61 protein-coding genes (2 of these 61 running past the window's edge) are annotated in these 53897 nt (G+C 67.2%); 30 read left to right on the top strand and 31 right to left on the bottom strand.

Annotated elements, in window-relative coordinates; genetic code table 11:
- Nucleotides 1–1683: the 3' portion of a bifunctional 2',3'-cyclic-nucleotide 2'-phosphodiesterase/3'-nucleotidase gene (locus VGV58_RS07955; protein ID WP_326873428.1), read on the top strand. Its footprint begins 273 nt before the window's first position; 1683 of the gene's 1956 nt are visible here — the last part of the coding sequence; its start codon lies beyond the left edge, outside the window; the stop codon is at nt 1681–1683.
- A gap of 12 nt (nt 1684–1695) precedes the next feature.
- Here the strand turns inward: VGV58_RS07955 and VGV58_RS07950 are convergent, their stop codons facing one another.
- The 3 genes from VGV58_RS07950 to VGV58_RS07940 form a co-directional block, all read right to left on the bottom strand.
- Nucleotides 1696–1965: a hypothetical protein gene (locus VGV58_RS07950; RefSeq protein WP_326873427.1), complete on the bottom strand. Its 270-nt coding sequence runs from the start codon at nt 1963–1965 to the stop codon at nt 1696–1698.
- An 87-nt stretch (nt 1966–2052) separates the two neighbouring features.
- Nucleotides 2053–4233, bottom strand: a complete 2181-nt coding sequence (locus VGV58_RS07945; RefSeq protein WP_326873426.1) for an autotransporter family protein — start codon at nt 4231–4233, stop codon at nt 2053–2055.
- 551 nt (nt 4234–4784) lie between these two features.
- Entirely contained in the window at nt 4785–5354 is a 570-nt protein-coding gene (locus VGV58_RS07940) for an SH3 domain-containing protein (RefSeq protein ID WP_414643900.1), read from the bottom strand.
- A gap of 435 nt (nt 5355–5789) precedes the next feature.
- On the opposite strand from VGV58_RS07940, the gene VGV58_RS07935 reads away from it, so the two are divergent.
- Together VGV58_RS07935 and VGV58_RS07930 are read left to right on the top strand one after the other, a co-directional pair.
- A complete protein-coding gene (locus tag VGV58_RS07935; RefSeq protein WP_326873425.1) occupies nt 5790–6710 on the top strand; it encodes a helix-turn-helix domain-containing protein in 921 nt (306 codons plus the stop codon).
- A 102-nt stretch (nt 6711–6812) separates the two neighbouring features.
- Nucleotides 6813–8537, top strand: a complete 1725-nt coding sequence (locus VGV58_RS07930; RefSeq protein WP_326873424.1) for an ABC transporter ATP-binding protein — start codon at nt 6813–6815, stop codon at nt 8535–8537.
- Between the two features lie 17 nt (nt 8538–8554).
- Here the strand turns inward: VGV58_RS07930 and VGV58_RS07925 are convergent, their stop codons facing one another.
- The 9 genes from VGV58_RS07925 to VGV58_RS07885 form a co-directional block, all read right to left on the bottom strand.
- Nucleotides 8555–8950: a nuclear transport factor 2 family protein gene (locus VGV58_RS07925; RefSeq protein WP_326873423.1), complete on the bottom strand. Its 396-nt coding sequence runs from the start codon at nt 8948–8950 to the stop codon at nt 8555–8557.
- Nucleotides 8951–9084: 134 nt separating this feature from the next.
- Entirely contained in the window at nt 9085–10194 is a 1110-nt protein-coding gene (gene leuB, locus VGV58_RS07920; protein ID WP_326873422.1) for a 3-isopropylmalate dehydrogenase, read from the bottom strand.
- 190 nt (nt 10195–10384) lie between these two features.
- Nucleotides 10385–11953, bottom strand: a complete 1569-nt coding sequence (locus tag VGV58_RS07915) for a GMC family oxidoreductase (RefSeq protein ID WP_326873421.1) — start codon at nt 11951–11953, stop codon at nt 10385–10387.
- Nucleotides 11954–11982: 29 nt separating this feature from the next.
- Nucleotides 11983–12525, bottom strand: a complete 543-nt coding sequence (locus VGV58_RS07910; RefSeq protein ID WP_326873420.1) for a Twin-arginine translocation pathway signal — start codon at nt 12523–12525, stop codon at nt 11983–11985.
- Nucleotides 12526–12580: 55 nt separating this feature from the next.
- Nucleotides 12581–12976 carry a VOC family protein gene (locus tag VGV58_RS07905; protein ID WP_326873419.1) on the bottom strand — a complete coding sequence of 132 codons (396 nt, stop codon included), beginning with the start codon at nt 12974–12976 and terminating at the stop codon, nt 12581–12583.
- Between the two features lie 11 nt (nt 12977–12987).
- Nucleotides 12988–13344 (bottom strand): c-type cytochrome, encoded by a 357-nt coding sequence (locus tag VGV58_RS07900; protein WP_326873418.1) that lies wholly within the window; start codon nt 13342–13344, stop codon nt 12988–12990.
- 178 nt (nt 13345–13522) lie between these two features.
- Nucleotides 13523–13852 (bottom strand): ribbon-helix-helix domain-containing protein, encoded by a 330-nt coding sequence (locus tag VGV58_RS07895; protein ID WP_326873417.1) that lies wholly within the window; start codon nt 13850–13852, stop codon nt 13523–13525.
- 89 nt (nt 13853–13941) lie between these two features.
- Nucleotides 13942–14325, bottom strand: a complete 384-nt coding sequence (locus VGV58_RS07890; protein WP_326873416.1) for a RidA family protein — start codon at nt 14323–14325, stop codon at nt 13942–13944.
- Between the two features lie 68 nt (nt 14326–14393).
- On the bottom strand, nt 14394–15575 hold the full coding sequence (locus VGV58_RS07885) for a lytic murein transglycosylase (RefSeq protein ID WP_326873415.1): 1182 nt from the start codon (nt 15573–15575) through the stop codon (nt 14394–14396).
- A gap of 144 nt (nt 15576–15719) precedes the next feature.
- Between VGV58_RS07885 and VGV58_RS07880 the strand changes: the two genes are divergently transcribed.
- The 4 genes from VGV58_RS07880 to VGV58_RS07865 all read left to right on the top strand — a co-directional run bounded on the left by VGV58_RS07880 (nt 15720) and on the right by VGV58_RS07865 (nt 17597).
- On the top strand, nt 15720–15980 hold the full coding sequence (locus VGV58_RS07880; protein ID WP_326873414.1) for a SemiSWEET family sugar transporter: 261 nt from the start codon (nt 15720–15722) through the stop codon (nt 15978–15980).
- Nucleotides 15981–16140: 160 nt separating this feature from the next.
- Nucleotides 16141–16497, top strand: a complete 357-nt coding sequence (locus VGV58_RS07875) for a DMT family protein (RefSeq protein ID WP_326873413.1) — start codon at nt 16141–16143, stop codon at nt 16495–16497.
- 3 nt (nt 16498–16500) lie between these two features.
- Entirely contained in the window at nt 16501–17262 is a 762-nt protein-coding gene (locus VGV58_RS07870; protein WP_326873412.1) for a class I SAM-dependent methyltransferase, read from the top strand.
- Between the two features lie 32 nt (nt 17263–17294).
- Nucleotides 17295–17597 carry a hypothetical protein gene (locus tag VGV58_RS07865; RefSeq protein WP_326873411.1) on the top strand — a complete coding sequence of 101 codons (303 nt, stop codon included), beginning with the start codon at nt 17295–17297 and terminating at the stop codon, nt 17595–17597.
- A 3-nt stretch (nt 17598–17600) separates the two neighbouring features.
- On the opposite strand, the gene VGV58_RS07860 is transcribed toward VGV58_RS07865, so the two are convergent.
- From VGV58_RS07860 to VGV58_RS07850, 3 genes are all read right to left on the bottom strand, one after another.
- The gene (locus VGV58_RS07860) at nt 17601–18719 is read right to left on the bottom strand and encodes a PQQ-dependent sugar dehydrogenase (protein ID WP_326873410.1); all 1119 of its coding nucleotides are present in this window, start codon (nt 18717–18719) and stop codon (nt 17601–17603) included.
- A gap of 103 nt (nt 18720–18822) precedes the next feature.
- Nucleotides 18823–20127, bottom strand: a complete 1305-nt coding sequence (locus VGV58_RS07855) for an NAD(P)H-dependent oxidoreductase (RefSeq protein ID WP_326873409.1) — start codon at nt 20125–20127, stop codon at nt 18823–18825.
- A 166-nt stretch (nt 20128–20293) separates the two neighbouring features.
- Nucleotides 20294–21268: a Bug family tripartite tricarboxylate transporter substrate binding protein gene (locus tag VGV58_RS07850; protein WP_326873408.1), complete on the bottom strand. Its 975-nt coding sequence runs from the start codon at nt 21266–21268 to the stop codon at nt 20294–20296.
- A 200-nt stretch (nt 21269–21468) separates the two neighbouring features.
- Between VGV58_RS07850 and VGV58_RS07845 the strand changes: the two genes are divergently transcribed.
- The gene (locus VGV58_RS07845) at nt 21469–22449 is read left to right on the top strand and encodes a hypothetical protein (protein ID WP_326873407.1); all 981 of its coding nucleotides are present in this window, start codon (nt 21469–21471) and stop codon (nt 22447–22449) included.
- Nucleotides 22450–22454: 5 nt separating this feature from the next.
- Here the strand turns inward: VGV58_RS07845 and VGV58_RS07840 are convergent, their stop codons facing one another.
- Nucleotides 22455–22934, bottom strand: a complete 480-nt coding sequence (locus tag VGV58_RS07840) for a YaiI/YqxD family protein (RefSeq protein ID WP_326873406.1) — start codon at nt 22932–22934, stop codon at nt 22455–22457.
- 126 nt (nt 22935–23060) lie between these two features.
- Here VGV58_RS07840 and VGV58_RS07835 point away from each other — a divergent pair, with 126 nt between their 5' ends.
- From VGV58_RS07835 to VGV58_RS07810, 6 genes are all read left to right on the top strand, one after another.
- Nucleotides 23061–23246, top strand: coding sequence for a hypothetical protein (locus VGV58_RS07835; RefSeq protein ID WP_326873405.1), 186 nt, complete (start codon nt 23061–23063; stop codon nt 23244–23246).
- A 10-nt stretch (nt 23247–23256) separates the two neighbouring features.
- Nucleotides 23257–23487, top strand: a complete 231-nt coding sequence (locus VGV58_RS07830) for a hypothetical protein (protein ID WP_326873404.1) — start codon at nt 23257–23259, stop codon at nt 23485–23487.
- 4 nt (nt 23488–23491) lie between these two features.
- The gene (locus VGV58_RS07825) at nt 23492–23725 is read left to right on the top strand and encodes a hypothetical protein (protein WP_326873403.1); all 234 of its coding nucleotides are present in this window, start codon (nt 23492–23494) and stop codon (nt 23723–23725) included.
- Between the two features lie 134 nt (nt 23726–23859).
- A complete protein-coding gene (locus VGV58_RS07820; protein ID WP_326873402.1) occupies nt 23860–25062 on the top strand; it encodes a pyridoxal phosphate-dependent aminotransferase in 1203 nt (400 codons plus the stop codon).
- Between the two features lie 49 nt (nt 25063–25111).
- Nucleotides 25112–25711: a sugar O-acetyltransferase gene (locus tag VGV58_RS07815; protein WP_326873401.1), complete on the top strand. Its 600-nt coding sequence runs from the start codon at nt 25112–25114 to the stop codon at nt 25709–25711.
- A 65-nt stretch (nt 25712–25776) separates the two neighbouring features.
- The gene (locus VGV58_RS07810) at nt 25777–26196 is read left to right on the top strand and encodes a rhodanese-like domain-containing protein (protein ID WP_326873400.1); all 420 of its coding nucleotides are present in this window, start codon (nt 25777–25779) and stop codon (nt 26194–26196) included.
- A 99-nt stretch (nt 26197–26295) separates the two neighbouring features.
- Here VGV58_RS07810 and trmD read toward each other — a convergent pair whose 3' ends face one another.
- From trmD to VGV58_RS07780, 6 genes are all read right to left on the bottom strand, one after another.
- On the bottom strand, nt 26296–27015 hold the full coding sequence (gene trmD, locus VGV58_RS07805) for a tRNA (guanosine(37)-N1)-methyltransferase TrmD (RefSeq protein WP_326873399.1): 720 nt from the start codon (nt 27013–27015) through the stop codon (nt 26296–26298).
- A 3-nt stretch (nt 27016–27018) separates the two neighbouring features.
- Nucleotides 27019–27696, bottom strand: a complete 678-nt coding sequence (locus tag VGV58_RS07800) for an HAD family hydrolase (protein WP_326873398.1) — start codon at nt 27694–27696, stop codon at nt 27019–27021.
- The gene (gene rimM / locus VGV58_RS07795) at nt 27680–28201 is read right to left on the bottom strand and encodes a ribosome maturation factor RimM (RefSeq protein WP_326873397.1); all 522 of its coding nucleotides are present in this window, start codon (nt 28199–28201) and stop codon (nt 27680–27682) included. The genes VGV58_RS07800 and rimM overlap by 17 nt, the downstream gene beginning before the upstream one ends.
- A 166-nt stretch (nt 28202–28367) precedes the next feature.
- The gene (gene rpsP, locus VGV58_RS07790) at nt 28368–28721 is read right to left on the bottom strand and encodes a 30S ribosomal protein S16 (RefSeq protein WP_326873396.1); all 354 of its coding nucleotides are present in this window, start codon (nt 28719–28721) and stop codon (nt 28368–28370) included.
- Between the two features lie 30 nt (nt 28722–28751).
- Nucleotides 28752–30320, bottom strand: coding sequence for a signal recognition particle protein (gene ffh / locus VGV58_RS07785; RefSeq protein WP_326873395.1), 1569 nt, complete (start codon nt 30318–30320; stop codon nt 28752–28754).
- Nucleotides 30321–30553: 233 nt separating this feature from the next.
- On the bottom strand, nt 30554–30937 hold the full coding sequence (locus VGV58_RS07780) for a YybH family protein (RefSeq protein WP_326873394.1): 384 nt from the start codon (nt 30935–30937) through the stop codon (nt 30554–30556).
- Between the two features lie 90 nt (nt 30938–31027).
- Here VGV58_RS07780 and VGV58_RS07775 point away from each other — a divergent pair, with 90 nt between their 5' ends.
- The 5 genes from VGV58_RS07775 (at nt 31028) to VGV58_RS07755 (ending at nt 34553) form a co-directional block, all read left to right on the top strand.
- Complete coding sequence (locus VGV58_RS07775) at nt 31028–31615, top strand: CAP domain-containing protein (RefSeq protein ID WP_326873393.1); 588 nt, start codon at nt 31028–31030, stop codon at nt 31613–31615.
- A 68-nt stretch (nt 31616–31683) separates the two neighbouring features.
- The gene (locus tag VGV58_RS07770; RefSeq protein ID WP_326873392.1) at nt 31684–32103 is read left to right on the top strand and encodes a hypothetical protein; all 420 of its coding nucleotides are present in this window, start codon (nt 31684–31686) and stop codon (nt 32101–32103) included.
- 101 nt (nt 32104–32204) lie between these two features.
- Complete coding sequence (locus tag VGV58_RS07765) at nt 32205–32831, top strand: LysE family translocator (protein WP_326873391.1); 627 nt, start codon at nt 32205–32207, stop codon at nt 32829–32831.
- A 10-nt stretch (nt 32832–32841) separates the two neighbouring features.
- Nucleotides 32842–33441 carry a class I SAM-dependent methyltransferase gene (locus VGV58_RS07760; protein WP_326873390.1) on the top strand — a complete coding sequence of 200 codons (600 nt, stop codon included), beginning with the start codon at nt 32842–32844 and terminating at the stop codon, nt 33439–33441.
- Between the two features lie 53 nt (nt 33442–33494).
- Complete coding sequence (locus VGV58_RS07755; RefSeq protein WP_326873389.1) at nt 33495–34553, top strand: MBL fold metallo-hydrolase; 1059 nt, start codon at nt 33495–33497, stop codon at nt 34551–34553.
- A 150-nt stretch (nt 34554–34703) separates the two neighbouring features.
- Here the strand turns inward: VGV58_RS07755 and VGV58_RS07750 are convergent, their stop codons facing one another.
- On the bottom strand, nt 34704–35570 hold the full coding sequence (locus tag VGV58_RS07750) for a GyrI-like domain-containing protein (RefSeq protein ID WP_326873388.1): 867 nt from the start codon (nt 35568–35570) through the stop codon (nt 34704–34706).
- Between the two features lie 141 nt (nt 35571–35711).
- On the opposite strand from VGV58_RS07750, the gene dapF reads away from it, so the two are divergent.
- The 3 genes from dapF (at nt 35712) to VGV58_RS07735 (ending at nt 38516) form a co-directional block, all read left to right on the top strand.
- On the top strand, nt 35712–36596 hold the full coding sequence (gene dapF / locus VGV58_RS07745) for a diaminopimelate epimerase (RefSeq protein ID WP_326873387.1): 885 nt from the start codon (nt 35712–35714) through the stop codon (nt 36594–36596).
- Nucleotides 36596–37873 (top strand): tRNA (N(6)-L-threonylcarbamoyladenosine(37)-C(2))-methylthiotransferase MtaB, encoded by a 1278-nt coding sequence (gene mtaB, locus VGV58_RS07740; RefSeq protein ID WP_326873386.1) that lies wholly within the window; start codon nt 36596–36598, stop codon nt 37871–37873. Before dapF ends, mtaB begins: the two co-directional genes overlap by 1 nt.
- Nucleotides 37874–37946: 73 nt before the next feature.
- The gene (locus VGV58_RS07735) at nt 37947–38516 is read left to right on the top strand and encodes a hypothetical protein (protein WP_326873385.1); all 570 of its coding nucleotides are present in this window, start codon (nt 37947–37949) and stop codon (nt 38514–38516) included.
- Nucleotides 38517–38599: 83 nt separating this feature from the next.
- Here VGV58_RS07735 and VGV58_RS07730 read toward each other — a convergent pair whose 3' ends face one another.
- The 3 genes from VGV58_RS07730 to VGV58_RS07720 form a co-directional block, all read right to left on the bottom strand.
- Nucleotides 38600–40318 (bottom strand): AMP-binding protein, encoded by a 1719-nt coding sequence (locus VGV58_RS07730; RefSeq protein WP_326873384.1) that lies wholly within the window; start codon nt 40316–40318, stop codon nt 38600–38602.
- 354 nt (nt 40319–40672) lie between these two features.
- Nucleotides 40673–42751 (bottom strand): elongation factor G, encoded by a 2079-nt coding sequence (locus tag VGV58_RS07725; RefSeq protein WP_326873383.1) that lies wholly within the window; start codon nt 42749–42751, stop codon nt 40673–40675.
- A gap of 214 nt (nt 42752–42965) precedes the next feature.
- Nucleotides 42966–43310: a winged helix-turn-helix transcriptional regulator gene (locus VGV58_RS07720; protein ID WP_137884220.1), complete on the bottom strand. Its 345-nt coding sequence runs from the start codon at nt 43308–43310 to the stop codon at nt 42966–42968.
- A gap of 87 nt (nt 43311–43397) precedes the next feature.
- On the opposite strand from VGV58_RS07720, the gene VGV58_RS07715 reads away from it, so the two are divergent.
- The gene (locus tag VGV58_RS07715) at nt 43398–44264 is read left to right on the top strand and encodes an NmrA family NAD(P)-binding protein (protein ID WP_326873382.1); all 867 of its coding nucleotides are present in this window, start codon (nt 43398–43400) and stop codon (nt 44262–44264) included.
- On the opposite strand, the gene VGV58_RS07710 is transcribed toward VGV58_RS07715, so the two are convergent.
- Both VGV58_RS07710 and VGV58_RS07705 read right to left on the bottom strand, forming a co-directional pair.
- A complete protein-coding gene (locus VGV58_RS07710) occupies nt 44261–45049 on the bottom strand; it encodes an SDR family NAD(P)-dependent oxidoreductase (protein WP_326873381.1) in 789 nt (262 codons plus the stop codon). The genes VGV58_RS07715 and VGV58_RS07710 overlap by 4 nt on opposite strands.
- A gap of 67 nt (nt 45050–45116) precedes the next feature.
- On the bottom strand, nt 45117–45860 hold the full coding sequence (locus tag VGV58_RS07705) for a sulfite exporter TauE/SafE family protein (protein ID WP_326873591.1): 744 nt from the start codon (nt 45858–45860) through the stop codon (nt 45117–45119).
- Nucleotides 45861–46034: 174 nt separating this feature from the next.
- Between VGV58_RS07705 and rplS the strand changes: the two genes are divergently transcribed.
- The 4 genes from rplS to VGV58_RS07685 all read left to right on the top strand — a co-directional run bounded on the left by rplS (nt 46035) and on the right by VGV58_RS07685 (nt 49737).
- Entirely contained in the window at nt 46035–46427 is a 393-nt protein-coding gene (rplS, locus tag VGV58_RS07700; protein WP_092159431.1) for a 50S ribosomal protein L19, read from the top strand.
- A 186-nt stretch (nt 46428–46613) separates the two neighbouring features.
- A complete protein-coding gene (locus VGV58_RS07695; RefSeq protein WP_326873590.1) occupies nt 46614–47063 on the top strand; it encodes a MarR family winged helix-turn-helix transcriptional regulator in 450 nt (149 codons plus the stop codon).
- Between the two features lie 56 nt (nt 47064–47119).
- Nucleotides 47120–48700, top strand: coding sequence for an MFS transporter (locus VGV58_RS07690; protein WP_326873380.1), 1581 nt, complete (start codon nt 47120–47122; stop codon nt 48698–48700).
- Entirely contained in the window at nt 48697–49737 is a 1041-nt protein-coding gene (locus VGV58_RS07685) for an HlyD family secretion protein (RefSeq protein ID WP_326873379.1), read from the top strand. The genes VGV58_RS07690 and VGV58_RS07685 overlap by 4 nt, the downstream gene beginning before the upstream one ends.
- A gap of 17 nt (nt 49738–49754) precedes the next feature.
- Here VGV58_RS07685 and VGV58_RS07680 read toward each other — a convergent pair whose 3' ends face one another.
- Both VGV58_RS07680 and VGV58_RS07675 read right to left on the bottom strand, forming a co-directional pair.
- Complete coding sequence (locus VGV58_RS07680) at nt 49755–50168, bottom strand: hypothetical protein (RefSeq protein WP_326873378.1); 414 nt, start codon at nt 50166–50168, stop codon at nt 49755–49757.
- A 56-nt stretch (nt 50169–50224) separates the two neighbouring features.
- The gene (locus tag VGV58_RS07675; RefSeq protein WP_326873377.1) at nt 50225–51427 is read right to left on the bottom strand and encodes an aminotransferase class V-fold PLP-dependent enzyme; all 1203 of its coding nucleotides are present in this window, start codon (nt 51425–51427) and stop codon (nt 50225–50227) included.
- A gap of 109 nt (nt 51428–51536) precedes the next feature.
- Here VGV58_RS07675 and kynA point away from each other — a divergent pair, with 109 nt between their 5' ends.
- Nucleotides 51537–52385: a tryptophan 2,3-dioxygenase gene (gene kynA, locus VGV58_RS07670; protein ID WP_326873376.1), complete on the top strand. Its 849-nt coding sequence runs from the start codon at nt 51537–51539 to the stop codon at nt 52383–52385.
- 119 nt (nt 52386–52504) lie between these two features.
- Here kynA and VGV58_RS07665 read toward each other — a convergent pair whose 3' ends face one another.
- Entirely contained in the window at nt 52505–52903 is a 399-nt protein-coding gene (locus VGV58_RS07665; protein ID WP_326873375.1) for a hypothetical protein, read from the bottom strand.
- 152 nt (nt 52904–53055) lie between these two features.
- On the opposite strand from VGV58_RS07665, the gene VGV58_RS07660 reads away from it, so the two are divergent.
- Together VGV58_RS07660 and leuC are read left to right on the top strand one after the other, a co-directional pair.
- Nucleotides 53056–53232 (top strand): hypothetical protein, encoded by a 177-nt coding sequence (locus VGV58_RS07660; protein WP_326873374.1) that lies wholly within the window; start codon nt 53056–53058, stop codon nt 53230–53232.
- Between the two features lie 90 nt (nt 53233–53322).
- Nucleotides 53323–53897: the beginning of a 3-isopropylmalate dehydratase large subunit gene (leuC, locus tag VGV58_RS07655; RefSeq protein WP_326873373.1), read on the top strand. It continues 844 nt past the right edge of the window; the window shows 575 of its 1419 coding nt (coding positions 1–575); its start codon is at nt 53323–53325; its stop codon lies off the right edge, out of view.

Raw genomic sequence — 53897 nt, 5'->3', positions numbered from 1 at the left:
TTCCTGCAGGGCTCCTCGCTCGGCGATTTCGTCGCCTACAAGAAGGGGCTGAAAGCCGGCGAAACCCATCCGATGATCGCCGCGATGAATGCCCTGCCTTATCAGTGTGGCACGCTCGGCAATCACGAGTTCAATTACGGGCTGGAGTTCCTCGAGCACGGCCTCGCCCGCGCCGAGTTCCCGATCGTCTGCGCCAATGTCGACCGGGTCGGCGGCGGCACTCTGATCGAGCCCTGGCGCATCTTCGAGCAGAGCTTCGAGGACGAGGCCGGGATGAGGCATGTCCTCAACATTGCGGTGATCGGCTTCGTGCCGCCGCAGATCATGCAATGGGACAAGGGCAATCTCGACCGCAAGGTGACGGCGACCGACATCGTCGAGGCCGCGCAAAAGTACCTGCCGGAGATCGCGCTGGCTCACCCCGACCTCACCATCGCGCTCTGCCATTCCGGCATCGCCGGCGGCGAGCGCAAGGGCGGCGAGGAGAACGCGGCGCTGCACCTCGCCAAGCTCGACGGCATCGACGTCGTACTGACCGGGCACCAGCATCTCGTCTTCCCCGGCGGCAAGGCCTTCGACGGCATTCCCGGCGTCGACAACAAGAAGGGCTCGCTGCACGGCAAGCCGGCTTGCCAGCCCGGCTTCTGGGGTTCGCATGTCGGCATCGTCGACCTCGAGCTGGAGAAGCGCGACGGGCGCTGGCGCATCGCCGACTTCAAGGTCGATCCCAAGCCGATCTATGAGCGCACGCCCGACCGCAAGATCGTGCCGAAGGCGGAGGTCGAAGCGGCCGTGCTCGCCACGGTGAAGGCCGATCACGAGGCAACGCTGAGCTATATGCGCGAGCCGGTCGGCACCACGAGCGCACCGATCAACAGCTACTTTGCCCTCGTCGCCGACGACCCGTCCGTGCAGATCGTGGCCGAGGCGCAGATCGCCTACGCCAAGCCGCTGATGGCGCAGACGCCGCACAAGGATCTGCCGATCCTCTCGGCCGCAGCCCCGTTCAAATCGGGCGGGCGCGCAGGTCCCGCCTTCTTCACCGACATCCCGGCCGGGCCGATCGCGATCAAGAACGTCGCCGACATCTATCTCTACCCGAACACGGTGCAGATCGTGAAAGTCACCGGCGCGCAGCTCCGCGAGTGGCTGGAGCGCTCGGCCGGCATCTTCAACCATATCGACGTGGCCAAGACCGAAGAGCAGCCGCTGATCAATCCCGGCTTCCCGGCCTTCAATTTCGACGTGATCGACGGCGTCACCTACCAGATCGATGTGACGCAAGCCTCGCGCTATGACGGCGACGGCAAGCTGGTCACGCCTGATGCCCATCGCATCGTCGACCTCGCCTATCAGGGCAAGCCGATCGACGAGAAGGCTGAGTTCATCGTCGTCACCAACAATTACCGCGCCTCCGGCGGCGGCAATTTCCCGGGCACCAAGACGACGGTGGTGCTGGAGGCGCCCGACCTCAACCGCGACGTGATCGTGCGCTTCATCATCGAGAAGAAGACGATCAACCCGGCCGCCGACAACAACTGGTCGCTGAAGCCGCTGCCTGCGAACGTCAACGTCACCTTCCCGACCTCGCCCGCCGCCGTGAGCAAGAAGCCGGAGGCGCTGAAGGCGCAGCCGGTCGGCGATGCAGGCGAAGGGTTCGTGAAGTACCGGCTGGGGGGATAGCCTTCCGGCCGCTCAGGACTTGTTCTTGGTAGCCCAGCAGGCTGAGCCGCTCTGGACGCTGCGCCAGACACCGTTCGACTTGCAGCCGGCGAGCGGCGGCGTGCAGACGCGGGCAACGCAAGCGGACGGATTGCTGCCGACCTTGTTGCAGTTCTGCTCGCAGTTCTTGAAGAGTGCCGAGCAGGAGCTGGTGATCTGCTTGCAGCCCTCCTGCGCACGGACGGGCGCGCCACAGACCAAGATGAACGCAGCTGCCGCCCCGGCAATAAGCGCCAATTTCACCACGGCCTGCCCTCCCCAGTGGAGGAGCGATCGTGACGCCAGCCTCAGGCACGTCAACAAGGTAAGATTGGTACCTCCGCTGCGCCTTCAGAACCTCATCTCGACCCTGCCCTTGAGGGCGTGGTCACGCGAGCGCTCGCCGACAGCCGCCGAGTAGGTCAGGCCGAGCGCGGTGGCGGAGGAGATGCGCCAGTCGAGCCCGGCCTCGGCGACGAGGGCCTCGCGGTCGATTTTGGCAGCGAAGACCGTGGCCGGCGTCGTGCCGGTGACGAAGGCGGTGCGGGCCTGCGGCGTGAGCTCGCCGAAGCCATGACGCCAGCCGAGCATGCCCCGCGCGAACAGCGGCATCGCCCCGATCTGCGCCTCGGCGCGCAGGCCGAGCGTGGTGAAGCCGAGCGTCTGGTCGCTGGAGAGCACCCGCAAGGCCGCCGCCCCGCCGCGTTCCGTGCCGGCATCCGTGCTGACGCGGATCAGCGCTAGTTGCGCGAAGGGTTCGAGCGCAAAGCCGCTGAAGGCAAAGCCGTAGCCGAGCTCGGCGAAGCCCTGCATCACCGAGCCCGGCCGTTGCAGCCGCAGCGCATCGCCGAAGCCGCGGACCGCGACCTGGCGGCGGATGTCGCTCTCCGACCATGTGTAGGCGGCGCCGACGTCGAGACGGAGTTGGCCGAAGCGGGCGCCGGCATAGAGTGCGGCATGGCCGCTCTCGAGCCTGGCCGATGACAGGCGGGCGTCGAGATCGAAGCGCGACTGGCTGTAGCCGCCGGCGACGCCGACCTTCAGCGAGGAACCCGGCGCATCGTAGAGCATGAAGTCGGCACCAAGCAGCGCGCCGCCGCTGCGGCGGCTCATGCTCGCGGCATTGCCGTCGGCGTCGGTGTTGCCGGTGCTGCCGAAGGCCGTGCCCCAGAGCGCGTAGCGCGGCTGTGGCACCGGGGCGGGCATCACCACCCCGCCCTTGCGACCGGGCAGGTCAGCGGTGAAGGCGCCTGCGACCTGGCCGGGAGCCTGCGTCAGCAGCGGGCCGCGCAGATGGCCGAGAATGGTGTCGCGCACCAGCCGGCTCTCATCGATCATCACGCTGACCGCCTGCGCATGCGCCTCGCCCGAGAGCAGATCGAAGCCGGCGCGGGCCTGATCGGCGGTGCTCGATAGCAAGGTGCCATAGACCGGGTTGCCAGCGCCGAGCGCCTCGGCTGCCGCCGCGATGAAGCCCTGGTTCCGCGTCACGGCTACATCGATGAAGCCGGTGTCGTTGCGGGTCATGGTCAGGCTGACATTATTGCTGTCATAGCCAAGCGACGGCGTCAGGAAGACGAGGTTCGAGGTCACCGCGCTGAATGCGCCGGCCACCCCACCCGCAGCGGTCAGGATGGTGTAGGTCGTGCCCGCCGCGTAGTTGCCGCTTTCGGCTACGACCCGAATCGTGCCGCCCGAGATCGTCGCCGAGCCCGATGCCACGACCTTGTCGCTCTGCCCGGCGGCATTGATCTCGACCTGATAGGTCGCCCCCTCAGCCACGGTGACGTTGCCGGAAACGGTGAGCGTTCCGATCGAGTTGCCGGGTGCGACCGTCGCAGCGCTGGCAATGTCCAATCCGCCGATCGTGCCCGAGCCGCCGATCGTGCCGCCCGCGAGCGTCACCGTACCTGCGAGCGAGCCGTTGACCACCAGCTTGCCGCCCGAGACCGTCGTCCCGCCGGTGTAGGTGTTGGCCGCGGTGAGGGTGAGCGTGCCAGCTCCCGTCTTGATTACGCTGCCGGCGCCGCTGATCTCGTTGCCGACCGTCACATCCGTCGCCTGGGCGAAGGTCAGCACGCCGGCCTCGATCACGATACCGCCGCTCAGGCCCGAGCTGGCGTTGCCGAAGGTGAGCGTATTCGAGCCCCCGGTGAAACGGATCGCGGCCGCCTGCGTCCGGCCATCGCCGGAGAACCCGCCCGCGATCGTGCCGGTGTTGGTGATCGACAGGTCCGAGCCGACTACCCCGTCACCGCCGTCACCTCGGCCGGACGGTTGGGAAACTGCAGCCCCGCCGCGGCCGCCCGAGATCGTGCCGTGATTGACGATCGACAGGTTCGAGCCGACGATACCGACCCCACCGTTTCCGGCTCTGTTGGGCGGCATCGCGTACATCCCCACCGCTCCACCCGCCCCGCCCTGCACCGTGCTCGTCACGGCCACACTGGCCGGCTCGCTGACATCCGTGAACATCAGCCCGATGCCGCCGGAACCACCGGAACCGCCGGAGCCCCCGGATGCCCCAGCCAAAGAGCCACTCCCACCGTCTCCGCCATTTCCACCTGAGATGTTTCCGGAGATGGTCCCGCTGACTCCCGCGCCGGTGACCACCGCACCAAAACCGCCTCCGCCTCCTCCTCCGCCACCGCCGGTCGACATTCCACGGCCGCCAGCAGTACCGGTGGATAATCCTGACGGCAGATCCGAGCCCACATAGCCGTGGACCCCGCCCGCTCCGCCGGCGCCGGTGCCTCCTTTGCCCACTCCTCCCGCGCCACCGACACCAGCGCCGGCTCCTCCTCCACCGCTGCCTGATACGGTCAACTGCCACGGCACTATACTGACCGAAAGCCCGCTACTGCCCGCGCCACCTGGGCCAGTCGGATTGTCGACACCGCCCGTCCCGCCAGGAACATTCCCGAGGGTGGTCTTGCCGCCCTCCCCCCCATCGGCAAGCGCCGGGGCCGACAGGACAAGCGGGACGAGGACCAGCGCCGCGACCCCGGTCAAAAGAGCGGGGCGGCGGGCCGCGGCGTGGCTGCAGAAGGGCCTCAGCGGCGCATTTTGGATCATCACGACCATCAACCGGGCCCACAGCCGTTCGAGAAGAGAATTTGCCGTCGCCCGTCGCGCTCGAAGGTCTTCACGACGTAGCCGGTGAAGCCGGACCAGTGCATGCGGCACCATTGCGCCCCATCGCCCTGCCGCGCGCAGGAGTCGGCGATGATGCAGGCGTCGACGGGGATGAGGGCGAGGATACGCGCGCCGAGCGAGGGCGACTGGCGCAGATTGGCGGGGTAGACGATCCTGACCGTCGCGGTCTGTCCTGGCGCGAGCCGGGGCGCGGTCATGTCCCAGGTCTCGGCGCAGCGTTCCGACTGCCCGTAATAGACCGAGCATCCCGGCGAAAACGGCGACCAGCCGAATGAGGGCTGGCCAGTCGCGTAGCCGCCCTGCCCCCCGGCAGCACTCAGCCGGATCGGGCGCCCGGCCTCGTCGGTTCCGGACAGCCCGCCACGCCCGGCGCGGAGCACGATGAGCGGCCTATCGGAGATATCGTTCAGCGAAATGCCGCCGCGCCGTTCCTGCCAGCGCGATACATTGGCCAGAGCGGCACCGCAGCCGCGGGGATTGGCGCGATTGCCGCCCATGATGCTGCCCGGCGCCGTCAACTCGATGCTGCAGCTCTGCCGGCTCCCGAAAGAATCGGTGAGCCGTACCGACCAGGTGCCGGCGAAAAAGCCGCCGCGCCCCGATTGAGCCGAAGCGGGGTGAGAAGCGAGAACAAGCGCCAGGCCGACAGCAGCAACAGCAGCATGTCGCGCGAGCCGGGCGAAGCACGTTCCAGACAAGCGACGTAAGCTGGGCACTCGCCCTCCTCCAGCAGAATCCGACACAATTGTGGATTGCCGGCACAAGGAGCTGTTAGGCGTAGCGTCTCCTGGCGACTTGTCCTGCCGTCTCAGGCGAGCCAAGGTCTCGTCATCCAACGCGCCGATTCCTGCCCTGATGCTCGACCGGCGGGCTTGGGCCGGCGCGTCTCACATGGCGGCGGTCATCGATCTCGACGGGGGCGCAGAGCTGGCATGATGGAGATATCCACCAGCGGGCTTGAGCGGGGCGACCCGTTGGACTTCTGGTCCCAGACAGTCCTGAAGCGCATGTCGATCGAGCGGCGTGGCAAGGATGCCGCGCCCTTCCATGCCAGGCTGCGACGCGTGGCCGGCGATGCCGGGGAATTCTGGGACCATTTCTCCACTTCGATCCGGGTCGAGCGCTCGCAGCAGCGCTGCCGGGCCGACAAGGGCGACGAGATCTATGTCGGGCTCGTCCTGGATGGGCGCTCCGAGGTGAGTTTCGACGATAGCCGCCTGCTGCTGCGGGCGGGCGACGTCTATGTCACCGATTTCGCCCGGCCGATCCGGGCGAACTGGCTGGAGCACCGCGAGCTCGGCGTGGTGTTCCAGCGCAGCGCTGGCCGCCAGCGCGTCGGGCGCCTGGCGCAAGGCGGCGCGGTCAAGCTCCTGATCTCCCATCTGCGCGCGCTCGCAACCGAGATGAACACCCTGTCGAGCGACGAGCGGCACATCGCCGTCGATATCGCCGTTCGGTTCGCGCGTCTCGCGCTGGCTGGCGACGCTGCCTATCCGATGGAGCGCGACAAGCCATCGCTCCTGGCCGCGACACGCCAGTTGATCGCGCAGCGCCATGCCGATCCGGAGTTGACCGTCGAAGTGCTGGCGACCGCATTGGGCTGCTCGCGCGCCTCGCTCTATCGTGCCTTCGAGCATGAGCCGACGGGCGTGGCTGCGGCGATCTGGGCCGCACGACTGCAGCATGCCCACGCCCTCCTGCTGGCCGAGCCCGCGGCGGCGATCGGCTCTGTCGCGTTCAGGTCCGGCTTCCTCGATCAGGCCAATTTCAACCGGATGTTCCGGCGCGAGTTCGGCATGGCTCCGGGGGAGTTCCGGGAAGCGGCGGAACAGGGCAAGACGAGCTCACGCTGACACACGGCGAACGCGAACCAATCGGCGCCAGCGCTGCGGCAGCCCCTGCCCCGCCCGCAGCTCATGGCTCGCCGCCGCGCCGCATGCTAAAGCCCGCCCGCCATGCTCGCCCGCTTCTTCGCCTATTACCGCCCCCATCGCGGCCTGTTCCTGCTCGATTTCGGCTGCGCCGTGATCTCAGGGCTGCTCGAACTTGGCTTCCCGATCGCGGTGAAGCTGTTCGTCGACCAGCTCCTGCCGAGCGGAAACTGGAGCCTGATCGTCATCGCCTCGCTCGGCCTGCTGGCGATCTATCTGATCAATGCCGGGCTGATGGTGGTGGTGACCTATTGGGGCCACATGCTCGGCATCAACATCGAGACCGAGATGCGCCGCAAGGCGTTCGACCATCTGCAGAAGCTCTCCTTCGGCTGGTTCGACAACCAGAAGACCGGCCATCTCGTCGGACGCCTGACCAAGGACCTGGAAGAGATCGGCGAGGTCGCCCATCACGGGCCGGAGGACCTGTTCATCGCGGTGATGACCTTCATCGGCGCCTTCGCGCTGATGCTCCTGGTGCATCCGCAGCTGGCGCTGATCACCGCGATGATCGTGCCACTGATCGCCTGGCTGACCAGCCGTTACGGGCGACGAATGACGGCGAACTGGCAAAAACTGTTCGGCAGCGTCGGCTCGTTCAATGCAAGGATCGAGGAGAATGTCGGCGGCATCCGCGTCGTCCAGGCCTTCGCCAACGAGGAGCACGAGCGCAGCCTGTTCGCGGTCGACAACCAGCGCTATCGCCGCACCAAGCTCGACGCCTACCGGCTGATGGCGGCCTCGACCTCGCTCTCCTATTTCGGCATGCGCCTGACCCAGATGGCGGTGATGATCGCCGGCGCCTATTACGTGCTGATCGGCGATCTCAGCGCCGGCGGCTTCGTTGGCTTCCTGCTCTTGGTCACCGTGTTCTTCCGGCCGATCGAGAAGATCAATTCGGTGATCGAGACCTATCCGAAGGGGATTGCGGGCTTCCGGCGCTATACCGAGTTCCTCGATACGCGGCCCGATATCGCCGACCTGCCCGGCGCCATCGCCGTCTCCAGCCTGAAGGGCGACATCGCCTATGACAATGTCAGCTTCGGCTACACGCCGGACCGCAAGATCCTGAAGGGAATCAACCTCTCGATCCGCGCCGGCGAGACCATCGCCTTCGTCGGCCCGTCAGGGGCCGGCAAGACGACGATCTGCTCGCTGCTGCCGCGCTTCTATGACGTAGATGGCGGGCGCATCACGATCGACGGCATCGACATCCGCCAGATGACGCTCGCCTCGCTGCGCGGCCAGATCGGCATCGTCCAGCAGGACGTCTTCCTCTTCGCCGGAACGCTGCGCGAGAACATCGCCTATGGCAAGCTGACGGCGAGCGAGGACGAGATCGTCGAGGCTGCAAGGCGCGCAAGGCTCGACGAGATGATCGCGCGCCTGCCTGACGGGCTCGACACGGTGATCGGCGAGCGCGGCGTCAAGCTCTCGGGCGGTCAGAAGCAGCGCCTCGCGATTGCCCGCATGTTCCTGAAGAACCCGCCGATCCTGATCCTCGACGAGGCGACCTCGGCACTCGACACCGAGACCGAGCGCGCCATCCAGGCCTCGCTCGCCGAGCTGTCGAAGGGCCGGACCACGCTGGTGATCGCGCATCGCCTCGCGACGATCCAGGACGCCGACCGCATCATCGTCATCGACGAGACCGGCGTCGCCGAGCAGGGCCGGCACCAGGAGCTGGTGCAGCGGCCGGGCATCTATCGGCGCCTGCATGAGGCGCAGTATGGCGGGCGGGCAGGCTGAGAAGTTGCCCGACGGGGTCAGGCCAGCGCAGCCCTGATGGCCGCCGTATCGAAGTAGAACGGTGTGCCCTCGATCAGGCGCCCGCCCTCGAAGCGCAGCACTTCCGCGAAAGGCTGCGTGATCGTCCGTCCCGAAGCACGGGCGGAGAGGCGCAAGGTGCAGGACATGAAGACCGTACCGCCGGTCTCGGCCGCCTGAAGGCCATCGACCGACAGGTCGCTCCAGGTCGCACGCATCGTCCTGAACAGGCGCCCGATCCCATCGAGCCCGCGCCAGTCGCCGGCATAAGGCAAGGAAGCCGGCTCGTGCACGACGACATCGGGATGGAAGGCGGTCGCGAGCAGGTCGAGATCGGCCTCGTCCTGCTGCAGGAAACGCATCTCGACCGCAAACATGCGCTCAAGCAACTCCATGGCGGAAAATCCGCCAGCATCGGCATTCATCGGGAACCTCGGAGGCAGCGCGGCCGTAGCGACCGCAATGGCTCCGAGGAAGCCTTCATCACCCGTCAGTCGCCACCCGCTTCCTGTGCCGGTGGCGATCGGGTTCAGCCGCGGGCTTCGAGCGCCTTGACGATGGCGTCGCCCATCTCGGTCGTCGAGACGGCGTTGGCACCGGGCGCGGCGATGTCCTTGGTGCGGGTGCCGGCGCCGAGCACGTCGGCGATCGCGCCTTCGAGCCGGTCGGCCGCCTCGCCAGCGCCGAAGGAGTAGCGCAGCGCCATGGCGAAGGAGCCGATCATCGCGATCGGGTTGGCGAGGCCCTTGCCGGCAATGTCCGGCGCCGAACCGTGCACGGGTTCATAGAGCGCCTTGCGCTTGCCGGTCGCCGGGTCCTCTGCGCCGAGCGAGGCGGAGGGCAGCATGCCGAGCGAGCCGGTCAGCATCGCCGCGACGTCGGAAAGGATGTCGCCGAAGAGGTTGTCGCAGACGATGACGTCGTACTGCTTGGGCCAGCGCACCAGCTGCATGGCGCAGTTGTCGGCCAGCACATGCTCGAGCTCGACGTCCTTGTAATCGCGGGCGTGCTGGGCGGTGACCGTCTGCTTCCAGAGCACGCCGGTCTTCATGACGTTGTGCTTCTCGGCCGAGGAGACCTTGTTGCGGCGGGTGCGCGCCAGCTCGAAGGCGACGGCGCAGATGCGCTCGATCTCGCCGGTGGTGTAGAGCTGGGTGTCGACGCCGCGCTTGGAGCCGTCCTCGAGCGTGACGATCTCCTTCGGCTCGCCGAAATAGACGCCGCCGGTGAGCTCGCGCACGATCAGGATGTCGAGGCCTTCGACGACCTCGGGCTTCAGCGACGAGGCCGAGGCCAGCGCCGGATAGCAGATCGCCGGGCGGAGGTTGGCGAACAGGCCGAGATCCTTGCGCAGACGCAGCAGGCCGGCCTCGGGGCGGTGCTGATAGGGAACATCGGCCCATTTCGGCCCGCCGACCGCGCCGAACAGCACGGCGTCGGCCTCCTGGGCGAGCTTCATGTCGCCTTCCGAGATCGCCTGCTTGTGGGTGTCATAGGCAACGCCGCCGACGAGGCCGCGCTCGAGCGAGAACGAGCCGAGGCCCTGCTTCTCGAACCAGGAGACGATCTTCTCGACCTGGCCCATCACCTCGGGGCCGATGCCGTCGCCGGGGAGCAGCAGGAGCTTGTGGTTCGCCATGGGGTCAGCCTCGCGTCACGGAATGCGTCGCCGGCTGATTAGGGGTGCAAGGCGCGGTGCGCAAGCGTCTGCGAAGCCAGCCGAGCCAACGCTGCAGACATGACGATGCCCGGCCGGGAGGGGAGAGCCGGGCATCGCATCCGGGGATCGCGGCGAACCCGGCCGCGAATCTCCGAATAAGGGCGAGACCTCAGACGGCCTTCTGCGCCATCTGCTTCTCGATGTAGTCGGCCTGGCGCAGCGCCAGCGCGACGATGGTCAGCGTCGGGTTCTCGGCGCCGCCGGTGGTGAACTGGCTGCCGTCCGAGACGAACAGGTTCTTGATGTCGTGGCTCTGGCCAAACTTGTTGACGACGCCGTCCCGCGCCTTCTCGGACATGCGGTTGGTGCCGAGGTTGTGGGTCGAGGGATAGGGCGTGGTCGGGAAGGTCCGCGTCGCCCCGACCGCACCATAGATCGCTGCGCCCTGCTTGTAAGCATGGTTGCGCATGGCGATGTCGTTTGGGTGGTCGTCGAAATGCACGTTGGCGACCGGCATGCCGCCCTTGTCCTTCTTGTCGGACAGGGTGATGCGGTTGCTCTCCTGCGGCATGTCCTCGCCGACGATCCACATGCCCGCCATGTTCTCATAGGAATCGAGCGCGGTGGTGAACTCGCGCCCCCATGAGCCGGGATCGAGGAAGGCGGCCATGAAGGGCAGGCCGATCGAGAGCGTCTCCAGCTCGTAGCCGCCGACGAAGCCGCGCTTGGTGTCGTGATGCGCCTCGTCCTGGACGATCCCCGCCATGGTCGTGCCGCGCCACATCCTGACAGGCTTGTCGAAGACGCCGTAGACCGAGCCGGTCATGTGACGCATGTAGTTGCGGCCGACCTGGCCCGAGGAGTTGGCGAGCCCATCCTTGAACAGGTTCGAGGCCGAGTTCAGCAGCAGGCGCGGGCTCTCGATCGAGTTGCCGGCGACAGCGACGATCCGCGCCTTCTGGCGCTGCTGTACGCCCTTGCCGTCGAGATAGACCACGCCGGTGACCTTGCCCGAGGCATCGTGCTCGATTTTCTGGACGAAGGATTCCGGCCTCACTTCGAGCTTGCCGGTCGCCTCCCCCTTCGGGATCTCGGCATAGAGCGTCGACCATTTCGCGCCGGACTTGCAGCCCTGGAAGCAGAAGCCGATCTGCTGGCAGGCGCCGCGGCCGTCGCGAGGCTCGGAGTTGATCGCCATCCGGCCGGTGTTGACCTCCTTGTAGCCGATGGCGCGGGCGCCCTTCTCCAGCACCTTGAAATTGTTGTTCCCGGGCAAGCCGGGAATGCCGTTGGTACGGGTCACGCCCATCCGGTCCTCGGCCTTGGCATACCAGGGCGCCATCTCGGCGAGGTCGACCGGCCAGTCGAGCAGGTTCGCGCCCTTGAGCGCACCATAGGTGCTGCGCGCCTTGAACTCATGCGGCTGGAAGCGCAGCGAGGCGCCGGCCCAGTGTGTCGTCGAGCCGCCGACAGCCTTGACGATCCAGGCCGGCAAGTTGGCAAAATCGCGCGCCACCCGCCAGGAGCCCGAGGTCGTGCGCATGTCGGTCCAGGCGAGCTGGGTGAAGGAGGCCCATTCGTCGTTGAGAAAGTCCTCGATTTCGTGGCGCTTGCCCGCCTCCAGGCAGACCACCTTGATGCCCTTGAGCGCGAGCTCGGTGGCGAGCGTGCCGCCGCCGGCGCCGGATCCGACGACAACGACGACGGAATCATCATTCAGATCGAATGTCGCAGCCATGGCTGTTTCCTCCGCAGTTCTTCGTTGTCTCAGAGCCAGGTGATGTCGCCGAAGCCGCGGGCGATGTAGCCGCCCTTCGAGGCGCTCTCGCCCTCGTAGCCGAACAGCGGCCAAACCTCGGGCTGGTTGTAGAGCGCGACGACGAGGCTCCCGCGAACGCCCTGGAAGAACTTGCCCTTCTGGATGACGCGCAGCAGGTTCACCCGCTGGCTCTCCCAGCCGACCTGCGCGTAGGGCAGCTTGTGCTGCTTCCGGGCGAGCGCATCGAGCTCGGCAACGGCCCGCTCGGTATCGGCCTTGGCGGCTGCGTCCTTGGCCGCCTTCTCGTCATAAGGCTTCATCGCGACGGCGTAGAAGCGGTCGGCCAGCCGGTCGTGCGGATAGATGTCGCGCGCCAGCTTGATCAGCGTGAGCATCGTCTCAGGCTTAAGCGCCTTGACCTCGAGCCCCCAGGCTTCTCCGGCATGGATCAACGCGCCACCGGAAATCGCGATCGCGGCGGCGCCCGTCCCGGCGATGAAGCGGCGACGGTCCATCGTCACCGCCGGCGCGGCTTCGTTCAGTCTGGCCATGGTGTCCTCCCGTTTGTCCGGCGCGTTTCTCCGCTGCGCCGTTGTTGCGAGTGCGCTAGCGGTAGCGGCCGTGTTTCTGGAGGACCTCGATCTTGTAGCCGTCGGGGTCCTGGATGAAGAAGAAGCGGGCGAGCAGCGCACCCTCGCGATGGAATTCCTTGATCGGATTGGGGACCAGGCCGGCCGCGACGAGGCGGGCATGCTCGGCGTCGAGATCCTCGACCGCGAAGGCGACGTGACCGTAGCCGTCGCCGAGCGCATAGGGCTCCCGACGGTCGTGGTTGATGGTCAGCTCGACTTCGAAATCGGCCTCGGCGTTGCGCAGATAGACCAGCGCAAAGCCGTCGAAGTCGAAGCGGTCAGCCACAGTCAGGCCGAAAGCGGTCTCGTAGAAGGCGCGCGAGCGCTCCTCGTCGAGCACGCGGATCATCATGTGGATGGCTTTGGCCACGAGCGCAGCTCCTATTTCGGCTCTGTCAGGGTCTTGAGATAGGCGATGACGAGCTTGCGTCGCTCGGCGTCGCGCTGGCGGTAGGCCATGGTGGTGCCCGGCCGCATCGCCGCGGCATCCTCGATCCAGCGGTCGAGCGTCGCCTCGTCCCAGGTGAAGCCGGAACTCTTCAGCGGTTCTGAGAACTTGAAGTCGCCGCGAACAGCGGCCGGCTTGCCGACGACGTCATGCAGGTTCGGGCCCTGGCGATTGGACCCGCCCTTCTCGGCGGTGTGGCAGACACCGCAGCTCGACAGGAACTGCGCCTTGGCCTTGGCCAGATCGACCTCTTGCGCGGCAAGGGCGGCAAGGCCGTAAAGTCCCAGCACCGCGATAGCGGTCGGCAGGCAGGCAGGCGCGCGACGCCAAAGCGGGGCGCGGTCGACGGACCCTGAAGGCAATGCTCTCGACCTCTTCGGTTAAGGTCGAGAGAGCTTAGGAGCGCTTCGGAAGGCGCGGGTAGTATAGGACTACTACAATTCGAAAGAGTAAGAGGAAGGTCGCTTCCTACTCGGCCGCGGTGTGGAAAGCCTGCACGGCATCACGTCGCAGCCGCTCGCTATCCTCTTCCTGGCCACGCACGTCGGACAGGTAGGTCAGGCAGGCGCAGCGCAGGAGCGAGGTGAAGTTCATCGTCTCCTCCTGGAACTCCAGCACCTCGTCATGGAGCTTGCTCAGGAACCGCCCGAGGGTGACGCCCTGCATCAACGCTATCTCTTCGAGAATGTCCCAGAAGGCCGCTTCGAGCCGTATCGAGGTCGCATGTCCGCCGAGCCGGATCGAGCGCGTCTGATAGGCATAGCGATCGGCGGTCTGGGCCGAGAAGATCCGGCACATGGTCACCTCCCTGACGGCGTTTGGTCGCCTTGGGGGCAGGATGGCCTCGGTACGGAGCGCTGTAAACCTCTCCGGGCGAACACGCTGTCTCAGGCGAGCCGCGCGGTGACCTCGATCTCGACCTTCATCTCCGGCTTGAGCAGGCCGGCAACGATGTACATGCCTCCCGCCGGCCGAATCTCGCGGAAGACCTCACCGCAAACGGCCAGCACCGGCTCGCAATAGCCGCGATCGGTGACGAAATACTGCGCCCGCACCACCTGCGCGAGGCTGGATCCGGCTTCAACCAGCACCGCCTCGAGCGTGCGGAAGATGTTGCGCGCCTGCTCGGCGGCGTCTTCCGGCAGCGTCATCGTGGCGTAGTCGTAGCCGGTGGTGCCGGAGACGAAGACGAGATCGCCATCGACGACGGCGCGCGAATAGCCGAAGGCGCGCTCGAAGGGCGAGCCGGTGGAGATGAGACGACGGGTCATGGCGGGGCTCCGAGGATGAGCCCTGCCCTCTGCCGAACGGATCGACCGTAGCCCACCCGTTTCCTGCGTCAGACCCGCCCGCCCTTCAGCGCGCGCAGGACCTTCTCGCCGGGGCGGCCGGTCTGCGGCATGCCGATCTTGCCCTCGATCTCCTTGATCGCCGCCCGCGTCAGCGCGCCGACCGCGCCGTCGGGCTCGCCGACATTGTAGCCGCGCTGGATCAGGAGGCGCTGCAATTCGCGGCGCTGCTCGCGCGAGAGCGGCAGGTCGTCGGTCGGCCAGTCGCCCTGCACGCCCGGCCGGCCGCGCAGGCGGTCTGAGAGCAGCGAGATCGCAAGGGCGTAGGAGTCGGCGCCGTTGTAGCTGTAGGCAGCGTCATAGTTCTTGAAGACGAGGAAGGCCGGGCCGTTGCGGCCGGCCGGCATCAGCAGGCCGGCATTGCCGGAGCCGGACAGGGCCGAGCCGTCGAATTTGACGATGCCCTGGCTCGCCCAATGCGACACTGGGCGCTTCGGATTGCGTCCCGTCCCACCGGAATAGCCGCCGGGCACGCGGACCTCGTAGCCCCAGGTCTCGCCGGTGACCCAGCCGGCCTTGGCCATGAAATTGGCGGTCGAGTGCAGCGCATCGGGAATGGAATCGACGAGGTCGCGCCGGCCGTCGCCATCACCGTCGACCGCGAGCCGCATATAGGTCGAGGGGATGAACTGGGTGTGGCCGAAGGCGCCGGCCCAGGAGCCGAACAGCCGCTCGGGGCGGACGTCGCCGCGCTGGATGATCTGCAGGGTGGCGATCAATTCGCCCTTGAAGAAAGCGTTGCGGCGCGGCGCCAGGCAGGCCCCGGTCGAGAGCGCCTGGACCAGCGGCATCTTGCCCCGCGCCTTGCCGAAATCGCTCTCGACGCCCCAGACCGCTGCGATCGTGTGGCGGTCGACGCCGAAGCGCTGTTCGGCGGCGGCCAGCGTCGAGGCGTGCTGGCGCATCATCGAGCGCCCTTCAGCAACCTTCTCGTCATCGACCAGTGTGCCGAGATAGTCCCAGATCGGTGTCTTGAACTCGGGCTGGTTGTTCATCGCCTCGATCACCTTCATGTCGGGCGTGACGCCCGCCATGGCACGGTCGAAGGTGGCGCCGGAGACGCCCTTGGCGGCCGCGGCCGAACGCAGGCCGGCGACGCAGGAATCGAAATCGGCCCGGGCCGCGGTCGCGGCAGCGAGGACGAGAGGCAAGGCCAGGATCAATGTGCGCATAAGTCCACCGAATCGCAGGATTGACGCAAAACTAGGGCGCTGCGGTTAACGGAGGTTAACCATGCGACGCCTGCCGAGCGCAGAACGCCGAAACCGGCTATGTCTTGTGCGCTCTCCTCCCCGCGCGAATCGCCGCAGGCTCGCATGTCCACCGCCGCCATCGAAGCGCTCGGCTTCTGCGCCGCCCTGCTCACCACCTTCTGCTGGCTGCCGCAGGCCTGGCAGACGATCCGCACCCGCGACACCAGCGGCATCTCATTGTGGACGCAGGCGCTGTTCGCCACCGGCATCGTGCTCTGGCTGATCTATGGCGTGCTGATCGCCTCCTGGCCGCTGATCGGCGCCAACACCGTGACACTCGCGCTGGTGCTGATCATCCTGACGATGAAGCTGCGCTACGGCTAACGACAGGCGGTCAGGCAGCCAAAAAAGCTCCGTCATTCCTGCCGCAGCGTAGCGGAGCGTCGGAATCCATCGTAGGGAACGGCGCTCTACGATGGATTCCGGAGCTGCGCGGCTGACGTCGCTTGTCCGGAATGACGGCCCAACTCCACCGGATGTCATCATGCCAGCTCTCAGCGCCGCCCATCTCCTGCCGATCGGCATGCTGATCGGCTCGAACGTGTTCATGACCTTCGCCTGGTACGGCCACCTCTCCTACAAGAGCACGGCGATCTGGCTGGCGATCCTGGCGAGCTGGATGATCGCGCTGCCGGAATACATGCTCGCCGTGCCGGCCAACCGGATCGGCTCCGGCGTCTATTCGGCGGCGGAGCTGAAGACGATGCAGGAGGTGATCACGCTCTGCGTCTTCGCCGGCTTCTCGGTGTTCTGGCTGAAGGAGCAATTGACCTGGAACCATGCGATCGGTTTTGCGCTGATCGCGGCCGGCGCCTTCTTCATCTTCCACGCCAAAGCCTGAGCGATGGCGCCGATCCCGCATTCCGGCCACCCCGCCGTCGAGGCCTATCTCGCCGACGGTTATGAGCGCGTCGTCGGCATGTCCTCCCGCTTTGCGGCTGCGGTCTGCGCGCGGCTGCTGCGATTGCAGACGGAGCAAGGCGTCTCCGGACCGATCGCCGAGATCGGCGCCTTCGAGGGGCGTTTCTTCATCGCGCTGGCGCATGCGCTCGAACCCGGCGAGATCGCTCTCGGCATCGACATCTTCGAATGGCCGAACCCCGAGGTGAAGGATCGCTTCGAGGCGAACTGCCTGAAGCACGGCATCGCGCCCGAGCGCCGCGTCACGATCAAGGCCGATGCCGGGGCGATGTCGCCGGCCGAACTGATCGGCCATGCCGGCGGCGACAAGCTGCGCTTCATCCATATCGATGGCGAGCATTCGCGCGCCGCCCTGAGCAAGGACCTTGCACTCGCCACCGCCTGCCTCGCCGAGGGCGGGCTGATCGTGCTCGACGACATGCTGCATCCGGGCTACCCGACCTTGATGGTCGCGGTGCAGGATTATCTTGCCGCCAACCCCGGCATCGTTCCGCTGTGCATCATCGACCGAGAGACCATTGTCGGCGCGACCAAGTTCGTGCTTTGCCAGCGCGACTGGTTCGAGCGTTATCAGGCGGTCATGCTGTCGGTCTTCAAGGAGCAGATCTGGCCGCTGGGCGCCGACTTCGAGCCACATTGGTGCCTCGTTCTGTCGCTCGATACGCGGCTCGCCGAGATCACCTGATTCTGCTCGGTTTCTCCCGAAGGATGCCTGCCTTGCTCAAGCCGATGACGCTCGCCCTTTGCCTTGCCACCCTGTCCGGCGCAGCCCTCGCCGGACCGACCTGCTCGCCGAGCGACGAGCGCGCCCGCATCCTCGCCTCGGCCTCGACCGGCAATCTGCATCGTGACTGGAAGGGCGGAAACCGGGTCGGCTATGGCTGGTCGCTGCAGGTCGACCGCAGCGTGCGCGACGCCGCCGGCACCGAATACTATGTCGGCGACCTCTACGACACGAACGGGCATCTTGCGACCCGCAAGGTCTTCGTCGTCGAGCGTGAGTGGGATTGCGGGCCGTGAGCCTCAGCGCGCTGCAGGTCTGACCCGCAGGATTTTGCCGTTAGAGTCGTCGCTGAGCAGATAGAGAAAGCCGTCCGGCCCTTGCCGGACGTCGCGGATGCGCTCGCCGAGATTGGTCAGCAGGCGCTCCTCCCCGGTGACCTTTTCGCCATCGGTCGAAAGCCGCGCCAGCAGCTGGCCGGCGAGCGCGCCGACGAAGAGCGAGTTCTTCCAGGCCGGCCACTTGTCGCCGGTATAGAAGGCGGCGCCCGACGGCGCGATCGACGGATCCCAATAGAACAACGGCTGCTCCATGCCGGGTTTCGACGTGCCTTCGCCGATCTTCACCCCGGTATAGTCGATGCCGTAGGTGATGACGGGCCAGCCATAGTTGAGGCCGGCCTTGGGCGTGTTGATCTCGTCGCCGCCGCGCGCGCCGTGCTCGGCCGTCCAGAGCTGGCCGGTCTGCGGGTTGAGAGCGGCGCCTTGCACGTTCCGGTGGCCGATCGACCAGATCTCCGGCTGCCAACCGGGCTTCTTCGGATTGTCGGCAGGGGTGCCACCCTCGGGCTTGATGCGCAGGATTTTGCCGAGATGGTTCTCCGGGTTCTGCGCCTGGTCGCGCTGGCTGTAGCGGTCGCCGACGGTGACGAAGAGCGCGCCGGTCCGGTCGAAGACCAGCCGCGAGCCGAAATGCATGTTGCTGGCGATCGTCGGCATCTGCCGGAAGACCACGCTGAGGCCCTCCAGCGCGTTGCCGTTGGCGCTCAACCTGGCACGGGCGACGCTGGTGCCGTTGCCGTTGGCGCGCGGCTCGGCGAAGGAGAGGTAGAGATAGCGATTCTGGGCGAAGTTCGGGTCGAGCACGACATCGAGCAGGCCGCCCTGCCCGCGCGCCACGACATTGGGAACGCCCGAGATCGGCGCCGAGAGCTTGCCGTCGGCGCCGACCAACCGCAGGCGGCCCGGCCGCTCGGTCACCAGCATGCGCCCATCCGGCAGGAAGGCGAGGCTCCAGGGATTCTCCAACCCGCTCGCCACCGTCTCGACAGCAAGCTCGCCGGCGCTGGACGGGTAGCGCTGCTGGGCCGCGGCCGGTGCTGCCGCGAGGGCCAGAACGAGGGCGATGAAAGCGAACCGCATGCAGAACTCCCAAACCAGTCGCGTAGCCTGCCGCCGCTTCATGACGGCAGCACGGCGCCAGCCCGTGCGAGACGGAGCGAGCGCTTCGGGAAGAATGCACGATTCAGGCGCTGGTTGCTTCGAGCTCACGCCGAAGTGAGACGATCTGCGAGGTTTCATCGAGCGCAACGTCGGCACTGGTGACGACCGAGCCGGCGGCGACGTCGCGCTTCAAAGCCACGCCATGTGCCAGCCCGATCGGCAGCGCCTTCGCCGCGCGGCTGGCGGCGGCCGGCATCAGCTTGCCGTAGACGGTGTAGCCGCCCTCCCCGTCCAGCATCTCACCTGCCTTGAGGTCGCGCTTGGCGGTCGCGACCGCATCGCCGCGCCAGCTTTTGGTCGTGCCGGTCGGCTCGCCGCGCAAGGCCGCGTTCAGCACCGAGAGCGAGAGCTCGAGCCCGATCAGGTGGAAGGGCTTGTACATCGCGGCATAGAGGCCGGTGGAATCGGTCGGCAAACCGTATTGCTTGAAACAGGCGGCGGCATAGGGGTTCGGCGCCTTCAGCACGACATAGACGCCCCAGCGCAGGTCGCGGAAGACCGGCCGCCCATCGCGCTCCAGCGAGGAGACGACTTCGACCATGCCGTCATGGTCGAGCTGGCCACCAACCGCCTTCGGCCGCAGGACATGGGCGAGATCGTCGACGCCACACGGCGGGAAGGCCAGCCCGTCCTCCGGCACGTCGAGCCCGCTGGCATTGGCGATCGCCGCCATCTCGATCGCCGATTTGGTGCCGTCGAGGAAGGAGTTGGACATTTGCGGGTTCATGCCGGCGGCCTTCGCCGCCTCCGGTGTCAGCCCGTAGTGGCCCCAGACCTCGTCCGGCGTGACGCGGTGATAGGCCGGCAGGTACTTGGTGCCCTTGCCGGCGGCCGCGACGGTGAAGCCGGTGGCTCTGGCCCAGTCGACCATCTCGGCGACGAGCGCCGGCTGGTCGCCATAGGCCATGGAATAGACCACGCCCGCCGCCTTCGCCTTGGCCGCCAGCACCGGTCCGACCAGCACATCGGCCTCGACATTGACCATGACGACATGGCGTCCGGCCGCAATCGCGGCGAGTGCATGGCGGGCGCCGGCGGCGGGGTGCCCGGTTGCCTCGATCACCACCTCGACGCCGTCCATCTCCGCCGCCGTGACGCCGCTATCGACGAAACGCGTGGCAGCGATGCGGGCCTCGTCCCAGCCGACGGTGCGGCAGGCATTCTTCGCCCGCTCGGGATCGAGATCGGCGATCGCCGCGACCTCCAGCCCCTCGATATGCGGCACCTGCGCCAGGAACATCGAGCCGAACTTGCCGGCGCCGATCAGGGCGCAGCGGACGGGGCGTCCGGCCTCGGCGCGGGCAGCGAGCTTGGGCATCAGGTTCATGGGCGGTGGTCCTTCAACGTCGATCCCAAGGGCGCGACCTACCCGTCATGCTCGCCCTTGTGGCGAGCATCCACGTCTTGAACGCCGCGCTGCGGAAAGGAAGACGTGGATGGTCGGGACAAGCCCGACCATGACGGAGGAGGTTAGCTCAAGAAGTGCTTCGGGCTCACTCCGGCTTCACGCCGGCGTCCTTGATGATCTTTTCCCAGGTCGCGATTTCCTGCTGGTGATAGGGCCGGAAGGCGGCGGGATCGCGGACCTTGAGGGTAAAGCCGAGCTTGAGGATCTGCTCGGCGATCGCCGGCTTGGCGAGCGAGGCCAGCACGGCCTTGGACAACGTGTCGAGGACCGGCGCCGGCGTCGCGGCGGGAGCGAAGAAGGCGGCCCAGCTATCAGCGTCGGCGTCGGTCACGCCCTGTTCGCGCAGGGTCGGGATATCCTTGGCGCGCGGATTGCGCTCCGGGCTCGCCAGCGCGATCGCCCTGAGCGTGCCGGCATTGATCTGCTCCAGCACGGACGGCAACGTCGAATTGGCAATGTCGATGCGCCCGCCGATGATCTCCTGCACCAGCGGCGCCGCGCCGCGGAACGGCACATGCGTCATCTTGATGCCGGTGCGCTGCATGAACAGCTCCATGGCGAGATGCGAGCCGGAGCCCACCCCGGTCGAGCCGTAGTTGAGCTTCCCCGGATCGGCCTTGGCGAGGGCGATCAGCTCCTTGATGTTTTTGGCCGGCAGGTCGTTGCGCACCACGAAGGCGTGCTCGAAGGCGCCGACGCCGGCGACCGGCGCGAAATCCTTGACCGCGTCATAGCCCGGCTCCTTCAGCAGGAACATGTTGTTCCCGTGCGTCTGGTTGTTGCCGAAGATGAAGGTGTGGCCGTCGGCCGCGCCATGCGCGACGGCGCGAGTGCCGACCGCGCCCGAGGCGCCGGCCCGGTTGTCGACGATGACGTTCTGGCCGATCGAGGTGGAAAGGTCCTGCGCGACGAAGCGCGCGATCGCGTCCGTCGGCCCGCCAGCGGGATAGGGCACGACCAGGGTGATCGGCTTCGACGGATAGCTCTGCGCCCGGACGATGGCCGGAGCGAAGACGGCGCCGGCAACGAGGCCGAGCGTGGAACGGCGGGTCAGCGACATGGATTTCCTCCCGGGAGCCCGCTTGGGAGACGGGCTTTCGCGGCAGGATTAGGGGCAACGTCCCAATTCGTCCAGCCGCCCGCGACTCATCGCACGCACAGCGTGGCGCTGTCGTGCCACTACTGCTAGGCTGGCGCCGATAGCCGTGCCTTGAGCGAGACTTTTCCGCTCCAATCTGCTCGCAACGCGCAGGTGACCCAATGGCGATCCGGCCCTTCATCCTCGAGCCGAACTACGACTCGTTCTTCGACCGCGCGGGAACAGGACAACCCGCGCAGCTTCGCATCAGGTTGAAGGTGACGCTCATTCCCCTCGACCCTTCGACAGCGTGGGCGAGAAGCCGCCATGCCTCCAACCTTCCGGGGGCGCCTGCGGGACCGCTCCCTCCGTCCCATCTGGCCGCGAGCGAGGCCGACTTCAAACGCGGCAGCGTCGTTGACGCCGGCGGCCAACCCGTGCCCTGCCGCAGCTGGCTCACCAGCGAATGGCAGGATTTCACCAAGCGCTTCAAGCAGATCGTCGAGACCGTCTGGAACAACCAGATGGTGTTTCTCCCGACAGAGAATGGAGACAGCCTGAGCGATGCCGACTTCTGGCAATTGATCGGCAATCCCAAGGTGCCGGCGCATGTCGCCGGTGTGCTCGAGATCGATCTGCAGCCGACCGGTGCGGGCAGCCATGCCATCATCGAGGTCGCGCATCTGGCCAATCCGGGCGCGAGTTTCCGGGATCGCATGACCCGCATCACCGACGAAAGCGTCCAGTTCGGGGAGCACAATTTCAGGGCGGGACGGGCACGCGGGATCGGCGGGAAGACCGGGCAGTTCGCGGCCGCGCACGAGGTCGGCCACTGGCTCCGCAACCCCGGATCAACAGTGTTCGACCACATCGATCGGTCCTATGCGCTCACCCTTCCCAGAGCTCAGCAGGACACTGCGCAATACGGCCGGACGCTCGGGCGATATTATTCGATCATGGGCGGCGGGACCGTCGTGACGGATCATGACGCCACGCCGTGGCTTTCGCGCCTGCGCCGGCAGACCCCGATGAAGCTCGGCTGGATGTATGTGCACAGGATCCATTTCCGCCGCAGCATGAACGAAGTGTCCGCGCGTCAGAAGCGGCTGCTGCTGGCTGCGGGCTTCCTGCCCAAGCTTCTGCAGCCGGGACAGGTTCCCTAACTCAGCTAAGCGGAGAACCCCGCCCGCTTCAGGCGCTGCACCGCGACGTCCAGCGCCTGCAGGAAGGCCGAGCGGTCCTTCTGCGAGAACGGCTTCGGGCCGCCGCTGACGCTGCCCATGGCGCGCAGGTCTTCCATCATGTCGCGTGTCGCCAGCGCCATGCCGATCGAAGCTTCGGTGAAGGGCTTGCCGGTCGGGCCGATCACGTCCGCACCAGCCTTGATGCAGCGATCGGCCAGCGGGATGTCAGCGGTGATGACGATCGCGCCACGGCCGGCGCGCTCGGCGATCCAGTCATCGGCCGCATCGAAATTGCCGGGCACGACGACGCGCTCGATCCAGGGCTCGCGCGGCACCTGCATGAAGCTGTTGGCGACGACGAAGACCTTGAGCCTATGCCGCTCGGCGACGCGATAGACCTCCGGCTTCACCGGGCAGGCGTCGGCGTCGATATAGATCGCGATGATGTTGGCGGGAGCGTCCATGGCGCCGGCATCGCAGCCGCGCGGCCCCTGCGCAAGCCTTTATGCCGGCCTTATGCGCCGAAGTGCCTTCCGCATGGCGGCCTTATCGGGGCCGGACCTACATCATCGGCATCGATGGAGGTCGATATGTCGATGAACACTTCCCTGTTCCGCACCAGCCAGCAGCGCCGCGCCCGCGCCGTCTATGACAGCGTCGCCAGCCGCCGCCCGATCGTCGGAATCCTTTGCGCCGAGATGGTTGCGCTCGCCGTGTTCGCACTGGCCGCCGCAGCCTTCATCGGCCTGCGCGCCTGGTTCGCCCTGCCGAACTGAGAGCGCCATCATGGGACAATCCAAGCCGCTGCAGCCGCTCACCGGCGAGAGCCATCTCTTCCTGGTCGGCCAGTCGAGCCACGGCTTCTGGGTCGCGCGCGACCTTGAGGGCCGCAGCGAGGGCATCTTTCGCAACCAGAAGGAGGCGGTGCGCTTCGCCCTCTCCGAGGGCGGCCATCCCAATGCCGTGTTGATCTCCCCGAACGGAGTCGAGCCGAGCTATGGCATGGGCGTCCATTGAGGGCATGCCCACCAGCGACAAGGCGGGCCGCGACCTCGACAGGGCGCTGCTCGCCATTTTCCTGGAGGCTGCCGGCGCGCTGATCGATCAGCTCGTCGAGGTCGGCATCACCGACCCCGCCGACATCGCCCGCCGCCTCAACCGGCGCGGCTTTCCCTGCTTCGGGCGGCCGCGCTGGAATGTCGTCGCAGTGGCGACGGTGCGGCGTCGGCGCGAGCGCCTGCGCGAGGCCGCCTGAGCCGGGGCGGCCTTCTGCCATTCCTGTCGTTTCTGGCCGATATCAAGCACTGTCGCTTGCAGTGCTGGGCCCGGGGGCCTAAACCACGCCCCGCGCCCGCGACGGGCGCCATTGTTCTCCCGGAGATCTGGATCATGGCTTTCCTTGCCGACGCCCTGAAGCGCGTGAAGCCGTCTGCGACCATCACCATCACGCAGAAGGCGCGCGACCTGAAAGCGCAGGGCAAGGACGTGATCTCGCTCTCCGTCGGCGAGCCCGATTTCGACACGCCGGACAATATCAAGGAAGCGGCGATCGCCGCCATCCGCCGCGGCGAGACGAAGTACACGCCGGTCGCCGGCATCCCGCAGCTGCGCGAGGCGATCACCCGCAAGCTGAAGCGCGAGAACGGCCTCGACTACAAGGCCAGCCAGACCATCGTCGGCACCGGCGGCAAGCACGTCATCTACAACGCCCTGCTCGCCACGCTGAACCCCGGCGATGAAGTCATCTGCGTCGCGCCGTACTGGGTCAGCTATCCCGAGATGGTCGCACTCTGCGGGGGCACGCCGACCTTCTGCGAGGCGCGCCTCGAGAACAACTTCAAGCTCCAGCCGGCCGATCTCGAAGCCGCGATCACGCCGAAGACCAAGTGGCTGATCCTGAACTCGCCGTCGAACCCGTCGGGCGCCGCCTACACGCACGCCGAGATGAAGGCGCTGACCGACGTGCTGATGCGCCATCCGCATGTCTGGATCCTCACCGACGACATGTACGAGCACCTGGTCTATGGCGACTTCAAGTTCGTCACCCCGGCGCAGGTCGAGCCCGGCCTGTACGAGCGGACGCTGACCATGAACGGCGTCTCGAAGTCCTATGCCATGACCGGCTGGCGCATCGGCTACGCTGCGGGCCCGCAGCACCTGATCAACGCCATGGACCTCGTCCAGGGCCAGCAGACCTCGGGCACCTCGGCGATCTCGCAATGGGCCGCGGTCGAGGCGCTCGACGGCACGCAGGAGCACATCCCGGTGTTCAAGAAGGCGTTCGAGCGCCGGCGCGACCTCGTCGTCTCCATGCTGAACCAGACCCGCGGCCTGAAGTGCCCGACGCCGGAAGGCGCCTTCTACGTCTATCCGGACTGCTCGGAGCTGATCGGCAAGACGCTGCCGAACGGCAAGAAGATCGAGACCGACGAAGACCTGGTCATGGGCCTCCTGGAGAACGAGGCAGTCGCGGCCGTGCACGGCTCCTCCTTCGGCCTCGGCCCGAACTTCCGCATCTCCTACGCCACCTCGGACGAGAAGCTGGAAGAGGCCTGCCGCCGCATCCAGCGCTTCTGCGCCGAGCTGCGCTGAGATTGGACAGAGGCCGGCGGCTCGTCTGCCGGCCTCGCCCTGATCCGCGATGACACTCGAAGACCAGCGCGCCCTGATGCTGTCGGGGCGCATGTATGACGATCTCACGATCGAGCTGATCGCGGCGCGGGCGCGGGCCGTCACCCTGACCGACGCCTATAATCGCAGCCTCGGCCAGCCGCAGGCCGAGCGCGAGGCGCTGCTGCGCGCCGTCCTGCGCGAGGTCGGCCCCGGCGCCCATTTCGAGCCGAATCTCCGCTGCGAGTTCGGCTTCAACATCTCGATCGGCCGCAGCTTCTACGCCAATTTCGACTGCGTCATGCTCGACGGCGCGCCGATCACCATAGGCGACCACGTCCTGCTCGGCCCTCGCGTCGGCATCTATACCGCCAACCACGCCATCGACCCCGCCGAGCGCGTCGCCGGTGGCTGCTATGCCAGGCCGGTGACGATCGGCAACCGGGTCTGGGTCGGCGGCGGCGTCCAGATCAACCAGGGCGTCACCATCGGCGACGACGCCATCATCGGCGCCGGCAGCGTGGTGACGCGCGATGTTCCGGCCGGGGTGATCGCGGCCGGCGTGCCCTGCAAGGTGCTGCGCGCGATCACAGAGGCGGACAGGACCGGGTTTCGCTCGACGCGTGCCTGAGCATGGCCGGTGTTTCCGGACCTCGTGAATTGCAGCGGCCCATGCCTTGGGAGTATCGCTCAAGCATGAATCGCCGTGCGCTCCTGCTGCTCGCCGCCTTATTCTCGCTATCGGTGCGCGCCGAGGCGCAGACGGCGCTGCCCTCTCTCTCAGTCAGCGAGGCGCATGAGGCGGCAAAGGCCGGCAAGCTCGTCCTCGTCGACATCCGCACGCCCGATGAATGGGCCGATACCGGCGTGCCGGAGGGCGCGATCAAGCTCGACATGACCGGCAGCGCCTTCGAGGTCAGGCTGGCAGCGCTGAAGCTCGACCATCCCGGCAAGCCGATCGCGCTGATCTGCCGGACCGGCAATCGGACCTCTACCTTGCAGAAGACGCTCGCCGGACGCGGCTGGACGAATCTGGTCGACGTCCGCGGCGGCCTGCTTGGCAACCCCAGGGACAAGGGCTGGCTGGCGGAAGGCCTGCCGGTGACGGTGCCGTAGGCTCCTTCTCCCCTCGGGGGAGAAGGTCCGGCAGGGGATGAGGGCCGTGTGACTGGGTGAGACGAAAAAGGGCCGCTGACGCGACCCTTCCCTCATCCGTCAGCGCTTCGCGCTGCCACCTTCTCCCCCGAGGGGAGAAGGATTCAGGAGGTCCGGCCTTCTCTCCCGCGTAATCCGCTCCGCCTGCTCGCGCCGCCACCTCGCGATTCGAGCATGATCACCGGAAAGCAGCGCCTCGGGCAGGCCCCTGCCCTCCCATTCGCGTGGGCGGGTGTAGTGGGGGTATTCGAGCAGGCCGTTCTCGAAGCTCTCCTCGGTGCCGGAGGCTTCCTTGCCCATCACACCGGGAATCAGGCGCACGCAGGCGTCGAGCAGCACCATGGCGGCCATCTCGCCGCCGGAGAGAATGTAGTCGCCGACCGAAACCTCGGTCAGGCCGCGGCCCTCGATCACGCGCTCGTCGACGCCCTCGAAGCGGCCGCAGACGATGACGACGCCCTCGCCGGCGACATAGTCCCGCACCATGCGCTGGCTGAGCGGCCGGCCGCGCGGGGACATCAGCAGGCGCGGGCGGGCATCATCAGCCGGAACCGCGGCATCGATCGCCGCCGCCAGCACGTCGCAACGCAGCACCATGCCGGCGCCGCCGCCGGCCGGCGTGTCGTCGACATTGCGATGACGGCCGATGCCATGCTCGCGGATCTGGTGCGCCTCCAGCGACCAGAGGCCGGTACGCAAGCCCTCGCCGGCCAGCGAGGCGCCGAGCGGGCCGGGGAACATCTCGGGATAGAGGGTCAGGACCGAGGCGCGAAATGCCATCGCTCAAGCAAAGCGCAGCGCCGGATGCCCGTCCAGCCTCGCATAGTCATCGACGCTGGCGATGACGTTGTCGAAAGCGGTGAAGGCCGCGGCCGGCAGCATGGTCAGCACCGCGACAGCGCGCATGCCGGCGCGGCGGGCCGCCTCGACGCCGTTCGGCGCATCCTCGAAGACGATGCAGTCGGCAGGGGCAACGCCCATGCGCTCGGCCGCCGCCAGGAACATGTCGGGATGCGGCTTGCCGGGATAGCCCTGGCTCGGCGAGACGATGGTGGCGAAGCGTTGGCGCAGGGACAGCGTATCGAGGATCAGGGCGATGTTCGGCGGGGCGGCGGCGGTACCGACCGCCATCGGGACCGAATGATCGCGCGCCCGGTCGAGCAGGTCGATCAGTCCGCCGAGCGGCTTGACCAGCGGGCCGTAGACCTCGCGGTAGAGCTCTTCCTTCTCCTCGCCGAGCCGGTCGAGCTCGGCGGCGTCGGCGCCGGGGAAATGCGGGCCGATGATGTCGGAGATCGCCATGCCGGCGGTGCGTGCCGAGAAGGTCGCACGCTCGAAGGGCAGGCCGTATTTGCGGTACCAGACCTCCCAGGCGTCGTCATGGTAGCGCATATTGTCGACGATGGTGCCGTCCATGTCGAAGATCAGGCCCTTGGCCGGCGTCTCAGGCAGCATCGTCATCCTCGAACAGACCGGCGGGAGGCAGGGCCTCGATGCGCTTGGCCGCGATGTCGATGCGCGGCGCGTAGGCCTTGGTAAACGGCATCAGCACCGAGCGGCCATCCGGCGTCTCGATGTCGATGAGGTCGCCGGCGCCGTAGTTGGCGACGGCGGTGACAGTTCCGAGAGTGGCGCCATCCGGCCCGATGACGCTGCAGCCGACGAGGTCGGCTTGCAGGAACTCGTCCTCGTCCTCGGGCGCCGGCAGGCGCGAGCGCTCGATATGGAGCTTCACGCCGTTCAGGAGCTCGGCCGCCTCGCGGCTGGTCACGCCCTTGAGCCGGGCGACGACCACTTCCTTGGCGGGGCGGATGTCGGCGATCTCGAAGCGCCGGCCCTTCTCGTCGACGAGCGGGCCGTATTCGGCGAGCGCCAGCGGATCGGCCGTGAAGGTCTTGATCCGGACCTCGCCGCGCACGCCATGCGGCGCGCCGACGATGCCGAGCAGGACGAGGTCATCGCTCATCGATTGCCCTTCCGGGACAGACCGTCAGACCGCAAGGCTACAACGCCTCTCCAGTTCGTCATGCTCGCCCTTGTGGCGAGCATCCACGTCTCGAACACCGCGTTGCATCGGGAAAGACGTGGATGGTCGGGACAAGCCCGACCATGACGGGAGAGGCTCACGCAGCTCACTCAGCCGCGGGGGCCGCGGCCTTCTCGGCCTTCTTCTCGGCGCGCTCCTTGGCCTTGTCGCCGGGAACAGCCTGGTTCGGGTTGTTGCGGGCCGGGCGCTTGGACACGCCGGCAGCGTCGAGGAAGCGCAGGACGCGGTCGGTCGGCTGGGCGCCCTTGGCGAGCCAGGCCTTGGCCTTCTCGAGGTCGAGCACGACGCGCTCCGGCGAGTCCTTGGCCTTCATCGGATCGTAGGCGCCGATCTTCTCGATGAAGCGGCCATCGCGCGGCGAGCGGGCGTCGGCGACGACGATGCGGTAGTACGGGCGCTTCTTGGCGCCGCCACGGGTCAGGCGGATCTTGAGGGACATGGGTCTTCTTCCTTTGGGTGAGTGGTAAAACTACTTCTTCTTGAACGGGTTGTTGCCGAGGCCGGGCATGCCGCCGAGGCCGGGCAATTTCGGCATCATGCCGGCGGGCGGGGTGACGCCCTTGGGCAGACCGGGGAAGCCGCCCGGAGGCAGCGAAGGCAGGCCGCCGCCGGCGCCGAGCTGCTTCTGCAGTTCAGCGAGCTGGGCCGGATCCATCTTCGAGGGGTCGGGCATGCCGGCCGGCATGCCACCGCCGCCGAGCCCGAACATGCTGCCGAGCTTGCCGAGCATGCCGCCCTTCTGGCGGGCCATCTGCTTCATCATGTCCGCCATCTGGCGGTGCATCTTGAGCAGCTTGTTGATCGCCTCGGGCGAGGTGCCGGAGCCGGCGGCGATGCGCTTCTTGCGGCTGTTCTTGAGCAGGTCGGGGTTCTTGCGCTCGGCCGCCGTCATCGAATTGATGATCGCGATCTGCCGGGCGATGACCTTGTCGTCCATCTTGGCGTTGGCGATCTGGTTCTTCATCTGCGCCATGCCGGGCAGCATGCCCATCAGCCCGCCGAGACCGCCCATCTTCTCCATCTGCTGGAGCTGGGTGCGCAGGTCGCCGAGATCGAAATTGCCTTTGGCGAGACGCTGGGCCAGCGCCTGCGCCTTGTCGGCATCGACGGTGGCCGCCGCCTTCTCGACCAGGCCGACGATATCGCCCATGCCGAGGATGCGGTTGGCGACGCGCGAGGGATGGAAGTCCTCGAGCGCATCGGTCTTCTCGCCGGTGCCGACGAGCTTGATCGGCTTGCCGGTGACGGCGCGCATCGAGAGCGCGGCGCCGCCACGGCCATCGCCGTCCATGCGGGTCAGCACGATGCCGGTCAGGCCGACGCGGCTGTCGAAGGCACGCGCCGTGTTGACCGCGTCCTGGCCGGTCAGCGCGTCGGCGACGAGCAGGACTTCATGGGGATTGGTCGCCGCCTTGACCTCGGCGACCTCGGCCATCAGCGCCTCGTCGAGCGTGACGCGGCCGGCGGTGTCGAGCATGACGACGTCGTAGCCGCCGAGCTTGCCGGCCTCGACGGCGCGCCGCGCGATCTGCACGGCGCTCTGGCCGGCGACGATCGGCAGCGTCTCGACACCGACCTGCTTGCCGAGGATGGCGAGCTGCTCCATCGCGGCCGGGCGGCGCGTATCGAGCGAGGCCATCAGGACCTTCTTCTTGTCCCGGTCGGTCAGGCGTTTGGCGATCTTGGCCGTGGAGGTCGTCTTACCGGAGCCCTGCAGACCGACCATCAGGATCGGCACCGGCGGCACGGCATCGAAGGTGATGCCCTCGCCGTCGCCGCCGAGCGTGTCGATCAGGACGTCGTTGACGATCTTGATGACCTGCTGGCCAGGCGTGACCGACTTCAGCACCTCGGCGCCGACGGCGCGCTCGCGCACCTTGTCGGTGAAAGAGCGGACGACCTCGAGCGCGACGTCGGCTTCGAGCAACGCCCGGCGCACCTCGCGCAGCGCGGCGTTGACGTCGTCCTCGGTCAGCGCGCCCCTGCGGGTCAGGCCCGAGAGGATGCCGGAGAGTTTTTCGCTCAGCGTGCCGAACATGCGGTCCTGCTTTGCCTGGCCTCAAGAAGTCGACACCACCTACGCTATCCGCCAAACGGTTTCGCGCCCGAGGGCGCAGACGCGCTGTCGGGCGTTGACCTCCGGGCTCATGGCAGCTCAGCGAGCGGCCCGGTCGGCGGATGAGGTTTCGGCGATGTCGGCGAAACGAATGCGCGCGTTAAAGCGGACAAATGCGGCGAAAGTCAAGCTCGCGCACGAAACGAGAGCCCGCCTTACGCCTGCGTCGTCAGCAGATTGGCGTCCCGGGAGAGCCGCCAACGCCCGTCCGCTCCCTTGCGCAGGATGGTCAGCGTCCAGCCGGAGCGGCGGGTGGCCTTGCCGTCCGGCGCGGTCGCCGTCATCTCGATCTGGTTGCGCAGATAGGCGATGTCGCCGAGCACTGCGAGCTCATGGATGTCGCTGCGGCCCTCGATCGTCATCATCCCCATACCCTTGAGCGCGGCGGCGAAGGCCTCCTTGCCGAAGGGTTCGGCGCCCAGAACCATGAAGACGACGTCGTCGCTCATCAGGCCAAGTACGGTCTCGGCGTCGCCCGCCTTGGTCGCGCTCATCCAGGTCTCGACGAGCTCACGGATCGCCTGTTCGTCATCGCTCATGGGCTTTTCTCCCGGCGGAGGCTGCGCTAAGCGCGCCCGACTTTCCCAGCCCAGGCTCATCGGGCGACAGCAAACGCCGAGATCGATCGCATGACAAGACATTCGGGTGCAGCCCTCCTGATCGCCCTGCTTCTGGCCGGCTGCGCCGGCGCACAGCGCGAAACCGCGGCGCCGAGCGCGCGCAGGCAGGAGCGCCTCGCCGCGGTGAAAGCCGACCCGGCCGAGGCGCTGCGCATCCTCAACGCCTATCGCGCCGGCAAGGGTCTCGGCCCAGTTCGACTCGATTCGACGCTGACCGCGATGGCTCAGCGTCAGTCCGATGCGATGGCGGCCAGCGACGATCTCTCCCATGGCGCCGCCGGCAGCTTCAATTCCCGGGTCAACGCCGCCGGCCTCGACACGGTGCGCGCCGCCGAAAATCTCGGCGCCGGCTATTACTCGACGCAAGAGGCCTTCGACGGATGGAAGAAGTCGTCCGGCCACGAGGCCAACCTCTCCATGCCGCAGGCGACGCGCATCGGCCTCGCGCTGGCGAAGAACCCGCAGACCCGCTACGGCGCCTGGTGGACCCTGGTGCTCGCCGGCGAGCCGGAGAAGCGGCAGGAGATGTCTGCCGGACCGCTGGTGCCCGTGCGCGGCAGCGGAACGACGACCTTTCGCTGGGGTGCGCCGCTCTAAACCGGCACAAACATCGACAAATGCGCGGCGCCATCGGCGCCGCCGATTTGAGATGGGATTTGAGAACGATGAAGACGAATATTGCCTGTGCCGGGATCGCGCTGTTCCTGCTCTCCGGCGCAACCGGCGCCTTCGCCCAGAGCTGCGAGAAGACCTTCGCGGCGGGCGGCGAGCCCTTCCTGACCGGGATCAATTATCGCGCCTCCGGCATCGTCAAGGCCGCTCCGGCCAAGGCGCTCAACGGGCTGAAGCGCGGCATGGCCGCGGAAGGCTTTTCGAACGTCACGGTCGACCAGGAGGAAGGGACCGTGACGGGCTTCAAGGACGGCGCCGGTTCGGGCCGGCTGCAGCGCCTTCAGGGAACCGCGCGCAAGGCCGGCAACGGGAGCATCGTCGAGATTTTCTACCAACTCCAGAACGGCCAGGTCTCCGACGAAGCCTTCATCCGCACCGCCTTCTGCCGCATCATCAACGGCGCCGGCCGCTGAAGCGGCCCGACATTCGGCGGCGTCCGAGCGCCGCCGAATTTTCCGCTTTACAAGCGCCCTGCTCTGGTGATGGCTCTGGTTTTTAGCGGAGCCTTCACATCATGACCTTCGAAGCCTGGGCTGCCTTCGCCGCGGCCACCGCCGTCCTCCTCGTCATTCCCGGCCCGACCATCCTGCTGGTGATCTCCTATGCCCTAGGCCAGGGCTGGCGCACCGCCTTGCCGATGGCGGTCGGCGTCGCGCTCGGCGACTTCACCGCGATGACCCTGTCCATGCTCGGCGTCGGCGCGTTGCTGGCGACCTCGGCTGCGATCTTCACCGCGCTGAAGTGGGCCGGCGCGGCCTATCTGATCTATCTCGGCGTCAAGCTCTTCCGCGCCGGTGGCAGCCTGAATGCCGAGCCACGCCGGGATGCGAGCTCGGCGCTGAAGATGCTCGGCCACGCCTGGCTGGTGACGGCGCTGAACCCGAAGAGCATCACCTTCTTCGTCGCCTTCCTGCCGCAGTTCCTCGACCCCCGGGCCGACTTCTGGACGCAGATGCTGATCTTCGAGGCGACCTTCATCACCCTCGCCTTCGCCAACGCCTTCGGCTACGCGCTGATCGCCTCGCGCGCCCGCGCCCTCGTCGGCAATCCCCGCGCGATCGGCCTGTTCAACAAGGCCGGCGGCACGCTGCTGATCGGCGCCGGCATCGCCACCGTCGCGGTGCGCTCCGGCAGCAATTGAGGAATCACGCATGAGCGGACGCGACGCGGATACGCTCGGCTTCTACGCGGCCGAGGCTGAAGTCTATGCCGGGCGCGCCCGCGAACTCGGCGAGGCGCGGCTGCGACGCTTCGCCGGGCAACTGCCCGCCAGGGGCAAGGCGCTCGAGCTCGGCTGCGGCGGCGGGCAGGACAGCGAAGCCCTGCTCGCGCTCGGCCTCGACGTCAGCCCGACCGACGGCTCGCCCGAACTCGCCGCTGAGGCGCAAAAGCGGCTCGGCCGGCCGGTCTCGGTGCTGCTGTTCGAGGATCTCGTGGCGGATGCTGCCTTCGATGGCGTCTGGGCCAATGCCTGCCTGCTGCATGTCCCGCGCCCCGCCCTGCCCGGCATCGTCGCGAGGGTGCATCGGGCGTTGCGGCCGGGCGGTGTCTTCTATGCCAGCTACAAGGCCGGCGAAGCGGAAGGCCGCGACCGCTTCGGCCGCTATTACAATTATCCGGACGCCGCGTGGCTGCGTACGGCCTATGGCGAGGGCCGCTGGAGCCGCATCGATATCGAGGAGGATCAGGGCGGCGGTTACGACCAGGAGCCGACACGCTGGCTGCACGCGACGGCGATCAAGTTGTCTTGAAGCGACAGGCGCGGCCTTGACGCCGCGCGGTCCGCGCACAACCTGACTATGCCATGACACGCCGCAAGCTCCTGCGCCTCCTCGGCATCCCCGCCCTTCTCGGCTCCTCCGGCTTCGCCTGGGCCTCCTATGCGCGCTCGCGCAACCCCTATTATCAGGGTCCGGTCAGCGACCATTTCGACGGCCTGATCTTCACGGACGGCCGGCCCGTCACCAAGGGTTTGACCGATGTGCTGCGCTGGCAGTTCTCGAAGCGCGAGCGCGAGGTCTTCCCGGCGCACTACGAAGCGCCCCCGCAGGACAAGCCGCCTGCGCGCGTCGAAGGCTTGCGCGTCGTCCATCTCGGCCACGCCTCCTTCCTCTACCAGGTCGCCGGCCTCAACATCCTGGTCGATCCGGTCTTTTCCGAACGCGCCAGTCCGTTCTCCTTCTTCGGGCCGAAGCGGGTGAACGCGCCGGGCGTCGCCTTCGCCGACCTGCCGAAGATCGATATCGTGCTGGTCACGCACAATCATTACGACCATCTCGACGTCGAAACGCTGGCTCTGGTCCATGCCCGCGACAACCCGCGCATGATCATGCCGCTCGGCAACGACGTGATCGTCAAGGCGCGCGAGGCGAGCATGCAGGCCGAGGCGCATGACTGGGGCACGCGGCTCGAATTATCGGACAAGGTCGCGACCACGCTTGTGCCGAGCTATCACTGGTCGGCGCGTGGCGCCTTCGACCGGCGCATGGCGCTGTGGTGTTCCTTCGTGATCGAGACGCCGGCCGGCAAGCTCTTCCATATCGGCGACACCGGCTATCATGACGGCTCGCTCTACGAACAGCTCGGTCAAGAGCACGGCCCGTTCCGGCTGGCGGCGCTGCCGATCGGCGCCTATGAGCCGCGCTGGTTCATGAGCGACAACCACATGAACCCGGAAGAGGCGGTCAAGGTGATGCGCTCATTGCGGGCCGAGCAGGCGCTCGGCCATCACTGGGGCACCTTCCAGCTTACCGACGAAGGCGTCACCCGCCCGCCCGAGGCGCTCACGATCGCGCTGGAAAAGGCCGGGTTGCCCGAGGAGCGCTTCCGGCCGATGCGGCCTGGGCTGGTGTGGGAGGCGTGAGGAGCGCCTGCTCCCGAAAAAACACTCCGTCATTCCGGCCGCAGCGAAGCGGAGCGCCGGAATCCATCATAGGGAACTGCGCTCTCCGATGGCTTCCGGAACTGTGCGGCTACGCCGCTTGTCCGGAATGACCGCAGCCTTTCCGCTAATCTATTTCGGCTGGACGTAGACGTTGATCTCGAGGTTCGGGTCGCCCGCGTCCTTGAGATCGCTGACATACTCCTCGAGGAAGGCGTCCTTAACGACGATGTTCTTGGCCTCGAGATAGGCCGTGATCGTCTCATAGGTCGAATCGATATCGTCATAGGGCGCGGTGTGGACGAAGCGCAGGGCTCGGCCGACCGGTGACTGCCCATTGCGCACGCCATTCGCCAGCGGCGCGGCCGCCGCCTTGTCGACCGGCAGCATCGCCTCGAATTTGAAGCCGTTGTCATCGGTCTCGACGAAGAGGCTTAAGGGGCGCCCGGCGACCTTGAGCCCGGCCTTGTCGGCCTCCGCCCGCAGGAGAGCGATGGTCTCACCCAGCTTCTGGAAACCCTGGTCCCAGCTCGCCTGCCCAGCGAATAACAATACGGGCTTGGCCGTCAGCTGAATCTCATCGACATCGGAGGGGTCGCCCTTCTTGCCGGCGAGCGTCGCATTCGAGTCGGGCGTGCCGGTCTGCTGTTGCTGCACAGGCGGGGCCGGCTGCGGGCTGGGCAGGGTCGGCGGCGGCTGGACGGGCTGCGGCTCGGCCGGCGCCTGGGGAGCTGGCTGCACCGGCTGCGGCGTCACGGGTGATTGCGGCGCCGGCGCCGGCTGCACCGGCTGCGGCTCGGCCTGGGCCGGCTGGTTGCCCTGGTTCTGGGTCGGCACTTGCTGGGCCGGCTGGGCATTCTGTACCGGCGTCGCCGTTCCCGGCGGAGCCGCGAGCGGCGTGCTCTCCACGGCAGTCGGCGGCGCCACGCGCGTCTGCGCGGCGGCCGGATAGGCAAAGGCGAGCGCAAGTAAGAGCGCGCTGAAACTCGACTGCCGCATACCCGAATATCCCGAGCTGACACGATCGATTCGCGCCGTGCCGCAAGCTACGATGATCCCGTTACGGCAGGAAGATCGCGAAGGGTGGCAATTTTTCGGCATCGCGCTCATATACCGCCAGCATCATGGACTTGTGACGATATGAACGCCCTCGCCAATCGCCGGTTCCTCAAGATGAACGGGCTCGGCAACGAGATCACCGTGCTCGATCTGCGCGGAACGAAGCATATCGTCTCCGAGACCGAGGCGCGTGCGATCGCGAGCCAGGAGCGCACCCGCTTCGACCAGTTGATGGTCCTGCACGACGCCAAGGCGGCTGGCATCGACGCCTATGTCCGCATCTACAACACCGATGGCTCCGAGGCCGGCGCCTGCGGCAACGGCACGCGCTGCGTCGCCTGGGCGATGACCGCCGATCCTGAGATGGGCCAGGCCGGCCGCGACGGGCTCCTGCTGCAGACCAAGGCCGGGCTGCTGCCAGTGGCGCGCCTGTCGGAGGCCGTCTTCACCGTCGACATGGGCGCGCCACGCCTGGCCTGGAACGAGATTCCGCTGGCCGAGCCCTTCGATGACACCAGCCGCTTCGAATTGCAGATCGGGCCGATCGACGATCCGATCCTGCACACACCCTGCGCCGTCAGCATGGGCAACCCGCACGCCGTCTTCTTCGTCGACGATCCCTATCGCTTCAATCTCCAGCAGATCGGCCCGCTGCTGGAGAACCATCCGATCTTCCCGGATCGCGCCAATATCGGCCTTGCCGCCGTCAAGGCGCCGGACCACATCGTCCTGCGGGTCTGGGAGCGCGGCGCCGGCATCACCCGCGCCTGCGGCTCAGGCGCCTGCGCGGCGCTGGTCGCGGCCGTGCGCCGCGAGCTTTCGGAGCGCAAGGCGACCGTCAGCCTGCCCGGTGGCGACCTCGTAATCGAATGGCGCGAGAGCGACGGCCATGTGCTGATGACCGGGCCGGCCGCGCTCGACTGGGACGGCGCGCTGGAGCCCGGGCTCTTCGCCGCCGTCGCCTGATGGGCGTCGAGCTCGTCACCTTCGGCTGCCGACTGAACCTCGTCGAGAGCGAAACGATCGAGCGGCAGGCGCGCGCCGCCGGCCTCTCCGACGTCGTGGTGATCAACAGCTGCGCAGTGACCGCGGAAGCCGTGCGCCAGGCCGGCCAGGCGATCCGCCGGCTGGCCCGTGAGAAGCCGGAGCGACCGATCGTGGTCACCGGCTGTGCCGCGCAGATCGAGCCGGCGCGCTTCGCCGCCATGCCGGAGGTGGCGCGGGTGCTCGGCAATGCCGAAAAGCTCGACGCGGCGAGCTGGCGGACGCTTGCAAGCTCCAACAGCCTGCGGGCCACGGATAGGAACGACGATCCGACCGCCAAGATCGCCGTCGGCGACATCATGCAGGCGCGCGATGCTACCCCTCACCGCACGCAGGCGCTCGGCCTGCACACGCGCGGCTTCCTGCAGGTGCAGAACGGCTGCGACCATCGCTGCACCTTCTGCGTCATCCCGCTCGGGCGCGGCAATGCGCGCTCCTCGCCCGTCGCCGAGGTCGTCACCCAGGCGCGCCGGCTCGTGGCGGATGGCGCCAGCGAGATCGTGCTGACCGGGGTCGACCTGACGAGCTATGGGCGGGAGCGGCCGGGCGGGCCGACGCTCGGCGCGCTCGTCGGCGCTATCCTCGCCGCGCTGCCCGAGCTGAAGCGTTTGCGCCTGTCCTCGCTCGACGCGGTCGAGGTCGACGACGATCTGCGCGACTTGATCGCAGGAGAGCCGCGGCTGATGCCGCATCTGCACCTCTCGCTGCAATCGGGCGACGATCTGGTGCTGAAGCGGATGAAGCGCCGCCATAGCCGCAGCGAGGCCGTGAATTTCTGCGCTCAGATGCGCGCCCTGCGCCCCGACATCGTCTTCGGCGCCGACCTGATCGCGGGCTTCCCGACCGAGGACGAGGCGATGTTCTCGCGCACGCTCGCGCTGATCGAGGAGTGCGGCCTGTCCTATGTCCACGGCTTCCCGTTTTCGCCGCGGCCCGGCACGCCCGCGGCGCGCATGCCGCAGGTCCCCGGCGGCGAGATCAAGGAGCGCGCGGCCCGTTTGCGCGAGGCAGCGGAAGCAGCGCACACCCGGCATCTTTTCGCCCGGATCGGCCGGCCGCTCTCGGTCCTGACCGAGCGCGGCGATACCGGCCGAGCCGAGGACTTCACGCTGGTGCGCTTCGGGCACGGCGTCGCGCCCGGGCAGATCCTGCCGGTGACCGCCCATGCCCAAAGTGGCAAATCGCTGCTGGCGGCTTGACCGGGCTTCCCTCCACGGCCATAGCCGGCTGCGCTTCATCCGTCTCGCTGCCGTCGCAATCGGGAACTAGCCCGTGACCATGATCAGATCGCTTCGCCTGTCGGCCGCCCTCGCCACCCTCCTGTCCGCCGGCGGCGCTGCAGCGCAGTCGTATGGCGATTCCGTCAGCGGCCTCTCGGTTTCGCCACCGGCCGGCTTCAAGGCCGAAGCCGGCCAGCCGCACCCGCTCTTCGATGTGACGATCGATATCAGCTCGAAGACCGGTACGCCGAAGGCGGTGAACAGCAACGGCCAGCTCTGCACACTCGGCTTCAAGCCCGCGGCGCAGAACGCCCAGCTGACTCGCAAGGTCATCAACGCGCAGATGGCCAGGCCGGAGTGGCAGCAGCTCTATCGCACGATGTTCGAAACGATTGGCACCGTGTCCGACCTCAAGCTGTTCGAGCATCAGGGCTTCAACGGCATCGAGCTGATCGTGACGCCCAAGGCCGGACCGAACGCGCAAGGTGTGCGCATGTTCGCCTCGACCCTGGAGACCGCCAAAGGCCGGACGGCGCTGATCTGCGCGACCGACCAGACGGGGCTGGCCACCGCGCTGCCGCTGCTCAAGGCGCTGCGCGCTACGATCCACGCGCCGGAATAAGCGCCTTTCAGCCTCCTGGAACATCCTTCGAGACGGCCGCTTGCGCGGCCTCCTCAGGATGAAAGCTTTGGAACCGAAACCGCTCAACCCTTCTGCGCGGCGATCTCCTCGCGCAGCGCCCGGCGCAGCACCTTGCCGACATTGGTCTTCGGCAAAGCGTCGCGGAAGATGATTTGCCTGGGGACCTTGTAGCCGGTGAGGTTCTCCTTGCAGAAGGCGCGCAGCTCCTCGGCCGTGACGGCCGTGTCCCGTTTCACCACGAAGGCGGTCACAGCCTCGCCGGAATGCTCGTCCGGCAGGCCGATGACGGCCGATTCGAGCACGCCGGGGTGCTTGGCGAGCACGTCCTCGACCTCGTTCGGGTAGACATTGAAGCCGGAGACCAGGACCATGTCCTTCATCCGGTCGACGACCTTGATCTGCCCATCCGGCAGGAAGACGCCGACGTCGCCGGAGCGGAAATAGCCATCCGCCGTCATCACCTTGGCGGTCTCGTCCGGCCGGTTCCAGTAGCCGGCCATCACCTGCGGCCCGTGGATGCAGATCTCGCCGGGCTCGCCGACCGGCACGTCGTTGCCCTCGGCGTCGCGGATGGCGAAGTCGGTCGACGGCAACGGGTAGCCGATCGTGCCGGTGAACTCGGTGATGTCGGTGCGATTGACCGAGGCGACGGGCGAGGTCTCCGACAGACCGTAGCCCTCGATGATCGGCCGGCCCGTGACCTCCTTCCAGCGCTTTGCCACGGCGGCCTGCGTCGCCATGCCACCGGCGATGGCGAAGCTGAGCTCCGAGAAGTTCACGTCCTTGATCTCGGGATGGCTGGCGAGCGCGTTGTAAAGCGTGTTGACGCCGGAGAAGAGCGTGAACCGGCTCGCCTTCAGGGTCTTGATGAAGCCGGCAATGTCGCGCGGATTGGCGATCAGCAGCCCCTTGGCGCCGATGCGCAGCATGAACATGCAGCAGCAGGTCAGGGCGAAGATGTGATAGAGCGGCAGCGCCGTGACCATGACGTGCTGGTAGTCACTGCGGCCATGCGGCGCCTCGAGCTGCCAGCCGAGCCAGAGCGCGCATTGCGCGACATTGGAAGCGACGTTGTGATGCGTCAGCGTCGCGCCCTTGGCGATGCCGGTGGTGCCGCCGGTATATTGCAGGAAGGCTACATCCTCGGGCGCGACCGTGACCGGGCTCATCGTCCCCGGATGGGCGAAGATGGTCTTGAGCGGCACCGCACCCGGCAGGTCGTAGGGCTTGACCACCTTCTTGATCTTGCGGGCGACGAAATTGACGATCGTCCCCTTGAAGCCCATCAGGTCGCCGGCAGTGGCGATCAGGATGGCGTCGAGCTTGAGATTGGGCCGCGCCTCCTCGACGACATGGGCGAAGTTCTCGATCACCACCAACGCCCGCGCGCCGGCGTCGTTGATCTGATGCGTCAGCTCGCGGGCGGTATAGAGCGGGTTGACGTTGACGACGGTGAAACCGCCGATCAGCGCGCCGAAGATCGTCGCGGGATAGGCGAGGATGTTCGGCATCATTAGCGCGATGCGGTCGCCCTTCTTGAACCCCTGCGCCTGCAGCCAGCCGGCGAAGGCGCGCGCCGCGCGCCCGACCTCGGCGAAGGTGATCGACTTGCCGAAGCTCTCGAAGGCCTGGCGATCGGCATAGGTCTCGCAGGCATTGCGGATCAGGTCGGCAAGCGTGCCGACCCCGGCTTCATCGATCACCGGCGGCACGGCCGGCGGATAATGCGCCAGCCAGGGGCGCGCATCCGATGTCGCCTGAGCCACGGAAAGAGCCGTCATCCCCATCCTCCCTCTGCGGTCCGCCCTGTTGCCGGGCCTGGATGCCGCGTGGCGGACGCCCGGCTGCCAGCCGGCCACGATCCGCACCTTCTGATTGTCCAACGCTACACTGCGCAAGCCTAGCGGCGGGCGCAAGCACCCGCCGCTAGAAAGTTTACATATAAACCGTCTTGCTGCAACTCGGTAAAGGCGGCGCTCGACGAGCCTGCAAGCCAGGCACCACCGCGAGCCGGGGCGGAACCCGGCCAGGCTGGAATGGCCTGGCCGAGGGAACCGTCATCATCTTTTAGTTCATAGACTTTAGTCTAAATTCCTTCGTTCCAGCCAATTTGCCGCGCCGGCTGGAACGGGACTCTAGCGCGCCAGTGCCATCGCCTGCGCCGCGACCACCGCGTCGGCCGGCTTGCCGGCGAGTTCGGCGAGATGATCGAAGCGGGCGCTGAACGAGCCGACGCCCGCCGTCGCCGAGCGCAACTCGACGATCAGCCCTGCCATCTCCGCCTCCGGCATCAGCGCGTTGATCTGGTCCCAGCCGCGCCAGCCCGGCCGCGCATCGTAGCCGAGGATCTGGCCGCGCCTGGCCGAGACGATCGCCGAAGCCCGCGACATCGCATCCGAGGGGATCACGATCTCGACCGCCAGGATCGGCTCCAGCAGCACGGGCCTGGCCTGCGGGCAGGCCTCGCCCATGGCGATCCGCGCCGCCTGGCGGAAGGCCATGTCGGAGGAATCGACCGTGTGGTAGGAGCCGTCGGTCAGCGTCACCTCGATGTCGACGAGCGGAAAGCCGAGCGGGCCGCGCTGGCAGTAGTCGCGCACCCCGGCCTCGACCGAAGAGATGTACTGTCTCGGCACGACGCCGCCGGTGATGCGATCGACGAAGCGGATGCCCTCGCCACGCGGCAGCGGCGCGATCTCCAGCACGACATCGCCGAACTGGCCGTGCCCGCCGCTCTGCTTGCGGTGCCGGCCGCGGGCGCTGGCCTTGCCGCGCAAGGTCTCGCGATAGCCGATCTGCGTTGCGCCGCTGTCGACATTCACGCCGTAGCGCCCGGCGAGCCGTTCGAGCGCGACGCGCAGGTGCATCTCGCCCTGGCCGGACAGGCGCATCTCGCCGAATTCCGCACGATGCTCGAGAGCGAGCGCCGGATCCTCATCGATCAGCTTGGCGAGGCCGGTGGTGAGCCTGACATCGTCCTTGCGATCCTTGACGCCGACCGAGAGCGCATGGACCGGCTCGGGCGGCGCCAGAGCGCTGACGACATCGGGCCGGACCTTGCCGACCGCGACCGCGTCGCCTGTGCGTACGCCTTCCAGCCGCGCGAAGGCGACGGTCTCGCCTTCCTCCGCCGCCGGGCGGCGCTGCTGCTCGGCGCCCTTGAGTTCGAGCACGCCGGCAATGCGCGCTTCGACGCCGCCGGACGAGGTGATCACGTCGCCTTCCGCCATCCGGCCGCGCAGCACACGCGCCAGCGAGACCTTGCCGCCCTGGCCGGACTGCCAAGTCTTCATGATGAGCGCCAGCGGCACGCCACTGTCGACCACGCCGATGCGGCCGCGTGTCACCTCGAGGGACGGCGCCTCGTGCCTCAGCGCCTTGAGCAGGCGGGTGACACCGTTTCCGCGCTCGGCCGCGCCGATCAGCACCGGCACGACATGGCGCTGCTTGAGCTCGCGGGCGAGGTCATCGAAGACGAGATCGCGCGGCGGCTCGATGTCGCCGAGCAGGCCTTCCATCAGCTCGTCATCATAGTCGGCGAGCTTCTCCAGCATCGAGAAGCGGGCGTCGCGCTCGCGCTCGACCTCCTCGGGCGCCAGCGGCACGACCTCGCTCGGCGCGTGCTCGCGATAGATGAAGGCGCGCTCGAGCGCGAGATCGATGAAACCGACGGCGATGCCACCCTGCCAGATCGGGATCTGCCGGAGCAGCAGCGGGGTGCGCGAGGCGCGCTGCAGCAATCCGAGCGTCTCACGCACGCGCCGGGACGCGGAATCGATCTTGTTGAGGAAGAGGAAGCGCGGGATGTCGGCTTCCTCGAGCTCGCGCAGCACGAGCTCCAGCGCCGGCGCCTTGCGGTCATCGGCCTCGCAGACCACGACCGCGGCGTCGACAGCCGGCAGGACATGGCGCATCTCCTGAAGGAATTCGACGGAGCCGGGGCAATCGATGAAGGTGTAGCGCTCGCCCATGAAGTCGACTGTCGCGACATTGGGCTCGGTGCTCATCTGATGGGAGCGCGCTTCCGGCGAGGCGTCGCCGACGCTGTTCTTCGTCTTGACGGAGCCGGCGCGCGAAACAGCGCCGCAACGCTCCAGAATGCTCTCGAACAGGCTGGTCTTGCCGCTCTGGAAGGGACCGACGATCGCGATGCATCGCGGCCCCCTTGCTCTGACGCCGGACGGGTTTCCTCCAGTGCTGGAAGTCGCAGCCATGTCGTCCTCCTTCGGTTCTGGCCGCGCGGACAAGGCTTCAAAAGCCTTCTGTCCGAAGCGGCGGTTGACCGGCGGGAACGGAAAGTGAAGCGCCCACGCCGGAGAGGCGGCGGTCGCTCGGGCCCGACTGGGTCGGGCGGCCGTCGAAGAGGGATGTCGAAGGGCAGGTTCGCGCCGTTCAGGAGCCGGCGCAAGCGGAATATTAACCGCAGTCTCAGGCCGGCTCGGACCGGCGCGCGCCATGCGCCTGTCCCCATAGCGTCATCGCCTCGAAGATCGGCGCCAGCGCCCAACCGCGCTCGGTCAGCGCATATTCGACCTTGGGCGGCACCGTCTCCTGCACGCTGCGCGAGATGATGCCGTCCTCCTCCAGCGCCCGCAACTGCAGGGTCATCATGCGCTGGGTCACATGCGGCAGCAGCCGGCGCAGCGCGTTGAAACGGCGTGGCCCCTGCGTCAGCTGGAACAGGATCAGCGCCTTCCACTTGCCGCCGATCACGTCGATCGTCGCCTCCACCGGGCACCAGACATAGGGGATGTCCTTGAGCGAGGGGCGCATCGGCTACTCCAATCAAGTATAAAAATTGTGCGTACTTATGCTTTGGATACTGCCCTGTTATGCCTCCGCCATCAACCGATGGAGGACATGATGCTCGCGATCATGGGAGCGACGGGACAGACGGGCGGCGCGGCGTTGACGGCCGCTCTCGCAGCCGGTCATGCGGTCAAGGCGATCGTCCGGGAACCGAACCGAGCCGGAGCGCTTGCCGACAAGGGCGCCGCCCTGGCCAAGGCCGACCTCGACGATGTCGGAACACTGACGGCAGCCTTTGCCGGCACGGACGCTGTCTACGTCCTGAACCCGGTGCCGCACGCCGCCGGGGATGTCTTCGCCGCTGCGGCAAAGAACGGGGCAATGATCGCGGAAGCGATCCGCCGCGCCGGCGTGCCGCATGTGGTGGCGCTGTCGTCGAGCGGTGCGCATCGCGCTGAAGGGACCGGCATCGTCAGGGCTCTGCACGATTTCGAGCAGGCGCTGCGCGGTGCGGCACCCTCGCTGACTTTCATCCGCGCCACCGAGTTCATGGAGAACTGGGGCAGCGTCCTTGGTGTCGCGGCCGAGCACGGCATCCTGCCGAGCATGCGCCAGCCGCTCGACACCGCCGGCGAGACCGTCTCCGCGATCGATGTCGGCCGGCAGGCGGCTGTCGAGCTCGCTCGCCCGCATGCCGGTGAGCGCATCGTCAACCTGAAGGGGCCGGCCGAGTATTCGCCCGAGGACGCAGCGCAGGCGCTGACCGAACTGCTCGGCAAGCCGGTCCTGGCCGTAGCGACGCCGCGTCAGGAGTGGGAGCCGGGGCTCATCGCTGCGGGCTTGAGCGCGAGTCATGCCCGCGAACTCGCCGGGCTCTACGATGCCATGAACGCCGGCCGCGCCAGCTTCGAGGAGATCGGCGAGACGCGCCGCGGCAGCGTCTCGCTGAAACAGGCGCTGGCCGGTCTGCTGGCCTAGCGATTGCGCCTTTGACCACGCAGCGTCGGCAGGCCGATGCCGACCGCGTCGAAGCCGCCATCGACGGCCAGCACCTGGCCGGTGATGTAGCTCGCCTTATCGCTGCACAGGAAGAAGATCGCCTCGGCGAGTTCTTCTTCCGCGCCATAGCGGGCAAGCGGGATGGCGTCGTGATAGTCGGCGCGGATCTCCGGCGAATGCACGGCCTTGGCCATCGCGGTCTCGACCGGGCCGGGTGCGACGGCGTTGACGCGAATGCCGAGGCCGGCGAGCTCGGCCGCCTGCTGCTTGGTGAGATGGGCGAGCGCCGCCTTGCTGGTGCCGTAGGCGACGCGCAGCGTCGAGGCGCGCAGGCCCGAGATCGAGGTGATGTTGACGATGGCGCCGCCGCCATTGTCGGCCATCACCGGCGCGGCCGCCTGCGTCGTCAGGAACGGCCCGTCGAGGTTGACCGCGAGGACGCGCTGCCATTCGGCATAGCTCGTCTCGAGCAGCGGCTTGAACACGGCGGTGCCGGCATTGTTGACGAGAGCATCGAGCCGTCCGAAGCGCTCGACCACCGCATCGACCGCCTCGGCGACCTGCTCGGGAATCGCGACGTCGCAGCCGATCGACATCGTCGCGGTGGGCGCGTCGAGATCGGCCATCGCCCTGGCGAGTTCCGGCTCGTCGATGTCGAGCAAGGCGACGCGCCAGTTGTCGGCGAGGAAGCGCTTGGCCGTCGCCAGCCCGATCCCGCGCGCGGCCCCGGTGACGAGGGCGGTCTTGATCGAACTCTCGGACATGATGCTGCTCCGCTATCCATAACCCTGCGGCTTGCATACAGCCCGGCGCGGCCAGCCGGAAGCGCGCCTAGCGAAACGCCGCCAGCAGCAGGAACAGGCCGGAGAGCAGCATCATCCCGTCGAGCAGGCGCTGGAAGGTACGCTCATCCATGCGCCGCACCAACGCCTTGCCGATGAAGGCGCCGAGCATCAGCGAGGAGCCGACGATGACTCCCTTGGCGAAGATCGCCAGCGGCATCGCGCCGAAGCTACGGAAAGTCCCGACCTTGGTCAGATAGATGAACAGCGAGGTCGCGGCCTCCGTCGAGAGCAGCGCGCCCTTGCTCAGGCCGTAGGCGGCGAAGGCGGGAACGCTGAGCGGCCCCGTCGAGAGCACGAGGCCGGTCAGGAAGCCGATCGCCGCCCCGGCCAGAGCCAACTGCCAGAGGCCGAGCCTGATCTGCCGCGCCGCGAGCCAGTGCCGCCCGGGAATCATCAGCAGGAAGAACAGGCCGAGGCCGATATCGATCGCCGCCGCCGGCAATTGCAGCAGTGTGCGCGCACCGAGCATCGCCGCCGGGATGCCGGGCAGCGCATAGGCGAGGAAGGCGCGCCAATCGACCTCGCGCCACCAGGCCGCGAGCCGCGCCAGATTCGCCATCACCGCGGCGACGGCCATGATCGGCACCGCTTGCTTCGGCCCGAACGACCAGACCAGCACCGGCAGGAGCATGATCGAGGAGCCGGTCCCGACCACGCCGCCGACGGTGCCAGCGATCAGCCCGACCGCCAGGGTGAACAGCGAGGCATAGGACAGGATCTCGGCCGGCATGCTGAATTTCGTGGCCCTGCCGGCGACATTGCGCAAGATGGGCGGGAACTGGTCCGGCTCGACCATCGCAGCGTCTCGACAAAGCCGCCGCCCTGCTGTATGGCCACGCCCTCAACTGAAAACAGCGAGCCGAAAGCCCGCGCTACCCGCGCGAACACGGCCATGGAGATAGCCATGAACATCATCGAGCAGCTCGACAAAGAGCAGATCGCCAAGCTCGCCGAGAGCAAGGAAATCCCGCATTTCCAGCCCGGCGACACCGTGCAGGTCAACGTCAAGGTCAAGGAAGGCGAGCGCAGCCGCGTCCAGGCCTATGAAGGCGTCGTGATCGCCCGCAATGGCGGCGGCCTCAACGAGAGCTTCACCGTCCGCAAGATTTCCTATGGCGAGGGCGTCGAGCGCGTCTTCCCGCTGTATTCGCCGAACCTCGACTCGATCAAGGTCGTCCGCAAGGGCAAGGTTCGCCGCGCCAAGCTGTATTACCTGCGCGATCGCCGCGGCAAGTCGGCCCGTATCGCCGAGCGCGTCGACGCCAAGCCGGCCAAGGGCGAGAGCAAGGGCAAGTAAGCCGCTCTTCCTTTTCCACGATTTCAGGAACGCGGCCTTCGGGCCGCGTTTTTTGTTGCCTGCGCCGTGGAAGGAGCATAGCCAGGCATTCCTGATACGCATATCGATATCATGATATGGCAATTGCAATGCGTTTCAGTCATTGCTATGTAAGCACATCATTAGCAAGCTATTTATGTGAACGCTATGGACTCCCCGGAGCTTCAGGCCACCTTCACCGCCGAGCTGGCGTCAGCCAACCGCAAGCTCAGGGCACTGGTCGACGAGCGCGCTCGCGACATGGGCCTGACGCTGTCGCGGGCTCGCCTCCTGATGCAGCTCGCCAAGGCCGACGGGCCGATCCAGTCCGACCTCGCCGGGCTACTCGAGATCGAACAGCCGACATTGGTGCGCCTGCTCGACGGCCTCGAACGCGCCGGCATGATCGAGCGCCGTGCCGCCCCCGGCGACCGGCGGGCCCGGCGGGTGTTCCTGACACCGGTGGCGCGCGCCCAGGCCGAGGACATCCTTGCCTTCCTGACCGAATTGCGCGCCGATGTGCTCGACGGGATCGACAGGGAGGAGTTGGAAATCGCGCTGCGCGTGCTCTCCCGGATGTCACGGAACATCGCCGCCACGCGCGGGGCGGCTGGATGAACACGCCCTCCCCCGCTCCGCAAGCTGCACCGCCACCGTCTCCTGCGCCTGGGGGCATGAGCCGCGCCCGGGCCTTCGCCTACATGCTGGCCGCGACGATGCTGGCGATGACGCAGCAGGTCGGCGCTAATCTCATCACGACCAATGTCTACCAGATCCAGGGCGATCTCGGCGCCACCGTCGCCGAGACCAACTGGCTGATCGCCGCCTATCTGGCGCCGAACGTTTCGCTCTCGATCGCCCTGATCAAGATCAGGATGCAGTACGGCCTGCGCAACTTCGCCGAGATCAGCATCGTCGGCTTCGTGATCGCCGCCCTGCTGAATTTCTTCGTGCACGACCTGCAATCGGCGCTGGTCGTGCGCTTCATGAGCGGCATCGCCGCCGCGCCGCTGTCCTCGCTCGCCTTCCTCTACATGATCGAGCCGCTGCAGCCACGCCAGAAGCTGACGGTCGGCCTGTCGCTTGCGCTGACCAACACCACGCTCGGCATCCCCGTCACCCGGCTGCTCTCGCCGAGCCTGCTCGAGATCGGCGGCTTCCATGGCCTGACCCTGTTCGAGATGGGGCTGGCGCTGGTCGCATTCGGCCTGGTCTACGCCCTGCCTCTGACGACGCCGCCGCGGGTCAAGGTGATCGGGCCGCTCGACGGCGTCAGCTATCTCCTGATCGCGCTCGGCTTCGGTGCCATCGCCGTCGCGCTCTCGCTCGGGCGGATCTACTGGTGGCTGGAAGCGCCCTGGCTCGGCTGGCTTTTTGCCGGCGCGGTCGCCTGCCTGATGCTGGCTGCGATCATCGAACTGCGCCGCCAGAGCCCGCTCATCGACATACGCTGGCTGACCAGCCCGGCGACGCTGCATTACGCCACCGTGCTGCTGCTCTTCCGCGTCGTGCTGGCCGAGCAGACGGTCGGCGCGTCGAATTTCTTCCAGGCGCTCGGGTTCCAGAACGAGCAGACCCTGCCGCTCTATGGCGTGATCCTGGCGGCGATCCTGGCCGGCGGCTTCACCTGCGCGGCACTGCTGCGGCCCGGGCGGGAGAATGCCTTCTACGCGGCGTCGCTAATCTGCATCATGACCGGCGCGCTCCTCGACAGCAACGCCACCAGCCTGACCCGGCCGGACGACATCCATCTCAGCCAGGCGCTGGTGGCCTATGGCTCGGCCCTGTTCCTGCCGGCGGCAATGGGACAGGGTCTCGCCCCGGCGCTGGCGCGCGGACCGGTCTATATCCTCAGCTTCTTCGTGATCTTCCTGTTCACCCAGAGCATTGGCGGCCTGCTCGGCTCGGCGCTGTTCGGCAGCTTCATCACCCTGAGGACCAGCTTCCACTACAGCCAGCTCGCCGAGCATTTCTCGCTGGCCAATCCGCTCGTCGCCGAGCGCATCCAGCAGCTCGGCGGCGCCTATGGCCATATCCTGACCGATCTCGGGCTGACACGGGCCGAAGGCATCACCCTGCTCGCCCAGCAGGCAGTCCGGGAGGCGACCGTGCTCGCCTATAACGACGCCTTCCTGCTGATCGCCCTGATCGCCGGCAGCGCGCTGATCGGACTCCTCACCCACCTTGTCGTCCTGCGCTTGCGGGAACGCCTCGCTGCTCCCGCCGTCCCCCCTGCTCCCGCGCCCCAGCCATGACCCGCATCGTCCACTCGCTCTCAACCTATATCGCGCTCGCCGTCGGCCTCGCTGGCATCGGCGTCATCCTCTACGCATGGCGGCTGCCGCCCTTCGCCAGCGCAATCGAGACCACAGAGAACGCCTATGTGCGTGGCCAGGTCACGGTGATCGCGCCGCAGCTCGCCGGCTATGTCGCCGAGGTGGCGGTGCAGGATTTCGCGACGGTCAAGCAGGGTCAGCTTCTCGTTCGCATCGACGAGCGAATCTTCCAGCAGCGGCTGGAGCAGACTCGCGCCAGTCTCGCGGCGCAGCATGCCGCGCTCGCCAATTCCGAGCAGGCCCGCCACGCTGCCGAGGCACGCCAGCGCGCCAGCGAAGCCAATGTCGCCAGCGCCGAGGCAGCCCTTCGCACCGCGGAAGCCAATTGGGGCCGCATCGAGCCGTTGCGCGAGCGCGGCGTCGTCAACCAGACCAATGCCGACCAGAGCCTGCAGGCGCTCGACCAGGCTAAAGCCGCGTTGACGGCAAGCCACGCCGCGGTCGACGTCTCCCGTCAGGACGTGCAGAGCGCCATCGTCAACAAGGCTTCGCTGGAAGCAGCGGTGCAGGGCGCCGAGGCGGCCGTCCATCTCGCCGAGATCGACCTGCAGAACACCCGCATCACCGCGCCGCAGGACGGGCGTCTCGGCGAAGTCTCGGCCCGGCTCGGGCAATATGTCTCGGCCGGCACGCAATTGATGGCGCTGGTGCCGAGCCAGGTCTGGGTGGTCGCCAACTTCAAGGAGACACAGCTCTCCGGCATGCGCATCGGCCAGAAGGTGAGCTTCACGGTCGACGCGCTGCGCCATGCCCGGCTGACCGGCACGATCGAGCGCTTCTCGCCGGCAGCCGGCTCGGAATTCAGCGTGATCCGACCGGAGAACGCCACCGGCAACTTCGTCAAGATCGCCCAGCGCGTGCCGGTGCGCATCGCGATCGATCCCGGCCAGGGCCTGGCCGAGCGGCTCGCGCCGGGCATGTCGGTGGTGGTCAGCGTCGATACTTCGCAGCGCTGACGCGCCGCATGACCTGATCAATCGGCGATATCGACGTCCGTGAGCTGGAAGCCGGCCGATGTCTTCGTGAAGGTGAAGATGCTGCCGCCGCAGGCGATGGCGTAGACCTCGTTCCCGGCGCCGTCGCGGTCGTATACCGGCTTGGTGCGCTGGAGGCAGGCGCGGTTCTTCGCGGTGAAATCCTGCGGCCAGGCCTTGGCGCGGAACTGCGCTGCGTTGCTGATGGAGGCGTCGGCCATATAGGGCAGCTTCGTCATGGCGGCGACGGCTGCCGGATCATTGGCTTTCAGCGCTGCCCGGAACTTTCCGATGAAACCATCGAATTCCTGCTGCACCGCCGGAGAGGCAACGGCTTTTCGCGGCGCCTGGGCGAAGGCGGGAGCGAGGGAAGCGAGAGCGGCAACGATCACAAGGCCCGGCAGCGTCTTCATGCGTCAGCTCCGTCCGTTCGATCGACCAGCACACTGAAGCTGATCGGGAATGGAGCCTACCGCAACGTCAGCAACCGCTCCAGCAGCAGCTTCACGTCGGCTTCCGTCTGGTAGAGCCCGAAGCCCACGCGCAGGCGATCGCCGCGCAGATCGACGGTGATGCCCGCCTGCTTCAGCTTCTCATGCCACAGCGCCGCGTCGGCATGGCGGAAGGTCAGGAAATTGCCGCGCGCCGGCTCGTCCAACGGCACGACCAGGTTCTCCAAAGCGAGTGCGCCGCAGGACTGCTTTGCCAGCCCATCAGTGAAAACCGCCTGCAAGACATGGGCATGAGCGTGGATCGCCGACGCGTCGAGCCCCTTGGCCTCGAGCCAGTCGAACATCGCGCCCATACGGTAGAGGCCGGAGGGGTCGAAGGTCGCGCCCATGAAGCGCCAGCCATTCTCAGCATAGCCGATGCTTCCTTGCGCGCCCGAGAGCGCGCCGAAGGTGGCATACCAGCCGGTGTCGCGCGGGCGCATCGCGAAGCCGGGCGGGCAGTGCATGAAGCAGGCGCCCTCGCCCGACATGGCGTATTTGTAGCCGCCGGCGATGTAGAAGGCCCTGTCGGCGATGGCGGATAGGTCGGTCGGCCGGGCCAGGAAGCCGTGATAGCCGTCGATGACGACGAGCCGGCCGGGGGCGCTGACGCCATCGACCAGTGCCTCCAGATCGGTCAGGGCATAGCCGGAATTGAAGTGGACCTGGCTGACGAAGACCATGTCGGGGTCAGAGCCCTGCTGTGCCGTCGCGACCAGCCGCTCGGTCAGGCCAGCGAAGGGCTCGGCCGGCACCACGGTGAGTTCGATCAGCCCGTCCTCGGCGAGCCGCTCGATCTGTCGCCGGAAGGAATGGAACTCGGCATCGCTGGTCAGGACGCGCGGCTTGCGCTCGCGCGGCAGGCAGGAGAGCAGCCGGTTGACGAATTCATGGGTGTTGTTGGCGGGAACGAGCCCGTCGATGCCGGGCAGATTGAGATGCCGGGCCACACCCTGCGCGACCTTCTGCCAGACCGGCCCCAGCACCTCCTGCCACTTGCCGTCGACGAGGCGGGCAGCATCGTCCCAGGCGCGCAAATGTGCCTCGCGGGTGACGTCCGGCCAGAAATGATGGCTGTGGGCGGCGAAATGCAGCTTGGCCGGCCAGTTCTGGCGGAAGCGCGAGAACTCGGCGGAAAGGTCGAAGGGCGGAAATCCGAGCCCTGCGGGAGCCGTCCTCATCTGGTCCATCATCCTGCTCCGCAGCCTTGCCGATCCGGCAAAATACTTTAAACTTAAAATATCTCGTGCCTTCCCTCAGTCAAGGCGCGAGGCGAGCGAGGGCGGCATCATGACCAGTGGGACGGGCGATCACCAGAGCCGGATCGAGCCGGGCATGCAGACCGATTTCAAGGAGCGGATGGATTACGGCTCCTATCTCGGCCTCGACCTGCTGCTCGCGGCGCAGAAGCCCTTGAGCGACGCCCCCGACGAGTTGCTGTTCATCACCATCCACCAGGTCCAGGAACTCTGGCTGAAGCTCGCCACGCATGAGCTCGACGGCGCCATCGCCGCGATCCGGGCCGACGAGTTGCAGCCAGCCTTCAAGTCGCTGGCGCGCGTCTCGCGCATCCAGGCGCAGCTCGTCACCGCCTGGGACGTGCTCTCGACCATGACTCCATCAGACTATCTCGCCTTCCGCGATGCGCTCGGCCAGTCCTCCGGCTTCCAGTCCTATCAGTATCGCGCGCTTGAATTCCGCCTCGGCGCCAAGGATCCGCGCATGGCGGCGATGCACAAGCATCACCCCGAACATCACGCCCATCTACAGGAATTGCTGAACGCGCCGAGCCTCTATGACGAGGCGCTGCGGCTCTTGGCCCGGCGCGGCCTGCCGGTCCCGGCGGAGTGCGTGGAACGTGACTGGAGCCAGCCGCATGTGGCTAACGAAGCGGTGAAGGCGGCGTGGCTCTCGATCTACCGCGACACGCACCGCTATTTCGATCTCTACGAGCTCGCCGAGGAGCTGGTCGATGTCGAGGACCAGTTCCAGCAGTGGCGCTTCCGCCACATGAAGACGGTCGAGCGCATCATCGGCTTCAAGCCGGGCACCGGCGGCTCCAGCGGGGTCAAGTTCCTGAAGACGGCGCTGGAGCGCTCGTTCTTCCCGGAGCTGTGGCAGCTGCGCAGTGAGCTTTAGGACGAAGGCGCACTTGCTACGTCATGCTCGCCCTTGTCGCGAGCATCCACGTCTTGAATACCGCTCTCTAGGAACGAAGACGTGGATGGTCGGGACAAGCCCGACCATGACGGGAAGCGTTACTCGTTGTTCCCGAAGGTCATATCCCGCCGCGCCGTCAGGATGCTGATCGAATAGCCGGCGATCACGTCGACCAGCGCCATCAGCGTGATGATCACGAAGGTGCCGGTGCCGAAACCGGGAATGAACAGAAAGATCAGCCCGCAGGCGATGAACACCACCATGGACAGGCCATGGTTGAGGATCGAGCTCGACTTGGCGCTGGTCGCGTTCATGATCTCGAAGAACAGCACGATGGTCGAGATCGCGAGCAGGAGCTCGCTGACCGTCAGCACGAAGGCCGTGCCGGAGGGCAGCCCGATGCTCAGGAGTTCGCGCGAGAGCGGCACGCCCATCGCCGCAACGGTGACGCCATAGGCGATGACCGCCAGCAGCATGAAGGGGAAGAAGCGCGCCATCGCATCACCAATCCGTTTGCCGGCGCAGCCTGCCCTTTCGCAGCGCACCCGGAGCCGCTAGATATCAGCCCTGCACAGAACGCGCTACGCGCCTGCCGCTGCGACAGCGCCGCCGCGTTGCCCGTGCAGTTTGGAACTGGTAGAAGCGGGTCATGACGGTGAAGCGGCAGAACAGGGGCGAAGTCCGGCGCGTGATGCGCCGCACGCTGAACCTGCGCCGTTTTCCGACCACCCAGGGCTTTGCCGCGCTGCATGACCATGCCCGCCTGCCCTGGCGCTTCTTCGGCCGTTTCACGGCCTCGCTCGCAGCCGGCCTTACCCACGCCTGAGACTGGCCGTCCGGCCGGCGACAGGCTTTTGCGATGCGTGCTGGCCCTTGAAGGGCCCTACCTGATTTCCATACCGAAGGCGATGAAGCCATGACTGCGACCAAGGCCCCCACCACCCTCTACGACAAGATCTTCGAGGACCATGTCGTCGACCGCCAGGACGACGGCACCTGCCTGCTCTATATCGACCGCCATCTCGTCCACGAGGTCACCAGCCCGCAGGCCTTCGAGGGCTTGCGCATGACCGGCCGCAAGGTCCATGCGCCGACCAAGACGCTCGCCGTCGTCGACCACAACATCCCGACGACCGACCGCAGCAAGGGCATCGCCGAGGAAGAGAGCCGGATCCAGGTCGAGGCGCTGGCCAAGAACGCGAGGGAATTCGGCGTCGAGTACTTCAACGAGCTCGATATCCGCCAGGGCATCGTCCACATCGTCGGCCCCGAGCAGGGCTTCACCCTGCCCGGTACCACCATCGTCTGCGGCGACAGCCACACCTCGACCCATGGCGCCTTCGGCGCCTTGGCCCATGGCATCGGCACCTCGGAGGTCGAGCATGTGCTCGCCACCCAGACGCTGATCCAGAAGAAGGCCAAGAACATGCTGGTCCAGGTCGACGGCAAGCCCGCTCCGGGCGTCGGCGCCAAGGACATCACGCTCGCCAT

The sequence above is a fragment of the Allobosea sp. genome (assembly GCF_035944895.1).
Classification (GTDB): Bacteria; Pseudomonadota; Alphaproteobacteria; order Rhizobiales; family Beijerinckiaceae; genus Allobosea.
Note: the sequence above shows the minus strand (reverse complement) of the source record. Positions and strands in the feature narration are given on the sequence as shown.

Excerpts from the sequence above, each read along its gene's own strand:
- VGV58_RS07940 (WP_414643900.1), bottom strand. The coding sequence starts at position 5,354 with ATGGGCGGCAATCGCGCCAATCCCCGCGGCTGCGGTGCCGCTCTGGCC.
- VGV58_RS07935 (WP_326873425.1), top strand. The coding sequence starts at position 5,790 with ATGATGGAGATATCCACCAGCGGGCTTGAGCGGGGCGACCCGTTGGAC.
- VGV58_RS07930 (WP_326873424.1), top strand. The coding sequence starts at position 6,813 with ATGCTCGCCCGCTTCTTCGCCTATTACCGCCCCCATCGCGGCCTGTTC.
- VGV58_RS07925 (WP_326873423.1), bottom strand. The coding sequence starts at position 8,950 with ATGGAGTTGCTTGAGCGCATGTTTGCGGTCGAGATGCGTTTCCTGCAG.
- leuB (WP_326873422.1), bottom strand. The coding sequence starts at position 10,194 with ATGGCGAACCACAAGCTCCTGCTGCTCCCCGGCGACGGCATCGGCCCC.
- VGV58_RS07915 (WP_326873421.1), bottom strand. The coding sequence starts at position 11,953 with ATGGCTGCGACATTCGATCTGAATGATGATTCCGTCGTCGTTGTCGTC.
- VGV58_RS07910 (WP_326873420.1), bottom strand. The coding sequence starts at position 12,525 with ATGGCCAGACTGAACGAAGCCGCGCCGGCGGTGACGATGGACCGTCGC.
- VGV58_RS07895 (WP_326873417.1), bottom strand. The coding sequence starts at position 13,852 with ATGTGCCGGATCTTCTCGGCCCAGACCGCCGATCGCTATGCCTATCAG.
- VGV58_RS07890 (WP_326873416.1), bottom strand. The coding sequence starts at position 14,325 with ATGACCCGTCGTCTCATCTCCACCGGCTCGCCCTTCGAGCGCGCCTTC.
- VGV58_RS07885 (WP_326873415.1), bottom strand. The coding sequence starts at position 15,575 with ATGCGCACATTGATCCTGGCCTTGCCTCTCGTCCTCGCTGCCGCGACC.
- VGV58_RS07880 (WP_326873414.1), top strand. The coding sequence starts at position 15,720 with ATGTCCACCGCCGCCATCGAAGCGCTCGGCTTCTGCGCCGCCCTGCTC.
- VGV58_RS07875 (WP_326873413.1), top strand. The coding sequence starts at position 16,141 with ATGCCAGCTCTCAGCGCCGCCCATCTCCTGCCGATCGGCATGCTGATC.
- VGV58_RS07870 (WP_326873412.1), top strand. The coding sequence starts at position 16,501 with ATGGCGCCGATCCCGCATTCCGGCCACCCCGCCGTCGAGGCCTATCTC.
- VGV58_RS07860 (WP_326873410.1), bottom strand. The coding sequence starts at position 18,719 with ATGCGGTTCGCTTTCATCGCCCTCGTTCTGGCCCTCGCGGCAGCACCG.
- VGV58_RS07855 (WP_326873409.1), bottom strand. The coding sequence starts at position 20,127 with ATGAACCTGATGCCCAAGCTCGCTGCCCGCGCCGAGGCCGGACGCCCC.
- VGV58_RS07850 (WP_326873408.1), bottom strand. The coding sequence starts at position 21,268 with ATGTCGCTGACCCGCCGTTCCACGCTCGGCCTCGTTGCCGGCGCCGTC.
- VGV58_RS07845 (WP_326873407.1), top strand. The coding sequence starts at position 21,469 with ATGGCGATCCGGCCCTTCATCCTCGAGCCGAACTACGACTCGTTCTTC.
- VGV58_RS07840 (WP_326873406.1), bottom strand. The coding sequence starts at position 22,934 with ATGGACGCTCCCGCCAACATCATCGCGATCTATATCGACGCCGACGCC.
- VGV58_RS07835 (WP_326873405.1), top strand. The coding sequence starts at position 23,061 with ATGTCGATGAACACTTCCCTGTTCCGCACCAGCCAGCAGCGCCGCGCC.
- VGV58_RS07830 (WP_326873404.1), top strand. The coding sequence starts at position 23,257 with ATGGGACAATCCAAGCCGCTGCAGCCGCTCACCGGCGAGAGCCATCTC.
- VGV58_RS07825 (WP_326873403.1), top strand. The coding sequence starts at position 23,492 with ATGCCCACCAGCGACAAGGCGGGCCGCGACCTCGACAGGGCGCTGCTC.
- VGV58_RS07820 (WP_326873402.1), top strand. The coding sequence starts at position 23,860 with ATGGCTTTCCTTGCCGACGCCCTGAAGCGCGTGAAGCCGTCTGCGACC.
- VGV58_RS07815 (WP_326873401.1), top strand. The coding sequence starts at position 25,112 with ATGACACTCGAAGACCAGCGCGCCCTGATGCTGTCGGGGCGCATGTAT.
- VGV58_RS07810 (WP_326873400.1), top strand. The coding sequence starts at position 25,777 with ATGAATCGCCGTGCGCTCCTGCTGCTCGCCGCCTTATTCTCGCTATCG.
- trmD (WP_326873399.1), bottom strand. The coding sequence starts at position 27,015 with ATGGCATTTCGCGCCTCGGTCCTGACCCTCTATCCCGAGATGTTCCCC.
- VGV58_RS07800 (WP_326873398.1), bottom strand. The coding sequence starts at position 27,696 with ATGACGATGCTGCCTGAGACGCCGGCCAAGGGCCTGATCTTCGACATG.
- rimM (WP_326873397.1), bottom strand. The coding sequence starts at position 28,201 with ATGAGCGATGACCTCGTCCTGCTCGGCATCGTCGGCGCGCCGCATGGC.
- rpsP (WP_326873396.1), bottom strand. The coding sequence starts at position 28,721 with ATGTCCCTCAAGATCCGCCTGACCCGTGGCGGCGCCAAGAAGCGCCCG.
- ffh (WP_326873395.1), bottom strand. The coding sequence starts at position 30,320 with ATGTTCGGCACGCTGAGCGAAAAACTCTCCGGCATCCTCTCGGGCCTG.
- VGV58_RS07780 (WP_326873394.1), bottom strand. The coding sequence starts at position 30,937 with ATGAGCGATGACGAACAGGCGATCCGTGAGCTCGTCGAGACCTGGATG.
- VGV58_RS07775 (WP_326873393.1), top strand. The coding sequence starts at position 31,028 with ATGACAAGACATTCGGGTGCAGCCCTCCTGATCGCCCTGCTTCTGGCC.
- VGV58_RS07770 (WP_326873392.1), top strand. The coding sequence starts at position 31,684 with ATGAAGACGAATATTGCCTGTGCCGGGATCGCGCTGTTCCTGCTCTCC.
- VGV58_RS07765 (WP_326873391.1), top strand. The coding sequence starts at position 32,205 with ATGACCTTCGAAGCCTGGGCTGCCTTCGCCGCGGCCACCGCCGTCCTC.
- VGV58_RS07760 (WP_326873390.1), top strand. The coding sequence starts at position 32,842 with ATGAGCGGACGCGACGCGGATACGCTCGGCTTCTACGCGGCCGAGGCT.
- VGV58_RS07755 (WP_326873389.1), top strand. The coding sequence starts at position 33,495 with ATGACACGCCGCAAGCTCCTGCGCCTCCTCGGCATCCCCGCCCTTCTC.
- VGV58_RS07750 (WP_326873388.1), bottom strand. The coding sequence starts at position 35,570 with ATGCGGCAGTCGAGTTTCAGCGCGCTCTTACTTGCGCTCGCCTTTGCC.
- dapF (WP_326873387.1), top strand. The coding sequence starts at position 35,712 with ATGAACGCCCTCGCCAATCGCCGGTTCCTCAAGATGAACGGGCTCGGC.
- mtaB (WP_326873386.1), top strand. The coding sequence starts at position 36,596 with ATGGGCGTCGAGCTCGTCACCTTCGGCTGCCGACTGAACCTCGTCGAG.
- VGV58_RS07730 (WP_326873384.1), bottom strand. The coding sequence starts at position 40,318 with ATGACGGCTCTTTCCGTGGCTCAGGCGACATCGGATGCGCGCCCCTGG.
- VGV58_RS07725 (WP_326873383.1), bottom strand. The coding sequence starts at position 42,751 with ATGGCTGCGACTTCCAGCACTGGAGGAAACCCGTCCGGCGTCAGAGCA.
- VGV58_RS07720 (WP_137884220.1), bottom strand. The coding sequence starts at position 43,310 with ATGCGCCCCTCGCTCAAGGACATCCCCTATGTCTGGTGCCCGGTGGAG.
- VGV58_RS07715 (WP_326873382.1), top strand. The coding sequence starts at position 43,398 with ATGATGCTCGCGATCATGGGAGCGACGGGACAGACGGGCGGCGCGGCG.
- VGV58_RS07710 (WP_326873381.1), bottom strand. The coding sequence starts at position 45,049 with ATGTCCGAGAGTTCGATCAAGACCGCCCTCGTCACCGGGGCCGCGCGC.
- VGV58_RS07705 (WP_326873591.1), bottom strand. The coding sequence starts at position 45,860 with ATGCCGGCCGAGATCCTGTCCTATGCCTCGCTGTTCACCCTGGCGGTC.
- rplS (WP_092159431.1), top strand. The coding sequence starts at position 46,035 with ATGAACATCATCGAGCAGCTCGACAAAGAGCAGATCGCCAAGCTCGCC.
- VGV58_RS07695 (WP_326873590.1), top strand. The coding sequence starts at position 46,614 with ATGGACTCCCCGGAGCTTCAGGCCACCTTCACCGCCGAGCTGGCGTCA.
- VGV58_RS07690 (WP_326873380.1), top strand. The coding sequence starts at position 47,120 with ATGAGCCGCGCCCGGGCCTTCGCCTACATGCTGGCCGCGACGATGCTG.
- VGV58_RS07685 (WP_326873379.1), top strand. The coding sequence starts at position 48,697 with ATGACCCGCATCGTCCACTCGCTCTCAACCTATATCGCGCTCGCCGTC.
- VGV58_RS07680 (WP_326873378.1), bottom strand. The coding sequence starts at position 50,168 with ATGAAGACGCTGCCGGGCCTTGTGATCGTTGCCGCTCTCGCTTCCCTC.
- VGV58_RS07675 (WP_326873377.1), bottom strand. The coding sequence starts at position 51,427 with ATGAGGACGGCTCCCGCAGGGCTCGGATTTCCGCCCTTCGACCTTTCC.
- kynA (WP_326873376.1), top strand. The coding sequence starts at position 51,537 with ATGACCAGTGGGACGGGCGATCACCAGAGCCGGATCGAGCCGGGCATG.
- VGV58_RS07665 (WP_326873375.1), bottom strand. The coding sequence starts at position 52,903 with ATGGCGCGCTTCTTCCCCTTCATGCTGCTGGCGGTCATCGCCTATGGC.
- VGV58_RS07660 (WP_326873374.1), top strand. The coding sequence starts at position 53,056 with ATGACGGTGAAGCGGCAGAACAGGGGCGAAGTCCGGCGCGTGATGCGC.